The organism is Mycolicibacter engbaekii (genome assembly GCF_002101585.1).
GTDB lineage: Bacteria > Actinomycetota > Actinomycetes > Mycobacteriales > Mycobacteriaceae > Mycobacterium > Mycobacterium engbaekii.
In genome coordinates this window covers 1-43,847 of the sequence record NZ_LQOT01000046.1, presented here as the reverse complement: position 1 = coordinate 43,847, position 43,847 = coordinate 1, and the positions used below count along the sequence as shown (strand labels likewise).

Genomic DNA, 43,847 nt, shown 5'->3' with positions numbered 1-43,847 from the left:
CTTCGCAGCCCAATCCTTCGTCGCCACTGTTGAACACCTCCACAGTCAAGGCGTTGCGACGACCAGTTGAATCCGCCCTGAGATCCGCGATCCGAATGCAGTATGCAGCCAGCGACCTCACCGCGGCGGGCCACCGCACTGGCCAACGCTGTGGTGGCCAGCCGAGACTTCATGCGGGAGTCGATGCTGTAGCCCACGATCCGATTGGAGAACGCGTCCTTGACCGCACAGAGGTAGAGCTTGCCTTCGCCGGTGTGGTGTTCAGTGATATCACTGAGCCACAACTGATTTGGCGCATCGGCAGTGAAGTCACGGCCGACCAGATCGTCATGCACCGGTGGACCAGACTTGCCGTTCTTGCCGCGTTTCCGTTTGCCGAACGCACTCCACCAGCCGTTGTCCGAACAGATCCGCCACCCGGTCCGATCGGCCATCGGCTGGCCGACGTCGCCGGCCTCATCGACCAGGAAGCGATACCCGAACTCCGGATCGTCGCGATGGGCGTCGAACAGGGCGTTCGCGCGGTAGGCCTCGACGAGTTCAGCCTCGGTGACCGGCTGGGCCAGCCAGCGGTAATACGGTTGGCGGGCGAGCTTGAGTACCCGGCACGTCACCGCGACGGGGATTCCGTCGGCGGCGAGCTCTTTCACGAGCGGGTAGAGCCTTTTCCCGGCAGGTTGGCCTGCGATAGATACGCCGCGGCCCGGCGAAGGACCTCGTTTTCCTGCTCCAGCAGACGGTTGCGGCGGCGTAGTTCCCGCAGTTCAGCGGACTCGCCGGTGGTCTTGCCGGGCTTGGCACCCTCGTCGATGTCGGCCTGACGGAGCCATTTCTGCAGCGTCATCGGGTGCACTCCGAAATCGGTGGCGATCTGCTCGATCGTCACCCCGTCATCGCGGTTGCGGGCCACACGGACAACGTCGTCGCGGAACTCACGGGGATAGGGCCTTGCCATGGGGACATCCTTCCAGCCCGCCCATCGTGGGCAAGCCAACTCAGATGTCACCTGATCGTGCAGCAGACCCCCGGGCCGTCCTGACGGGTTTACGGCCATGGTCATATTGCCCATAGCCGCTCCGAACCCAGGGTTGACTTGCTAACGTCGAGCCATGGCGGATCTGAGGACATATGGCTACTAGCGCGGACCGACCTGATCGATGCGCGGAACGTGAAGGAAGTCGTCCAGCCACCATAAGGTCTAAGTGGCAGATGCCATGAGGAGACTGGTGAGTCTTGCCTGGCTGGCTGGAATCGGGGCAGTTGTACTTACTTGTCCCAATCCTGCAGAGGCCAAGCCGACCCAACGTGAGGATGCTTTCGTCCAAGAGGTTTACCAGAGCGGTTTAGACGGAAAACCCAAAGATATTCTCCGCAAGGGGTACGCCGCCTGCGACGATGTACAGTCGCGCTCCGTCGGCGCCGCGTTACGGAGTTTCGAGGCGGCAAGTCCAGATGTCGGGGGAAATAAGGTAACGGTTTTTGTCTACCTTGCGATGAAATATCTTTGCCCGGAAACACTTTAGGCACGTCCGGACCTTTAACGCGCAGGCGATGTGTTGACGTCCTGCGGCGTGGCATCAATACCGACGGCCGCGTGCATCTCCCGGGTTTAGTATGGTCCAGCAGTCTCGCCTGACCGAATTCAGTTAGTCGCTGTAGATGCACTCGCCGCGAAGATCTGCGCCCTTCGAAAGCGTCTGGCATGGCGTGCCGTCGGGCCCAGGAGCTCGGCGCTTCGTTAGTACATGAAGTCACGGAGGTGACGGTTAACGCTACTAATGCGCAGCGCGCTCCGCGCCACCACCGAGGGCGGGCATCGAGCTCATCGTCCCAGTCAAACGAGTAAGCATTTCGTAATTCCCAACCCCTGAGGCCGTCACACGTGAACCACCCTCGACTGGTGTAATGGTCACCATCGTGACTTCGGTGTCGCGGTAGAGGAGTGCTAGAAGCCCGATAAGGAAAAAGAGCACGCCGAGTACTGCGACGACTATTGCCCACGTCGGGATATATTTTCGAGTAAGAACGATCGAACCTGGACCCGCCATCGACACCGTATATCCGGGGACACCCGCTGTACCGGAGAGGATTCGTTGCGCGACGTCGTCCGGCGATAAGGCAACCAGGGCTACTTGGTTGAAGTTCTGGCCAGCGCTGGGCATAGGCCTCCTTAAATAGAGAACATGTTCCATCGAAACATACCCCGATCAGAGTCAGAAGCTGTACTGATCCACTGCGTCGGGTGAGGGCTCGAGCCTGGCTAGCCCGTCGGCTCCGTTGTGGTCGTCGGACTCGCTGGATTCCATCCCGTCGTAGAGGGAAATCAACTGTGCCGTACCGTCCCGGCGGTAGCGGCGGGGTCGGCGGTAAAGCGGGCTCTGCGACCCACGGCGAGCCAGGAACTCCCTGCGCTTCCGGCGACGCTGCTGGGGGTTAGTGCTCGCGGCACAGCGTTACCAGACCCGACCTGCTTCATCACTCCTTCGGACATGCTTGTCATCGCGCCTTGGGAAGGCGCAACCCCGTTCGCCCCTGACCGAGGCGGCTTCGCAGTGACTGAGCCCGATTTTTCCGGGGTTTGCATGGCGATGCACGTCCCAAATGCCTTGAGAACCGGCGCATTAACGCTCGGCGCGTGAGCCTGTCCAGTTACAGACAGCACACCAGAATCCCGCCGACTCCAATCCAGCGCCGACAGCCCTCGCCCTCAGGACGGCAGGCGGTGATCAGTTCGAAGGTGATCGATCCCCAGATCGTGGTGGAGGATCCCCGGCGCGCTGGCACGCACCGGGGCGATGGCAGCCAGGATGCCCCAGCAGGTGAGGTGGACAGCAGGATGCACGGCGTCGGGCGCATCCCCGGCGTGGAACGTGAACCGCGTGTTGCCGCGGGCGTCGCCCGACTCGGTTTGTAGGCGCCACTGCAGGGGAGCGTCAGTGTCGGGGAGGTCAGTGCCAAGCACGGCGCGCTCGTCGGGGCCTCCGGTCCGAAAGACGGCGTCGCCCAGGAGAGCCCGCGCAAGCTCCAGCGACGGCTCGTCGGCGGGATACTCGGTGACCGCCTGGGAGAGTGTCACCGACTGCGTGCCGCGACTGATCCCGGACAGCGCCCGCATGACGTAGCCCGGCAGGGCAGCCGCATATCCTCCGGTGGCGTGGTACGTGGAGCCGCCGGCGCGGCAGGCGGCGAGCACGGCCGCGGTGTCGGGAACGGGGGAGACGGTGATGACGTCCGTGCCGGACGCCAGTGCCTCGAGCACCGCCTGGGTATCCGGTGGCCCGTCGGCGGCGAACACGACCAGATCCGCCGAATCGCCGTCGGCAGGAACAAGTCCGACTCGATCGGCGATCCGGTGGGTCAGGTGTTCGGCGACAGCGCCGTCTCCCACCACGGCGACGGTGATGGGCGTCGCGGCATCGGTCGGCGTGGTGTCAGTTGCCGGCTCCAGCCGGTAGCGAGGTGCGAGATCGGGGATGACGACCCCGGGCGGCGACGCGATGAGCGCCGGCGCCGCAGCCAGCATGGCGTTGACCGAGATGTCGGTGACGGCGGACCAGTCGGCGTTGAACGCTTCGTCGTCGGGCTCGCTGCGCATCTCGACCCTGCCGGGCTTCCCCTCCAGGGTGATCAGGTGGCCGCCGGCGAGGCTGTTCGGATGATCGGGCCCCAGGTGCGCGTTGCCGCCGCCCACGTGCCAGCACTCCTCGTTGGTCATGAAGAGCCGGTCACCGATGTAGCCGCGGTAGGTCATGTGGATCGCGCCGACCGTGCCGGGTCGGATCACCGTGCCGCCGGCAGCCACTTCCACCCGCGCGGGGACGGGGTAGACGTGCCGTTCGACGCGCACCTGCTCCGGGGGCACACCCCACAGCTCCCAAGCGACGTTGCCGAGCACTGCGTCGAAGTAGAAGTGCTGCATCCAGGCGATCGCGTGGTCGTTGTCGACCGCGCTGAGCGGCTCTCCGAATCCCAGGCTGGACAGGCCGCCCCACATGCCGTCGGGTGCCGCGGAGAGGTCTCCGACTTCGAGGAACCGCACCTCCTCGACCTCGTCCATGAGAAGGGCGGTCCGGAGCAGCACCTGCTCGACCATCAGACCGGGGTGCAGACCCGTTCCGTGCAGGGAGACGCCACCGTTCAGGCAGGCTTTCTGCAGGCGGGCGCCGTCGGCGCGCTGGTGGATCGCGCGGCCGACGACGCCCCGCGCGAGCAGTTCGGCTCCGGGCCGCAGCGCGAAGCCAACGGGGGAGTTGACGGCCCGCATGGTGGCGGCCAATCCCTTGAGCGCTCGCTTCTCGGCTGCGCCGAAGACGTTTCCAGTGACCTTGAGGCGGGCCAGCGAGCGGAGTATCGACAGCGGCGAATGCGTCTCGGAGAGCCAGGTCGGCTGGGCTGGATTGTGGAAGGCCGCGGCCGAGACGACGTTCTTGCCTGACTTCAGCAGTTCGATCACGTCCTCGTCCGCACCCTGCAGGAGTGCAGGCGTGGTGGGAGTGTGGATCACCAGGTCGGCGTCCAGCGCGAGGATCGCCTCCTTCGACGTGGTGGCGCGGATGCCTACCGGGTCACGGCCGGCGAGGACGCCGATGTCCACCCCGTCCTTGTGCGGGCTGAACACCTTCACGCCCACGACGTCATAGTCGGGAGAATCCAAGGTGGCTTGAAGGGCCCGTCCGCCCATATCACCAGGACCCCAGATCACGACCCGGATCGGTTGCTCTGCTGCCATGCACGAAATGTAGACGCATTGTCTGAAATAGAAAAACCGCTCCTCGGATGCTTTCGGTGCCAGACTGCGGACGTCTCCTCGCTGATCGCGCCGACGTCGCGCGCAGCGGGGAATGGGTCGCCAGGCTCACGGTTCATCAGACTGAACAACCCACTGCCACCGGCAAACTCGGTGTCTGGAGCCACCAGAATCCTCGGTACGGCGACGATGGGCCTCTGGGGGTCAAGTTGTTCGCAGGTCCAATTCCTGTCAGCCCGACAGCGGACAGAGGGTGTTATTAGAGCAATCGGAGACACCCCTTTCCCGTTTTGACCACCACGGGCATGATCTTGGGGCTAGCCGGCGCATCGCACGAACACCAGGGGAGACATGGCAAACGAGGCACTGGACATCGCCGTCACTGAGTTCGTCGCGGCGGTCGAGGAGCGAAACCGCCTCAGCAAGGCCCTCAAGAGGGAGCGACAGTCTGTGGCGAAACCTCTCACGCGCGACAGTGATGCGGTCAAGCAGTACATCGCCGTCCTCATTGCGGTGTACGAGAAGGTGCGCACCGAGCTTGAGGCGAGTTATGCCAACATCGCGTCGAGCGGTGCGGCGGTCATCGAGCTGACGGACAATCCGAACATCGTCAACCCGACCCAGGCGCTGATGGACGACGCCGTAGCGGAGCGCGTCGAGTCGAACAAGATGCAGACCCGGTTGCAGAGGTTGGAAGGCACGGGAGCTGGGAGGCTGGTCCTCTTCTTGAGCCTGCTGCCGACACTGCTGCGGGCCTTGCCTCGTGAGCAGCAGATACAGAAGAACCTCACCGACCTCACGTCCTATTACTTGCTGGAGATGATGGACGACGACACCGGCGGCGGCAACGACGGCAACTAAGTCAGGTACCAAGCCCGGCAAATCTCGAACTCCTGCGGGTGAGCCCGACAGAAAAAGCCCCGTACTGCTGCCGCCATGGCGTGGTTCCCGTCATGGGTGAAGGTCATTGACACAAAGCGGGGGCAGGTGCGGGTGGAGTCGGGGAAGGTCGATGGCAGGCGGCAGCAGCACAAGCGGCGGTTCGCCGGATCAGGATCCCGGCGCGGTCTGCATGAGCACTGGCGGGTTTCGCGGGATGTCCGCGCGCCGCAGATTTCCCGGGTAGCACGGTGAGGCGCCGATAATGGTGGGCGGATACGTCGCAGGCGAGCGGCCGCGATCTGCAGGATGTACCCATAGGGTGCGTCTCGTCATAGCCGTCACGATGCGCTGCGGGCTCTGATGGCCTGAATCTTCGGCAGCATCGGGAGCTCGAACCGTGCGGCGCGCCGGTGTATCCGGTGTACAAGTCCGCGGGTGCGGAGCTGCTCGGCGGTGTTCTGCACGGGCTCGCTGTAGAACACCAGCTTGGTGGCATCGACCAGCGCCAGGTAGCCGACCGTCAATGCGACCACCGCGCCGAAGAACATCCACGGCAGGGTGGTGAACCCGAGCTGCACCCCGATGGGGGAGAACGTCAGCACGAGACCGCCGACCAGCACGGCGGCGGTGGAGGCGACCAGCGCACCGCCCGGCCGACTTTTGAAGAACGGAACCTTCCTCGTGCGCACGACGTAGATGACCAGTATCTGCGTGGCAAGCGATTCGACGAACCACCCCGTGCGGAACTCGGTCTCCCCGGCGTGCAAGACCCCGAGCATCAGTCCGAAGGTCAGGAAGTCGAACAACGAACTCACCGGGCCGAAGGTCAACATGAAGCGGTGGATGAACCCGACCTCCCAGTGAGAGGGCGTGTGCAGCTGCTCCGCGTCAACCCGGTCGGCCGGAATCGCCAGTTGCGAGGTGTCGTAGAGCAGGTTGTTCAGCAGGATCTGGCTGGGCAGCATCGGCAGGAACGGCAGCACGGCCGATGCCGCAGCCGCGCTGAACATCGTCCCGAAGTTGCTCGACGTCCCCATCAATACGTACTTGATGGTGTTGGCGAAGATCCGCCGTCCCTCCGCGACCCCGGAGGCCAAGACGCCCAAGTCTTTTTCCAAGAGAATGACATCCGCGGCGTCCTTGGCGACGTCGGTGGCGGAGTCGACCGAAATGCCGACGTCGGCGGAGTGCAGTGCCAACGCGTCGTTGACGCCGTCACCGAGGAAACCCACCGAACGGCCGGTGCGCCGCAGCGATGAGACGATGCGCTTCTTCTGGGTCGGTGAGATTCGCGCGAAGATCGTCCGATCGTGCAGCACCTTGTCCAATTCGGCGTCATCGATCTGCTCCAGCTCCGCCCCGGTCAGGGTGCCCTTGGACACCAAACCCAGATCCGCACAGACCTTTTCGGCGACCTGGGCATTGTCCCCGGTGGCGATCTTCACGTCGATGCCCAGCGTCGCCAGCTGCGCGAGCGATTCCCGGGCCTCCTCCTTGGGGGTGTCGGCGAAGACGAGGAAACCCTGCAGCGTCAGACGCGTCTCGTCGTCGGCGGTGACGGTCTGAAGTTCATCAGCGGCCCGGGTGGCCACCGCGACCACGCGCTGCCCGCCGGCGAACAACGTCGACAGCGTCCCGTGCGCCTCCGGCGCGACGACCTCGCAGCGCTCCAGCATCTGCTCCGGTGCGCCTTTGACCACCAGGGTCCGGCGGCCGTCCTCCTCGATGAGCGCCGAACTCGCCCGCCGAGTGTGGTCGAAGGGCAGGAAACCGACCCGCGCGACACCACCGCCGAGTGGTTGGCGACCCGACCACAGCGCCGCGTCCAGCTCGTTGGCGCTGGCGCCGCCGGTGGCCGGGTCGACGTCGGTGGCCATCAGCCCGTACCGCAGCAACGGATCGGAGTGTTCCCCGGACGCGGTGACCGCGTCGATGAAGGCGACCTGCCCGTGGGTCAGCGTCCCGGTCTTATCGGTGATGAGGATGTCGATGTCGCCGAGGTCCTCGATGCAGACCAGGCGCTTGACCAGGACTTTCTTCTCCGCCAGCTTGCGCGATCCGGTTGCCAGGCTGGTGCTGACGATCGCCGGGAGCAGCTGCGGGGTGATCCCGACCGCGATCGCGAGGGCGAACAGGGCCGCATCGATCACCGGCCGGCCCAGCAGCAGGTTGATCACGACGATGACAACCGTCAGCGTCAGCGCGACCCGCAGCAGCAGATAGGAGAAGTGGCGCAGACCGGTCTGGAATGTCGTCTCGGGTTGGTGCTCGCCCAAACCGACGGCGATCCGGCCGAACTGGGCCTGCGCGCCGGTGGCGAACACGACCCCGGTCCCTTCGCCGGCGTTGACCACGGTCCCCATGAACGCCACGTTGTGCATGTCGGGTAGTGCCGTGCCTGCCGGACACGGCGCGCTGGACTTCTCCGATTCGCTCGACTCACCGGTGAGGATGCTCTCGTTGCACTCCAGCCCGGTGACCTCGATGAGTCGCACGTCGGCGGGCACCAGCTCACCGATACTGAGCCGGATGACGTCGCCGGGGACAAGCTCGCTGACGTCGACGCGCTGGAACTGGCCGTCTCGGCGCGCCACCGCCTGGTGCCGGATCGCGGTGTGCAGCGCGGCGGAGGCCTTCTCCGCGCGGTACTCGTTGAAGAAACCCAGGCCGATGCTGAGGGCCAGGATGATGCCGATGATGACGGCCTGGGTGTGGTCGCCGAGCGTGTAGGACAAGGCGGCTGTCACGGCGAGCAGGGCGAGGATCGCGTTGGAGAGTTGCCGGCGCAGCACCGCGAGCGCGCTCACCCGGTGCGTGCGCACGACGTTGCCGCCGAACCGTTCCATCCGGGCCTGGGCTTCCTCGGTGGACAACCCGTCGGCCGAGGTGCCCAGATGGGTCAGCACATCGGCCACCGTGGCGTCGGCAACCCGCTCGAGGTGGGCCGCCGCAGGCGCGTCGGCCGATGTGACGGCCATGGCGCCAGTGTCCGCTTAAGCGGCCCGGATATCGAGAGTAGTGGTCGCCGCGAATCATCTGCTCGACGCGGTCTGCCTGATCACGCTCGGGGCAGGGGTGTCATCTCGCACCAGATCACCCGGGAAGCATGGCGAGGAAACGATGAGCGTCGGCGGATAGCCGGGACGGCCCGACCCCTTGACCTGCAGCAGGTACGACTCCGGGGTGTGGCCGAACCTATTCGGCTTCCGGAAGTCGTCGCGCTCCGTCACGGTCAGGCCCCAACTACGCCATACCTCTCCGGTCGCCGCGACGAGTTCATCCGGGCTGGCTCCAAGCGGTCCATGGACGTGCGTCCAATATTCGTACTGGGTCGGTGGCCTGCCGGGACCGGTGAAGTTGTCATCGCATGACCCGTTGCCCCCGCCACGGAAGTCGGTACTGTCGAGCACCGTTCCGGCCGGCAACCCGTCGACGGTCTTTTGTAGGTAGTGCAGCACGGTGTCCTGTGCTTCCTGCTGCGAGCTCGGAACCTTTGGAGCCGGTGTGGCCGGAGTCGATGCCATGGATCGCCCCGGGATCGGCGTGGCGCCGGATGGGGTCAGCGGACCCAGTGGTGCTGCCGGTTGTGTCGGTGCACAACCCACCGTCAAGACGGCCGAAGTGGCGATGAGGTGGAGCAGGAGTCTTCTCACGACGGCCGCAGTGCGAATCCAGGTTCTGCGTCAGTTCCGCTTCCGGAAATTGCCCAGTGCCGGATTTCCCTTTGGGGCTGCCTCGAAAGAGGCGCCGGTGAAGAAGGGGCGGAACGGATGGGCTGTGAGCGTGTTCGCGGCCACGAGGATTAGTCGCCCCCCAACACCTGCGGGAACGGGGTGCGTTCCTTGGGCACGTCGCCAGGGAAGCACGGCGACACACCGCTGAGACCCGGTGCCTGATCCGGTCGGTACCGGGCCATGATTTGGAGCTTGTAGCCGTCGGGGGCGTAGCCGAATCGGTTGGGTTTGTAGAACCCCTCGCGTTCGATGACGTACCAGCCCCAGCTCTTCCAGATTTCTCCTGTCTGAGCCACGATGCTCGCTGTGTCGTTGCCGCGCGGAAAGTTCAGATCGCCCCAGGTGTCCAAGTTCTTGGGTGCTGTGGGGCTGGTGTCGTTGTCGTCGCATCCGGCTGTGCTGGTCGCGTCTCCGAACCGGCTGGCGTCCAGCGTCGTCCCGGCAGGCAACGCCGCCAGCGTTTTCTTCAGATAGCTCAGGATGGTGTCTTGAGCCTGCTGCTGACTGGTGGGGATTACGGGGTTCTGCTTCCAGCCAGGTGGCGGTGGCGGGGCGGGGGCGACCGGTCCATTGAGGATGGTCGCCCCTTCAGGGACGGGTGGCCCGAGCGGGTTGGGGTGGCCGCATCCTGCCGTCGCGGCGACGGCCAGCCAGATCCCTGCCGCCGCGGTAAGCCTTGCCACGCTGTTAGTCATCTGGCCGCGTAGCGCCGCTGCCGTACTGGCGGTGCTCGCCCCAACGGGCGTGTGCTTGCCGACCGGGGTGACCCGCACGACATGAGAGGCCATAGGGCAAATGTATTAGTGAACGGTGATTTGCGGAATTCACCCAACGGTCCTGGCTGCCGCCAAGAGCCGAACGCCGACGTCGGTCGGCCCGGGAAGGCTGCGTTGGCCTGTCACCCAGGCTGGGGCATGGGATCGATTGGGAGATCGATGAACTTTCCACGGACGAGTTGGTGCCCGACGGTGTACCTCTTCGGGATGACAGCGCCCTTGGCCAAGACGAGGTCGACTTCTCCTTCGCGGGGTGTCTGTCCGTCCCACATGTCGGGCCGATAGAGGAGCACGACGTTGTCGGCGCGACTGCGGCGGGGCCGACCGATGGCAGGTGTTCGACCCATTCGGCCGGTCCTGTCCCTGCGTCTGCCGTCACCGCGAACGTGGTTGTGGTGATGACCGCGATGTTTTCTTCCAGCGCAAGGCCTTTGAGGTGAAGCCCGCCGTCGAGCGCTGCGTCGATTCCGCGGAAGCCCGTAAGCACGGGGCCGAGCCCATGACCGGGCTGCTCGTCTTGGCGGCGCATGTGCGCGACCGTAGGGGCGGGTGTGACAGCCGGCCCCAATAGCACTGACGCGTTCCGGCTCTCAGGTATCTGCGGTTACCGAGTCGGCCGTCGCCTCGACGGGAAGCGCTATCACCACTGAGCACACCAGGACCATGCTCAACGAGATCGCGTTCAGGGCGGCGTCCAGCGGGCCGTACATGTGCAGCATCGGAACGTGATAGATCAGATGCAGCAGGTTGAACGTCGACAGCGTCAATGCTGTGGCGAGCATCAATGCACGGTTGCCCAGGTAGACGAAGGCTATTGCGGCCAGCACGGCAGTCGCCAGATACGCCGCGCCAACGTCTTTGGCGAAATGCTCATTGTAGGGGCCGAGCACGGGCAGCCACCGAAGACCGAAACCTGGAAACGTGTTGTACCAGTGCAGTGGCGCACAGTAGGCCCAGCTTCCGACGAAGACTCCCGAGAGTGCAAGTGTGGCCAGGCAAGTGCGGTGCAGTAGAGGGTTCATTCCCTTATGACGAGACAGCGCCCGCAATTGTGACATCAGCGTCAGCTGGTGACCTGTGCCATATCTGGTGACGTGACGTCACATTCCCGTGCTGCCCGGTGTCCTAGGGGTGTCCGCACAAACAGGAGGATTCAGATGTCTGCCAACAACGCACCACTGAGCTCGCTGCGAAATCCCCATGTGGTCGTGATCGGCGGCGGCTACGCCGGTGCCCTGGCCGCGAATCGGCTGCAGCAGAACCACGATATCCAGATCACGATCATCAACCCGCGCCCCGTCTTCGTCGAACGGGTGCGCCTGCATGAGTTCGTCGCCGGCAGTGGCGACGCCACAGTCGACTTGGCCGGCCTGTTGGGGGACAGGGTCAACCTCATTGTCGATACCGCCACCAGAATCGACGCGGCGACACGTACGGTCGAGCTGGCGTCCGGCTCGCTTGTCTCCTACGACTATCTGGTCTACGCGGTCGGCAGCACTGGGACCGTGCCCGAAGGTGTTACGGGTGCACGTGCCCACGCCTATCCCATCGGCGAGCTCGAACAGGCCGAGCGCTTGCGCGCCGCGGTCGATCTGCTGCCGAAGAATGCGCCGATCTGCGTGGTGGGTGGCGGACTGACCGGAATCGAAGCCGCCTCCGAACTGGCCGAGCAGCGCCCCGACGCGCAGGTGTCGCTGCTGTGTGGCGGCATCCTGGCCCCCGCGGTGGGGGATAAAGCCCGAGCATCGGTGCGCAGACAACTCACCAAGCTCGGCGTGAGCGTCGAGGACGAAGCGCTGGTCGAAGAAGTCCTCGCAGACCGTGTCCGCCTGTCCGACGGTCGTAGTCTGCCCAGCGGCGTCACCGTGTGGACCGCCGGCTTCGGCGTCCCTGATTTGGCCACTCGCAGTGGGCTGACCACCGACAGCATCGGCCGGCTGGTCACCGATGAAAGCCTCACCAGCATTGACGATCCGTGGATCTTCGGGGCTGGAGATGCATCGGCACCGGCAGGTCCTCCGCTGCGGATGAGCTGCCAGGCGGCGATGCCGCTGGCTGCTCGGGCCACCAGTACCGTGCTCGCGCGCATCGCGGGCAGCGAGGTGAAGGTTCTCAATCAGTCCTTCGTGGGCTCCAACATCAGCATCGGGCGGCGCCACGGAACCATCGCCGTCGCACACCACGATGATTCGCCTCGCAGCCTCTACATCGGCGGAAGGCTTGCGGCCTTCATCAAAGAGATGGTCTGCAGCACTGTCGTCAAGCAGATCGCCAAAGAGAGCCGCAAGCCCGGCAGCTACCGGTGGCCGGGGGCCAACACGCCACCTGTGCCGGTGAAGTCGGCGGTCGGATAACCGGTGGGCGGTTCCGTGCGCCACGTGGCGCACGGAACCGCCATCGGTGCCGCACCTGATGTGCTTCGATCAGTGCCTATCGGTAGCGACCGGAGGCCGGCTGACTGGAGCGGAGGCGTCTTGCAGCGCACGCGCTGGCGAATCACTCTTACCCTCGCACTGATCTTCGGTATTGGGCTGCCGGTTTCTCCTCCCGCTGCGGCGATGGTGATCTTGGGCGGGGGAGCCGTCATCGTGGTCGATGGCGTCGACTACTGCACATTGACCGCGATCGGGCGTGACCGGTTTGGCGACGTGGTGGGCTTCACGGCAGCGGAGTGCGGCGGGCCGGGCGCAGCGGTTGCGGTAGCGGGTACCGACACCGCAGTGGGCAGCGTGGCCGCCGTCAACGGCGCACTGCATTATGCGGTGATCAAGTTCGACGAACCTGATCTCATCCCGGTGTCCAATTACGCCGGCATCGACATCAACGGCATCGGACCAGGCCCGGAATATGATGCGCTGGTATGCAAGTGGGGGCCTGCTACCCCCGGCATCTGCAATCGCATCATGTCCACCGGCTGGCCGCGCGCGACCATGCGGGAGCAATTTGACCCCGGTGATCTGGGCGCCCCGGTAACCATCGACGGCCTGCTGGTCGGCCTGGTTTACGGTTTCGGCGTTTCAACGGGCAGCAGGTACTCGCCCGCCCGCGTGGTCACCTACCTGACGAAGTTCAACGCGATCCTCGATGACGTCAACGCCGGCGACGGCCCGGGCAGTGGATTCGTCCCGGTCGGCAGCTGACGGATACCTACGTCGCTCGGCGTTGGGTAAAGCACCTGATGCTGCGGCGTACACACCCGAACACCTTGTCGTTGCTGACGTTGTGAAGCACGCATTCCAATCACCCCATTCGAACTGGTAGCCATAGCCGAGGAACATCACTGCTCGCATCCCGCGACGGCGGGCGGAGCCTACGGCCGCTCGAAACACCCTCCGAACTTCCGAAGAATCCCACGGAGCGTCGACACCGACCACCACGCGATCGGCTTGTGGCCACGCTTTGCCAACCTTGCAGAGCAGTTGTCGGGGAATCAGACCTGTGTAGGTCTTGAACTCAACTAAAAGTCCGCTCACAGCGGCGTCGGGCGAGCGGAGCCCGACGAGGTGTCGCGTCGGTAGGGCGATCACGTTGTGCCCCTGGCGGGCGAGAAGGCGGGCGATCCACCACTCGTTCCTGTCGAAAGTCGCCAAGGATTCGTCAATGCCGCCCGTATGTCTGCCCGTCCACGAGTCGCTCTCATGCATGGCCAAGGCCGAAGCGAACGCCGTCTGATCGCCGCCGGCTACCCATAGGGCGACATCGTGCGCGTAGGCGCTGCGGGCGATAGGCAACAACACGCGCGAATAGTGACAGCGGGGTACGACAAAGCGTGGTTAACTACCCGGATCCCAGCCACGGAAGTATGGGCACCAGGGTTAGCGGAATCTGGGATACCTGCGCCATCCGCGGTTTCCACGTCACGATTCCGCCGACCGCAGCCGGGAAGGCAGGAGCTGACCCGGCCCCCGACCGCTCACATCTCCCGTTCCCCGCGGTTCCACGCGCAGGCCACCTCGCGCAGGCCAGCGCGCACCGCTGACCGGTGAGCACGGGGACGGCGCGGCCAGTGGCACATCCAGCACGAGCAGACGCCACGGCCGGTGAACACGAACTCCCAATAGCAGCGGCTGCGACCGCGAGCGCCGCGCTGGGGAAGATCGCAGCCGCCACCGGCACAGCGGTGGACGGCAACGACGGAGATTTCCCGGCGGGCGACGCGGACGTGAAATGGAGCATGAGCATCGGTACGGGACATGCGGATCCTCGAAAGCGGGGCAGCCCCACCGGGTCCGCAGATGGCTGCGGGGTGGGGCTACGGCGTGTTCCGAAGACCGCCGGCCGATGTCGCTGAGGCCATGCCGGGCACGGTACTCGTCGGCGCTGACAACGACCGCGCCACCACCGCCGGGCAGAGGCCTGGACTCCCGCCGCGGCAATGCCGCTGAAACAACCGGTTCGCGGCGGGCAACCCGGCTAACATCTTCGCGGCCATCAACAAATCTCGGAGGTGCCAGTGCGACGTCGTCTGCTGACCAGCCTGCTCGTTCTCTCGGTTGTCGCCGGGCTCGTTGCCGGGTGCTCCTCGCGCGCACCGCACCCCGGCGAGCGGGCGGTGGTGATCGTGTCCGGCGGGGCCGCCACCAGTCCGTTCACGACACCGGACCAGGCATGTGCGACGGGACTGGCCGCCGGCAACACCGACACCGCGTTGCGCCAGAACCTGCTCGACCACGACTACGTCGTCTACACCTCGCCGGCGATGGCCGGCCGCGGCCCCGTGGTCGACCAGGACGGTTTCGGCGCCTTCGCTGACTGCCCGATCACCCTGCCGGCGAACATGACGGTCAACTCCACCGGCAGCATCGACACCGCCGGCGAGCACCTGGCCCGGTTCCTGACCTATCTGAGCGACACCCACGGCGTGAGCGAGATCGACGTGGTCGCCCACTCGATGGGCGGGCTGTACTCGCGCGCGGCGTTCCGGGTGCTCCAGAGCCTCGATTCGCCGATCCGCATCCGCTCACTGACCACCCTGGGCACCCCGTGGCAGGGCTCCTACCTGTCGGACTACGCCAACGGGATCTCCCCGCTGTCGGGCTGTCAGCAGGATCGGTTCTGCGAGAACGCGATGAAGGGCTTCCAGACCGAGGTGCAACGGCTGATGGCCGGCTCGGGCCGCGAGGTCAACAGCAAGTACCTGATGGGACCCGACGGCTGGAACGAAGACCAGGCCGGTGTGCTGGATCAGATCCCGGTCACGCTGATCGGCGGCAACCGGTTCGCGGCGCCCGCCCCGGGCGCCGATCCGGCGGTGTGGCCCAACGACGGAATCGTCGCGCTGTCGAGTGCGCTGGCCACCGACATCAGCGACAGTGTCCTGCCGCATCGGCAGTGCTTCACCACCGACGACACGCACAGCATCTACATCTCCGACCTGGCCGATCTGGCCTGGGAGACGGCGCTGACCTGGGATCCTGGGGTCCTCGACGTGGTCCGGGAAGCCATCGACTCCGCCGAGCAGGCGATGACGACACCGAACCGCCGCGACTGCCCGCCGGCCTGAGCAGGGCGCGCGGGCTAAGCCTGCGCGGCAGGCGCCGTCGCGACGGCGTCGACGGCGACCCAGGTGTTGTTGACCGCCGCCGTCCCGGTGAAGGTGTCCACCCGGCTGGGATCGTGCAGGTCGTTGACGTTGGCCCCGGGCAGCGATTCCGCATGACGCCAGCCCGTGCCGCGGTGGCCCCAGCCATGGGGAATCGAAACGGTGCCGGGCCGCATGTCGTCGCTGATGTGCAGCGGAACCTCGATCTTGCCCATATCCGAGGTCACCTGGACCAGGTCGCCCTCGTCGAGTCCGCGAGCCCTGGCGTCCTTGGAGTGCATGTGCAGCGTGCATTGGTTGCTGCCGCTGGTCATCGACGGCACGTTGTGCAGCCATGAGTTGTTGCTGCGCAGCTGGCGTCGCCCGATGAGCTGTAGGTCGTAGCCGCTGCTGGCTTCGCCGGGCCCCTCCAGCAATGCGGCGGCCGCCGCGACGAACTCGTCCGGCGCGAGCGCCACCTTGCGATCGCGGGTGGCGATCACCTTGCGCAGCCGGGGCTGCAGCGCACCCAGATCCAGTCCGCCCGCGCTCTTGCGCAGTTTTCGCATCGATATTCCCTTGCGGCCCTTGCGCATCCATCCATAAGGTCCGGTCGCCAGGGTGAGGCGGGCCATGTGCAGCGGATCGATCGCCTTGATCAGCGGCTTACGCAGCGGCGCCACCAGCTGCCGCAGGGGAGTCGGAAGCAGTTCCAGCGCGAGCAGACTGAGGATCTCCCAGTCGTCCTTGCCGTCCGCCGGCGGTTCAAACGTCCGGCGCTGATAGCGGACGTTGTTGCGGACACTGAAAACCGTGAGGAGCAGCCCGACGTCTTCGCGCTCCAGCGGCGAGACGGGCGGCAGGATGTAATCCGCATGCCGGCTCGTCTCGGTGATGTACATATCCACCGCGACATACAGATCCAGCGAGGCCAAAGCCTCGTCCAGCCGGCCCTTGTGCGGGATCGACGACACCGGGTTTCCGGCGCAGGTGATCATCGCCTTGATCTGGCCCTCGCCCTCCATCAGGATCTCGTCGGCCATGACCACAGAGGGAAGCTCGCTGCGGAAGGACTTGTGACGTCCGGAGCGGTCCGTCCACGCGCCATATCCCGCCGGAATGTACTTAGCGAGGCGGGGAACGTCGGCAATCGGCGTGGAGAACATGGTGCCGCCCGGCCGGTCCAGGTTGCCGGTGACCGCGTTGATCACCATCACCAGCCAGCTCACCAGCGTCCCGGTCTCCTGCTGGCAGATGCCGATCCGGCAGTAGAGCGCCGCGGACTCCGCCGCCGCGTGGTCGCGGGCCAGGGCGTAGATGGTCTCCGCGTCGACACCGGCACGATCGGCGACCGCCTCGGGGGAGGCGCCGGCCACCAGGCGGCGCAGCTGCGGCATGCCGACCGACTGTTCGGCGATTGCCGCGGTGTCGCAAAGGTTCTCGTTGATCAGGACATGAAGCATGCCCAGCAGCAGATACGTGTCGCCGCCGGGGCGCACCGCGATGTGCTGGTCCGCCAGCTTGGCGGTCTCGGTGCGCCGCGGGTCGATCACGACGACGGTTCCGCCGCGATCGCGTACCGCTTTGATGCGACGTTTGGCGCCGGGCATGATCGACAGCGACCCATTGGACACCGCCGGGTTGGCGCCGAGGATCACCAGACGCTGCGTCCGGTCGATGTCGGTGATCGGGATGAGGATGTTGGAGCCGAACACCTTCCAGGCCGCGTACTCGTGCGGCATCTGATCGATGGAGGACGCGGAGAAGAAGTTGGGCGTCAGCAGCGCCGCACGCAGCATCAGGCCGTAGACCGCTCCGGAACTGTGCGCCGCAGGATTGCCCAGGTACATGCCCAGCGCCCGATTGCCGTGCGCCTTACGGATGCGGCGCAGACGGGTGCCGATGTCGGCGAGGGCTTCGTCCCAGCTGACCGGTTCGAAGCCGTCCCCGACCCGCCGCACGGGCGTGCGCAGCCGATCGGGGTCCTCGTGCAGTCCGGCCAACGCGGTCGCCTTCGGGCAGATGTAGCCGTGCGAGAAGACATCGTCGGGGTTGCCCTGGATGCGGCTGACCTTCCCGTCGGTCACCGTGATGGCGATGCCGCAGTGCGCCTCGCACAGCGTGCACTGGCTGCTGTGGGTTGTGCTCGTGCCGCCGGCTGCCGCACGCTGCGCGTCCGCCAAGGGCAGGTCGACCGTTGTCATGGGAAGTCTCCATCCTGGGGGTCCACCATCCGGCGCTGGTGCCGGGTGCGTACCCATGAAGAATTCTGGCATCGCAGGGCCCCGCAGCACCATGGCTTGGGGCGATAGCATCCGGCGAAACGGCGCGGTCCGTCATTGACCGGGCTGCCAAGTTCTCCTAGACTCCCGATACTGATAACGCATGTTGTCAGAATATGGTCAACGATGACTGGGAGTGCGCGTCCGTGACTCAAGACATGTCGGAAACCTGCCCGGCGGCCAGCGAAACGCCGATTGCGGCGGGTTGTCCCGTGAGCAACGGTGGCTACGACGGGCCCCCGATTCCCCTCGGCCCCGACTCACTGACCTGGAAGTACTTCGGTCAATGGACGGGCCTGTTCCAGGGAACCTGGGCGGGTTCGATGCAGAACATGCACCCGCAGCTCGGCGCCGCGGTCAAGGAGCACTCCATCTTCTTCATGGAGCGCATCCCGCGCCTGATGCGGTCGATCTACCCGATCGGCGGCGTGGTGTTCGACGGCTACCGCGCCCCCCAGACCGGTGCCGAGGTCCGCGACTACCACATCGGTATCAAAGGCGTGGACGAACAGGGCCGCCGCTACAGCGCGCTGAACCCCGACGTCTTCTACTGGGCGCACGCGACCTTCTTCAAGTCGACCCTGCTGGCCGCCGAGAAATTCGGTGGCGGACTGACCGAGGCCGACAAGCGCCAGCTGTTCGACGAGCACGTCCAGTGGTACCGCATGTACGGCATGAGCATGCGCCCGGTGCCCAAGAGCTGGGAAGAGTTCGAGGCGTACTGGGATCACATGTGCCGCAACGTCCTGGAGAACAACTGGGCGGCCCGTGAAGTCATGGACCTGTCGACCATGCCCAAACACCCGTCCCTGGAATGGATTCCGGACTGGTTGTGGGCACTGAACCTCAAGGTCATGCAGCGCTTCCTGACCTTCATGACGGTGGCGCTGTATGACGAGCCGATCCGCGAACTGATGGGCTACACCTGGTCGCCGCGACAGGCCCGCATGCACGACGCCCTGTGCATGGTGATCACGTTCGTGGGCAAGCACGCGCCGCAGCGTTGGTTGATGCACCCGCGCAAGCGTTCGGCGCTGGACCGCGCCTCAGGCCGTCTGCCGGTAGACGCCCCGCTGGTGCAGACACCGGCACGCAACCTGCCGCCGGTCCAGTACCGCAACGACCCGCACTTCTACTGCCCCAAGACCGACTGAACCGGGGGACGGCTCAGCTGTTCAGCGACCACACCGAATAATTCAGTGCGGTCGCGAACAGGATCCACCCGAGATAGGGCAGCAGCAGGATGGCCGCGATGCGACGCGCCTTCCAGAACAGGGCGATCGTGACGGCCACGGCGATGTCCAGTACGAGGATGTCGACCAGGGCCAGCCCCCGCCAGCCGAGCCCGAAGAACAGCGGCGACCACGCCAGATTCAGGGCCAGCTGGACGCCGTAGACGATGATCGCCGGGTTGCTCCACCGCGGATCGGTGCGCCAGACCAGCCATGCCGCGACCGCCATCAGGACGTACAGGACGGTCCACACCGGGCCGAACAGGTAGCTCGGCGGCGCCCAGCTGGGTTGGGCGAGCGTCCCGTACTTATCTGCGGCGCCCGCGGAGCTGATCCCACCCAGCGCAGAGACCGCGCCGACCAGGACCAGCGAAATCACCAGCGCCGCCAGGTGCCGAGACGCAGCAGAGCGGGGTGCTGTGGACGCGTTGGTTCCCATGGGCGTCACCCTAGACCGGATCGGCGGTAAGGGTGCCCGGATCCCGTAGGGTGCGACCGTGGCGGCAGCGAGCAACACGGTGCTGCTGACCGAGGAGTTCCGAGAAGCGTTGGGGCTGCTGGCAGCAGGCCGAAACCTCTTTCTGACCGGTAAGGCCGGCACCGGTAAGTCCACGCTCATCCGCCACTTCATGGCCGACACCGACCGCAACGTGGTGGTGGCCGCCCCGACCGGGATCGCCGCACTCAACGTCGACGGGCACACCATCCACCGCCTGTTCGGATTCCGGCCCACCACGACACTGTCGGATGTCATCGCCGGGGAATACCGGCCCGGCCGGTTCACCAAGACACTCGGCAAGCTGGACACGCTGATCATCGACGAGGCGTCGATGGTGCGTGCCGACGTCTTCGACATGATCGCCGCGGCGTTGCAGCGATTCGGCCCGCATCCGGGGACGGCGTTCGGCGGCGTGCAGATCGTGCTGGTGGGCGACCTCTATCAGCTGCCGCCGGTGGTCACCGAAGGCGAACGGCACCATTTCTCGACCACCTATGAGACCCCGTACTTCTTCTCGGCGAATGCCTTCCGGCGCGAGGACTTTCCGAGCATCTCGCTCACGACGGTGTTCCGGCAGCTCGGCGACGACCGGATAGCCGCAATCCTCAACGAGATTCGGGAGGGAGTGCTGCTCGGTCACGCCAAGCGGCACCTCGACACCCGGGTGGATCCCGACTTCGAGCCGCCCGACCACGAATTCTGGTTGACGCTGGCGCCCACCAACCGGCTGGTGAGCGCCCGCAACCGCCGCCAACTCGAGCGGCTGCCCGGCGAGGAACTGACGCACCGGGCCAGGCAGTCCGGCGACCTGTCCCTGTTCGACAAGCCGGTTGCCGACGAGCTGCGCTTCAAAATCGGCGCGCAGGTGATGATGCTCAACAACGACCAGGCCGGGCGCTGGGTGAACGGATCGATCGGCCGTGTGGTGGGGGTGGGCTACGACCGCAGCGGCGTCTTGGTCGAAGTCGAGTTCCCCGACGGCCAGATCGCCGAAGTCGCGCCGTTCACCTGGGAGGCCACCCGGCCGGTGGTCGACGGCGCAGCCCTGCGCCGGGACGTCGTCGGCACCTATACCCAGCTGCCGTTCGCCCTGGCCTGGGCGATCACGATCCACAAGAGCCAAGGCCAGACCCTGCAGCGGCTGGTGGTGGACCTGTCCGGCGGCATGTTCTCCACCGGCCAGCTGTATGTGGCCCTGAGCCGGTGCACATCGCTGTCGGGGCTCGTGCTCACCCGCCCGGTGCTGCCCCGAGATCTGAAGGTGGACCACCGGATCGCCCGATTCCTGCGCGCGGGCAACGACAACGGCCGAACGCGGCGCCGCTGTGCGATCGGCCTGCTCACCGTGGGCGAGCAGAGCCGGATGTCGCGACCGCGCCCGGTGGAACTGGCCGTGGCATTCGACGACGGCACGGCGGTGTCGACGCTGATCAACCCGCAGCGCGATCTCGCCGACGCCCGGGCGGCATACGGCATCGAGGTGGCCGACGTACTGTTGGCGCCCACCCTGCGGGAGGCCTGGGCGGTGATCGCGCCGATGCTGGCCGGCTACACCCCGGTCGGTGTGAAAGTCGATGAGACGCTGGGCCTGATCGACCACGAGCTCAAGCGCCTGGGTCAGATGGTGCCGATGCCACTCGGCATCGAACTGGCCGGGACAGCGGTGGCCGGCCAGACGGCGCTGCAGCGTGCCAGATCCGCGCTCGCGCGCACCGATCCCACCGCACCCGACGCCGTCTGCTCGCCGTTCGCCGACGCCGAGGGCGACGAGGCGCGGGCCGTCCTGCTGAGCCGTGACCCCGAGGTCAGGACCCCGACGGCAGCACACCGGCCGGTGCTGTCGGCGCTCCTGGAAATCAGCCGGACCCTCGGACCGATCCTGCTCGGGGGCACCGACGTCGATCCGATGCCGCCGGCCGGGGAGGACAGCGCGGCCACGGCGGCGCGCCGGGCGGCTGCCGACCAACTCCTGCACGCCGCCACCAGCACCCGGCTACCGGACGAGGTGGCACAGCGCCTGCGCAAGGCGCTGGGGGCGCTGGGTGCCGGCGAGGCGGCGGCCGCGCTGGGCCCCTTGGGGCCGGTGGGCGACGGGATCGCCGCGGTCCTGGTTCCCGGCGCCCGCATCTGCTTCACCGGAACCGCCGTCGACGGCCAGGGCCGGGTACTCGACCGCGGCGACATGGAGCGACTGGCCGTGTCGGCGGGGCTGGTGCCGGTGCGGTCGGTGACCAAGACGCGGTGCGAGGCAGTGATCGCCGCCGAAGCGGGCAGTCAGTCGGGAAAAGCCCGCAATGCCCACAAATACGGAAAGCCGGTGTTCACCGCGACCGAGTTCCTCCGGTGGCTCGGCTCCTGAGCGGGGGCTCGCTTGCCGGCGCCCACCCTCAATCCAACTCGGCCAGCGCCTTACGGGCCGCCTCCAGCTCGGCCTCCAGCACGGCAACCCGCGCGGCGTGCTGGGCGCGCGCCTCGTCCATGACCGCTTCGATCGGCGCGGACAACTCCTCGTGCAGTTCCTTGGCGGCCCGCGACACGGCCGCCGCGGCGACCGCGAGGTTGCGCACCAGATAGGTGCTGCCCTGCTTGATGTCGGCTCGCCATTCCCCGTCGGCGGTGCCGGTCACGCTCAGGGTCAGCTCGAGGGTCTTGGCCTTCTTCCCGGCGGACTTCTTGACCGGCTCCCTGGCCTCAGTGGACAGAGCAGCCTCGGCGGTGGGCGGGACGGCGTCGGCGAACGAATCCGTCCCGGGGGCGTCGGGGGCAAACGCGGTTGCGGTCATGATGGCGCGAACTCCTTGCTTCCGTCTGGCCCGCGTCGGCGGGCGACCTCTCCGCGGTATTAGAACACATGTTCGACACCGGTGGGTGGATCCGGCCCGGCCGCGGCGGCCGTGTCGCGCCCGAGGTGGACTCAGTCAGGCGGTGGCGGGCTCATCGAGGTGACGTAGTACGTCTCCTGCCCGGTCGGGTAGCCACCGCCGTCGGTGGCGATGTGGACGTGGTCGTAGTGGTTGGCGGTCTCGTTGCCGTAGTCCGAGGTCCAGTTCCCGCCGCCGACACCCGGGTAGATCTTCTGCCGCCAGATCACGTGGTTGACGCCCCAGCGCGCGGCGTTGGCCAGCGCATACCCGGCGACCTGGTCGCCGAGCAGGATGCCGGCCTCGCTGTGATAGTCCGGAATCATCACGTCGATGGCCAAGCCGTTGGGATGCCACTTCAGCGGGTCCTGACGGTAGCCGTAGATGGTCTTGATCTCCTGAAACAGCACGCCGATGGTGCGGGCCGCCCAAATGGTCTTGACCTGCAGGCCGCTCTCCGGAGCCACCCCCGGCGGCAGCGGGAAGGTGAATTGCTGACCGTCGCTGGGCGCCGGCACGCTGGCCGCCAGGGCCGCGGCCTCCTCGGGGTTGGCCATCCGGATGCCCCCGGTGGGCGGTGGCGCGGGAGTCGCAGACGTCGTGGGCGCCGCCACGGGGGACTCGGCGGGCGGGGGAGCCGGATTATGGCTGCCCTGGGCGTACAGGAGGGCTCCAGAGACCGCCAGTGACGTCAGAATTGCCAGGCTGCGACCGCAGATCCTGGCGACCTTTCGTCTGTCCACCACGAGAACTTTAGTTAATCACGCGCCGAAGCGGCCGGAGCGGTGCTGCGGTGCGGGTCGGGCGTCGCCGTCCTCGGTGCCCGGCGCTAGCCTCCGGCGCGGTCGATTCGGCGGATCATCCGCGCCGTGGCGGCTTCGGCTGCGAGCCGGCGATCGGGGTCGGCTCGGCGGCCGGACGCCCGGTGCAGCGCCGCGCGGATGGTGACGCCCTGCTCGTAGGCCCGGACCACCCGGGGGTCGACGTAGGAACTGCGGGCCACCGCCGGGGTGTTGCCCAGGTCCTCGGCGACCGAGCGCATGACCGCAGCGACTTCGCGGCGGCAGACGGTTTTCGACGTCGGCTCCGCGGCCGCGGCGAAGCTCTGCGCGGCCAGCACCGTCCCGTGCCAGGTCCGCAGATCCTTGACGCTGAACTGCTCATCGGTGAGCTCCCGGAAGCGTTCGTTGAGATCGTCGGCGTGCACCTCGCACCAGCCGTCGCGCGTGCGGTACACCAGTAGCCGGGCATTGCCGGTCGGGGCGCGCAACAGGGCGCGCACCGCGTCGACCACCGGGGGATCGTCGACGGAAACCGTCCGGCGGACGCCGCTTTTGGCCGGATAGTCGAATTCCACACCGCCGTTGCGCAGCCGGACATGGTCCCGCAACAAGGTGGCCAACCCGAAGCTGCCGTTGTCCTGGGTGTACTCCTCGCCGCCGGCCCGGAAGTAGCCCCGGTCGATCAGTTGCTGGGCCACGGCGAGCACCCGGTCGCGCTGCAGGCCGCGACCACCCAAGTCGGCCAGCACGCGCTCGCGCCACTGCGGCAGCAACCTGGCCAGCGTCAACGCCCGGTCGTACTTCTCCTCAGCGCGTTCGGCCTGCCACTGCGGGTGATACAGGTATTGGCGGCGCCCCGCCGCGTCTTGCCCGACCGCCTGAATGTGACCGTTGGCGTACGGGCAGATCCACACCTTGCGCCACGCCGGCGGGATCGCCAGGGTCTTGATCCGGGCCAGCATCTCCGGGTCGGCCACCGACTGGTCCCCATCGGTGTAGGAGAAGCCGCGGCCCCTGCCGATCCGGCGAAGGCCGGGGCCGTTGGGATCGCTTCTGCGCAGCCGCACGGCACAGAATTACCCCGACGGCGGCCGGCCGAGACGCTAGACGCCGGGGCACAACTCCTGGCGTGCCGCCTGCGCGATCAGGGGGAACTGCGGCCACGCCGGGTAGTACGGCTGCTGGGACTCGACGGTTCGGCCCACTCGCAGGTTCTCGCAGATCATGTGCCCGAGCGTGTGCACACTGGGCTCGGTTATCGGCTGGTCGTCGGCGTAGCGGGCGGTGTAGCCGTGGGTATTGAGGTAGTTCATGAAACCGGCCTCATCGGCATGCGCCGGTGCGGCCGCGATCGACATCCCCATCGCGACACCGGCGACGACCGCCGCCGCGGTGAACCGGACCGTCCCACTCATAGCAGGGATGCTACGTCCGACCGCGACGCGCGGGCGCAGCGTGCCCGCCACACCCGGCAAGCTTCCGGGGCGGATGGGGATTGCTGCTAGCGTCAGCGGCGAGGAGAAAGGCGCTCGAGGTGAAACCAACCGCACTCGCGACGGCCCTGGCCGCAGGCGCGCTGGCCGGGCTGATCGGTGCCGCATCCGCTTCGGCAAACCCGCTCAACCCGCGTGACCCCGACTACTGCGGCGACAGCCCGGACATCCTGGTGTGCACCGAGCACTTGTCGACCTACCCCAGTCCCGAAGAGATGGCCTACCTCAACGCCATCCGCGGAAAGTTCCCGCCCGGCAGTGAAGCTCGCCGGCTGGCCGCCGGACGGACCGCGTGTCTGGAGTTCCCGAAGCATCCGCGGAGTCTCATCGTCGAGCAGCTCTCGGTTTATCTGCAGGTCGCCAACCCCACCGCCGCTGAGGTGGTCGAGGCCGCCCACGCCAACATCTGCCCGTCGGTCAGGACCCAGGGCTGAACCGGTCAGCGACGGTGGCGGCGCAACCCGTCGCGGATCGCGGCCTGGGCTGCGACGTCACACTCGTTGTAGCTCAGACACCACTGCCGGGCGGCTTCGGCGAGCGGACCGCTGCCGCGGGCGTTTTCGACGGCGCTCAGCGAGACCAATCCACCGGGATCGTCGACCTCCCAGCGGAAGCCGAAGGATGCGGCGACCTGTTTGATCGATGAGGAAGTGCGGGCGAAATACGTCGCGTCGAACCACTTCCGCAGGTCAAAGGTGATCCCCGCCAGGGCCTGCTGGACATCGGTGAATCTGCGGGTACGGGATGTCTCGGGATGGTCCCAGTGAAAGACCATGAGCGATTTGCCTTCACGGGCCGCCCGGTCACGCAGCTGCTGAATCCGGCGGGCGAACTCCGCGGCGAGCTCGGCCTCGTCCGCGTCGTCGAGCGGATCGAACGAGACCACCGGCTGATAGCCGGCGGTGGTGTCGTCCTGGCCTTCGCGAATGCGCAGGCCCCACTGGTAGATCCGGCCCCGGTCATCCCACTCGATGTCGAAGTCGACTTCGATGTCGGCGGCAGGCACCGACGGCGTTCCGGGCTGGTGAGCCTCGAAATCAACACCCTCACAGGCCATCCGAGCTCGCCGTACAACCTTTGCCAAACGTTCGCCGGGAAGGTTCTTACCGACGGACTGGACTCGGAACGCCTCGAGGTGCGCCTCGGTGTCGACGGCCGCGAGCTGGGCGACGCTCAACCCGGCGCCGTCGCCGCAGTTCCGGTACAGATACTGCCATTCCCGCACCGTGAGGTGGCCCACCTCGATCGCGAACGATGCGTCGAGTTCGCCGGCCACCGAGGCGCAGTAGTCGAACCACGCGCATGTCGCGCAGTCCCGGATGCGGTAGGGCCGCACCAGTTCCCGTCCGGCTGCCGCGGCCGTCGCGACATCGAGACGGAACGCGAACTCATGGTCGTAACGCTGCAGGGCTGAACGGGCCTTGCGATGTGTCGGATCGCTCGATGAGTACGTCACGATGTTCTCGACGTCCAGGTCATACCAGGTCACGCCGAGGCTTTGGCCCACCAGCGCGGTCAGATCCGAGCTGCCGACGATGCCGCCATGGTTGACCCCGGGGTGAAAACCCAAGTCCTGCAGCATCCGGGTGTAGTGCGCCAGCTGCATGACGTCGTCGTGCCACCGTGCGCCGCGATGGCTGTGCCCGGGCACGGTCAGCCGGTGCTGCGGGTCGGACAGCGGCGAGACCTCCACCTGCGCACGCTTGCCGGCGATCACGGTGCGGTGGTTCTTGATGTCGACCGGTAGATAGCCGCTCTGGTGTCGGACCAGCACGTCGGGCAGGCCCCTGCGACCGCCGACGTCCGGCAGGCGTCCGCCGGCGATCACCTCGACACCGGCCTTCATCGCTGCCACGGTGCGCCGCTGACGTTCCTCGGCGCCGGTTTCGTCCTCGATGAACAGCAGACGTCCGGTATCGCCGAGGAGCGACCGGAGTTCGTCGACCACGCGGCCCTCGAACGCGATTCCGGCCTCGCGCAGCGACTCCAGTTCAGGACGTGGCGGCGCCGGCTCCGGGACTCCCGGAGCGAATTCGTTGTGGGTGAGGCGGGCACACAGTTTGGCCGGGTAACCGCCCAGCGTGACCGGTGCCATGACGTCCGCCCTTACCTACGGCGCCTGCCGCCGCGCGCCCGCCGCGAACTCACCGATCAGTGCTGCGACGACCCCGAACGCGAAGTACAACGGCACCAGCCACGGTGCCACCCCGAACAGCTGGTCGGAGCCGGGGGCGTAACGGAACTGCCCCGCGGCCGCGATCCCGATCTCGACGAGCGGTCCGAGCGCGGCGATCAGCACACCGCAGGCGATCGCCGGCCGATCGCCGAGTGTGCAGAAGGTGATCGCGGCGAACGCACAGATCAACGTCGTCAGGGGTACCACCGGCGCGGCGTGCAGCATCGCGGTGACGACATAGCTGCCCAGAACGGCGGCCAGACCGGCCACCCCTTGGCGCAGCGTGACCGTGCTGCGGGGCGCGGGCAGATGCAGCCGAAGCTCCGCGAGGAAGGCGGTGGCCGATCCGACCAGGATCGGGAAGTAGAGCGGACTGCTCCAGATGAACGGGATGGCCTGCGAGGGGGGCAGGTACTCGGTGGTTCCGGTGATCACATGCGAGTGGTCACCGATCAGACCGGCTGCCGCGCCCAGGACGAACAGCAACACAGCGATCGAGGGGCGTAATTTCACCACCGCAGTATCGTCCATCGGATGAGCGCCGAGGATCGCACCCGCTGGGACGCGAAGTATGCCGGGCGCTCGGTTGCGGGCGCGATCGGCCCGGCGGAGCAGTTCGCGGCGTTCGCCGACGAATTCCCCGTCTCAGGCCACGCGGTGGACATCGCCTGCGGTCAGGGCACCGGGGCGGTCTGGCTGGCGCTGCGAGGACTGTGGGTGACCGGATACGACATCTCCCCGGTTGCCGTCGCGCAGGCCCGCGACCTGGCCGAGCGGCACGGGGTCGGGGATCGGTGCCGGTTCGACGTCGTCGACCTCGACGACGGCCTGCCGGACGGACCGCCGGCCGATGTCGTCTACTGCGCGCGTTTTCGCGACCGGCGGCTCGACGCACCGATGGTGCACCGCCTGGCCCCGGGGGGACTGCTGGCGGTCACCGCCTTGAGCCGGGTCGGCAGCACCGCCGGACGGTTCCGGGCGGCGCCCGGTGAGCTGCGCACGGCGTTCCCCGGGGTCGAGGTGATCGCCGATGGCGAAGCCGACGGCTTGGCGTGGCTGTTGGCGCGCCGGCACGGTGCCGGGGCGCCGCCGCGCTAAACCGGTGCCGGTGCCTCGAAGTCGCCGGGCGCCGGACCGGGCTCGGCCGGTACCTCGTCGAGCGGCAGGGCATCCATCGGCGGTGCCTCGCCGGCCGGGAACTCGAACGGCAACTCCACGGGCGGCGCGGGCGGCGCCTCCATCGCGGGCGGTGCCTCCATCGGCGGTGCGTCCAGCGGCGCCGCCATCAGCTCGATGCCCATGGGCTCGCCCATCGGCTCTGCGGGGGGCGGCGGAGCCGGCTCGTTCATGGCGGCGAACTCCATCACCGGCGGGTCCATCGGTGCGGGCGCTTCGGCCGGCGGCTCGACGTCCATCGGGAGATACATGTGGTGGGTGAACTGCGGTTGGTAGGCGCCGCCGCCGCCGATGTTCACACCGCCGCGCTCGCCGCTGGCCACCGGGGTGCCATCAGGCAGGGTCACCGCGGTGTGATGGCTGTTCCAGCCCACCACCAGGGCGCCCGGCGCGGTGCCGTGCTTAAAGCCCCGGGCCAGCAGTGCTGCCTCTTCGTTGGCGGTGTGGAACCGGCTGCCGAAGGCCGGCCGGCCGGTGGCGATGTTGGACACCCACGAGGCCAGACCGGAGCAGTCCGTGCCGGCGGGGGAGTCGCCGCCCAGGATGTACGGGGTTCCGGAAACCTCCTGGATGAGCGCCATTATTGCTTCGAGACCAAACATGACCAGGCACAGTAACAACGCTTATCTTGGTCGCCAAAATCTGTGGCACGCCTCACGTTTAGCCTCGATGATGCCCAACGCAACGCGCGAATGAAAAACACCAGGTAGGGCTATGAAAATACCACAGCGGGCGTCAATATATTTGCGTTGGTGCTGGTAGAGGTCCAAAACACGTTTGTGCCGAGCGACGGTTGCCGGTCACAATACGGTTTATCGACGCGAAATTGCCTGGTCAATGGGTGAATTGCACACCCGCTTTGCCACTGAAATCGATGAAAAATGCGCCGACCCCGGTGCGTCATATTCCGCACCAAAAGTGATGCTGGTTACAGTGCGCGTTTTGCGTTCTTGACCAGGTTCGAGCCGATGATCAGCCGCTGGATCTCACTGGTGCCCTCGTAAAGCCGCAGCAGGCGGACGTCGCGGTAGATGCGCTCGACCGGCACGCCCCGGATGTAGCCGCTGCCGCCGTGAATCTGTACCGCCAGGTCTGCGACCTTGCCGGCCATCTCGGTGCAGAACACCTTGGCCACCGACGGCGCGATCCGCCGGTCCTCGTCGTTGACCCACTTGCGTGCGGCGTCACGGACCAGCGCCTGGCCTGCCATCACCCCTGTCTGCTGATCGGCAAGCATCGCCTGCACCAGCTGGAAGTCGCCGATGATGCTGCCGCCCTGGGTGGCGGTGGCGGCGTAGTTCACCGATTCGTCGAGGGCGCGCTGCGCGGCGCCCACCGCCAGCGCCGCGATGTGGATCCGGCCGCGGGCCAGCGACGTCATCGCGGCCCGGTAACCGATGTCCTCGCTGCCCCCGACCAGGGCGGCGTCGGTCAACCGCACGCCGGTGAAGGTGACATCGGCCGTGGCGGCGCCTTCCTGGCCCATCTTGGCGTCCTTGGCGCCGACCTGTACCCCGGGGGTATCGGCCGGCACCAGGAACACCGCGATTCCGGCGCCGCGTTCGTCGGCGGGCCGGGTGCGTGCGAACACCACGAACAGGTCGGCCATCGGGGCGTTGGTGATGAACCGCTTCTGGCCGTCGAGCACCCACTCCTGCCCGTCGCGGACCGCCTTGGTCCGCAGACCCGAGGGGTTGGACCCGGCGCCGGGTTCGGTGAGCGCGAAAGAGGCGACGGCGCCGGACGCGATGGGCTCGAGCCAGCGTTTCTTCTGCTCGTCGGTGCCGAACCCGACCAGCACCTGGCCGGCGATGCCGTTGTTGGTGCCGAACATCGAGCGCACCGACGGGCAGGTATAGCCCAGTTCCATGGCCAGTTCGACGTCCTGGGCGAGATTCAGGCCCAACCCGCCCCATTCCTGGGGGATCGCATAGCCGAACAGCCCCAGGTCCTTGGCCGCCTGCCGCAGGTCGTCGGGGACGCGATCGGTGTCGAGAATCTCCTGCTCTCGCGGCACCACGACGGTCCGGACGAATCGGCGGGTCTGGGACAGGATGTCGGCGAAGACGTCGTCGTCGACGGATGCGGTCGTCATGACACGGCCCCTTTCGGCACTGGCCCGCAAATCATATATGAAATATGATGTGGCCCGACCGCGGGTGGGCAGACAGGCAGAGGACGGAAAAACGTGGCATTACTCAACGGCCAGACAGCGGTGATCACCGGTGGAGCACAAGGGCTGGGCTTTGCGATCGCGCAACGCTTCGTCGCCGAAGGCGCCCGGGTGGTGCTGGGCGATCTGAACCTGGAGGCGACCGAGGCCGCGGCGGCCCGGCTCGGTCCGGACGCGGCGGTGGCGGTGCGCACCGACGTCACCGACTCCGCCGAAGTCGACGCGCTGGTGGCAACCGCCGTCGAGCGGTTCGGCGGCCTGGACATCATGGTGAACAACGCCGGCATCACCCGCGACGCCACCATGCGCAAGATGACCGAAGACGATTTCGACCAGGTGATCGCGGTCCATCTGAAGGGCACCTGGAACGGACTGCGCGCGGCCGCGGCGATCATGCGGGAACGCAAGCGCGGCGCGATCGTGAACATGTCCTCTATATCGGGCAAGGTCGGCATGATCGGGCAGACCAACTATTCCGCCGCCAAGGCCGGCATCGTCGGCATGACCAAGGCCGCCAGCAAGGAGCTGGCCTACCTCGGGGTCCGGGTCAACGCGATCCAACCGGGGCTGATCCGCTCGGCGATGACAGAGGCGATGCCGCAGCGGATCTGGGATTCGAAGGTGGCCGAGGTGCCGCTGGGCCGGGCCGGCGAGCCCGACGAGGTAGCCGGTGTCGCGTTGTTCCTGGCCTCGGACATGTCCTCTTATATGACCGGCACCGTGCTCGAGGTGACCGGCGGTCGGCACCTATGACCCTGCGCGAGGTGGTGATCTGCGAACCCGTTCGCACTCCCATCGGCCGCTACGGCGGGATGTTCAAGGCGCTGACGGCCGTCGACCTCGGCGTCGCCGCACTGACCGGGCTGCTGGAACGCACCGGCCTGCCCGCCGATGCCGTCGACGACGTGGTGCTGGGGCACTGCTACCCCAACAGCGAGGCGCCGGCGATCGGCCGGGTGATCGCTTTGGACGCCGGGCTGCCGGTGACCGTGCCGGGCATGCAGGTGGACCGGCGATGCGGCTCGGGTCTTCAAGCGGTGATCCAAGCCGGCCTGCAGGTCGGCAGCGGTGTCCACGAGGTGGTGATCGCCGGCGGCGCGGAGAGCATGAGCAATGTGGCGTTCTACTCCACCGACATGCGCTGGGGCGGCGCCCGCCACGGCGTCCAGGTGCACGACGGCCTGGCCCGCGGCCGGACCACCGCCGGCGGGCGGCACCATCCGGTACCCGGCGGGATGCTGGAGACCGCGGAGAACCTGCGCCGGCAGTATCAGATATCGCGCGCCGAGCAGGACGAACTCGCGGTCACCTCGCACCAGCGCGCGGTGGCGGCGCAGCGCAGTGGGGTGCTCGCCGAGGAGATCATCGCGGTGACGGTGCCCTCCCGCAACGGCGACGAACGCATCGACACCGATGAGCACCCCCGGGCCGACACCTCGATGGAGACGCTGGCGAAGCTGAAACCCGTTCTGGGCAAAAGCGATCCCGACGCCACCGTCACGGCCGGCAACTCCAGCGGCCAGAACGACGCCGCCTCGATGTGTGTGGTGACCACCCGGGACAGGGCCGCGCAGCTGGGACTGACCCCGCTGGTGCGGCTGGTCTCCTGGGGGCTGGCCGGGGTCAAGCCCGACGTCATGGGAATCGGACCGGTGCCCGCCACCGAGGTCGCCCTGGCCAAGGCCGGTCTCACACTGGCCGACATCGACCTGATCGAGCTGAACGAGGCGTTCGCCGCCCAGGCGCTGGCAGTCATGGCGGAGTGGAAGTTCGGTGCCGCGGACCGGGAGCGGACCAACGTGCACGGTTCCGGGATCTCGCTGGGCCATCCGGTGAGCGCCACCGGCGGCCGGATGCTGGCGACGCTGGCGCGCGAACTGCACCGTCGTCAGGCACGCTACGGCCTGGAGACCATGTGCATCGGGGGCGGCCAGGGGCTGGCCGCGGTGTTCGAGAGGATCGATGCATGAGCAGAATCTGCCAAACGCTGGGCCTGACCGAGAACCAGGCCGAGATCATCGCTGCGGTACGGGCTTTCGTCGACAAAGAGGTCATACCGAACGCGGCCGAACTCGAACGCGCCGACGCCTACCCGCAACAGATCGTCGACGGGATGCGGCATCTGGGCCTGTTCGGCCTGATGATCCCCGAAGAGTACGGCGGGCTGGGCGAGTCGCTGCTGACCTACGCGCTGTGCGTCGAGGAACTCGCCCGCGGCTGGATGAGCATCTCCGGGGTGATCAACACCCACTTCATCGTCGCCTACATGCTGCGCCAGCACGGCACCGACGAGCAGAAGCAGCGCTACCTGCCGGCGATGGCGACCGGCGACGTGCGCGGGGCGTTCTCGATGTCCGAGCCCGAACTCGGATCCGACGTCGCCGCCATCCGCACCCGGGCCACCCGCACCCCCGAGGGCGACTACCTCATCAACGGCCAGAAGATGTGGCTGACCAACGGAGCCACGTCGAGCCTGGTCGCGGTGCTGGTGCACACCGACGAGGGGGCCGACACCCCGCACCGCAACATGACGGCGTTCCTGGTCGAAAAGCCAACCGGTTTCGGCGAAGTCGTGCCGGGGCTGACCATCCCCGGCAAGCTCGACAAGCTCGGCTACAAGGGCATCGACACCACCGAGATGATCTTCGACGACTACCGGGCCAGCGCCGCCGACATCCTGGGCGGAACAACCGGCCGCGGTTTCTACCAGATGATGGACGGCATCGAGGTCGGCCGGGTCAACGTGGCGGCCCGCGCCTGCGGGGTGGGAATTCGCGCCTTCGAGCTCGCCGCCCGTTACGCCCAGCAGCGCAGCACGTTCGGCAAGCCGATCGCCGAACACCAGGCCGTCGCGTTCGGGCTCGCCGAAATGGCCACCAAGGTGGAGGCCGCCCACCTGATGGTCGTCAACGCCGCCCGGCTGAAGGACTCCGGCGAGCGCAACGACCTCGCCGCGGGAATGGCGAAGTACCTGGCCAGCGAGTACTGCAACGAGGTGACTCAGCAGAGCTTCCGGATCCACGGCGGCTACGGCTACTCGAAGGAATACGAGATCGAGCGCCTGATGCGCGACGCGCCGTTCCTGCTGATCGGCGAGGGCACCAGCGAAATCCAGAAGCAGATCATCAGTAAACGGCTGCTCGCCGACTACCGCATCTAAGACATGTCCGCCCCCGACTTCAGCACACGGCCGCAGCTGTCGGAGGCCGTCGCCCGGCTGGTGCGTCAGCGCATCTTCGACGGCGGCTATGCCGCGGGGACCTACGTCCGGTTAGACCAGCTGGCAACGGAACTGGGCATCAGCGTCACTCCGGTGCGCGAGGCGCTGTTCGAGTTGCGCGCCGAGGGTCTCCTCGACCAGCAGCCGCACCGCGGGTTCGTGGTGCTGCCGGTGACCAGGCGGGACCTGGCCGACGTCGCCGATGTCCAGGCGTTCGTGGGCGGTGAGCTGGCCGCGCGGGCCGCGGCCGGTGTCACCGAGGAGCAGCTGCGCGAGCTCAACGAGATCCAGGACCGGCTGGAGCAGGCCTATGCCGGCGACGACGAAGAGCGGATCGTGCGGCTCAACCACGATTTCCACCGGGCGATCAACGTGGCGGCCGACTCACCCAAGCTGGCCCAGATCATGTCGCAGGTCACCCGGTACGCCCCGGAGGCGGTATTCCCCGGCATCGCCGGATGGCCGGAGCGCTCCATGCAGGACCACCGCAAGGTGCTCGCCGCCCTGGCGGCGCGCGACCAGGCGCTGGCCCGCTCGGCGATGGCCGAGCACCTGGCAGCGGGCGTGATGCCGCTCATCGAGCACCTGGCCGGCCGCGGCGTGGTGGAGCGCCACGACGGCGACGCGCACACCGATCAACTCCCGCCGGCGCCGGGGACGTGAGACGGTATCAACACTATGCAGAACCACAATTTCGTGACCTACGAAGAGTTCGGCCGGAAGTTCTTCGAGGTCGCGGTCAGTGAAGAACGAGTGGCAGCTGCGTTCGCCGACATCGCCGGCGACGAGTTCGCCATGCCGTCGATGCGGCAGGGACCGGGCGGCATCGCCAAGGTCAGCGCGACGGTGCGGGTCCAGCAGCCGCGGGTGACACGAACCCTGGGGGAGTTGCTCACCTTCGCGATCCACATTCCCCTGGAGATCGACCTGCTCATCGACCTGCGTCTGGACAAGCAACGGTTCACCGTGTCCGGCGACATCGCGTTGCGTGCCACCGCGCGCGCCGCCGAGCCGCTGCTGCTGATCATCGACGTCCCCAAACCGCGGCCCTCCGACATCACCGTCGAGGTGTCCTCGACGTCGATCCGCGGCGAGTTGCTGCGGATCTTCGCCGGCGTCGACGGGGAGATCCGGCGTTTCATCGCCAGCTACGTGGCAGCTGAGATCGACAGCCCCCAGTCTCAGCGAGCGCAGATCATCGACGTGGCCGAACAGCTCGACACCGCCTGGACCGGCATCTGAGTCCTGCGCGCTGCGGTACCCGCGGGTAGGACCGTCGCCGGTGGCGCCGGGCGCATCGGATCAGCCCGCCTCGGCCCGGCCAGGAGCCGCAGATGCGGTACGCCCTGGCCGCCGCTGCCTGGCAGCCTGCGAGCTCAGATCGTCTGGTGGCGGCCGAAGAACTTGTGGTCTTCGCTGTAGCCGCCGTGGCCGCTGCCGATCTCTTTGTAGCTCGCCACGAACTCGATGCCCTTGATCCACTTGACCAACTTGTAGCCGTGCTGCAGCTCATTGCGCAGCCGCAGGGGCCGGCCATGCATGTAGGGCAGCGGCTGGTCGTTCATGTTGTAGGCCAGCATCGACATGTGGTGCCACATCTGGTCGACCGGGTGCGCGTTGTAGAAGATCCCGCCGGTGGCGCCCAGGCCCATCGAGTAGAAGATCGCCCACTTGGCCTCGGGCAGCGGTTTGACGATGTTCATGATGGTCGACATCTGCACGCCACCCCACTTGGCCACGCCCGACCAGGCCTGCACGCACATGTGCTGGGTGATCTGGTCGTGGTACGGCAGGGCCTTGAGGTCCTCCAGCGAGAATTCCATCGGGTTCTCGACCAGGCCGTAGACCTTCAGGCGCCAATCCCGGAAGTCTCCGGCCTCCAACTCCTTGTACTCGACGGTGTCGGGCAACCGGCCGTTGCGCCAGTGGAACGGCGAGATGTCCGCCTCGGTAAAGGTGCCGGGCTTGGGGTCGAGCCTCTCCAGCGCCCGCTGGAACGGCCCGATCAGGGCGTAGCCGATCTTCTGCACCACCCGCGGGTAGCGCAGGGTGAGCGGGGTGGCCGCGATCCAGGCGATGGCGCAGACCACGAACGCCGCCGAGAAGACGCCGAAACCGACCCAGCTGTGGTCGTCGCGGGCGGCGAACATGTGGTTGAGGTTCACCAGGGCTTCGGTGGCGAACACCATCGTGACGTGCACGAGGATGAACACCAGGAAGTAGACCAGCACCCCGAAGTGCAACGAGCGCGCGATCTGCAGGTTCAGGTGCATCCGCTTGCTGACCAGCCCCAGCCGCTGAGACAGCGCGGGGGACATGCCCAGGGCGGTGATCAGCGCCGCCGGAGCGGCGATGAACACCGTGACGAAATAGGACAGCATCTGCAGCGAGTTGTAGTTCGACCAGGTGTGGTCGGTCGGCCAATCCAGCGAGGCGTATTGGATCGCGACCGAGGCGGCGTTGGGCACCACGTCCAAGCTGGTGGGCACGATGCGGTGCCACTGGCCGGTGGTGAACAGCAGGACGTAGAAAACCGCCCCGTTGAGCAGCCACAACGTGCCGACCCCCATGTGCCACCAGCGGGCCAGTCCGATCGAGTGCCGGAAGCCCGGCAGGCCGAACTGGGCGGGCAGCGCGACGGTGTCGGCGTTGGCCGTCCAGTACGGATCGTCGGGGACCGGTGGGCCGACCCGTAGCCATTCGTCTTTGCCGGGGGTGGAGTTGCGGCTGAAGTACAGCCGCGGGTGGTCGCAGAGAATCTGGATACCGGCGCGGATGATGAAGATCATCATGAACAGGTTGAAAAAGTGCGTCCAGCCCGCCCAGGCCGGGATTCCACCGGGGAATTCCGACGAGGCGGCGCTGCCCGGGTAGCGTGTGATGAATTCCTCAACGGCAGGGATGTTGCGAATGCCTTTGCCGATCGCGATGGTTGCCACCAGCCCGGCGAATCCGATCGGGATCAGCCAGAGCAGGTTGAACCAGCGGTCCCGGCCGATACGCAGATGCGGGGCGACCGCACGCCGGCTGAGGTCGAAGCCGCCACCGTAAGTCTCGATGTCGACGGTCTCGTTGTGGTTCTCGTGTATCTCCGCCCGATAGCCCTGGTCGGCCTGCGGTCCGGCGTCGCCGGGGCGGCCGTCTGTCGTAGTCACCCTGCCGACGGTAGCGCGAGAAACCTCGTATCACGATACTTTGACACGAGATCCGCAGGGGTCTGGCAGGAAATCCCAGTTCCGCAGGTGCGGATTTTTGGCCCAGTCGCCACAGGTGCACGCTTGCCGGCCGCGGCGCGGGTGCGCCGCTGGTGCCGGGGCGAAGGCAGTCGGAATTCGCCGGCCGGCACCATCGCTTTCCGCCGCGTAACACGCCGATCAACTCATGCGAATCTCGCGTTTAACAGATCGTTCATCTAGCGCAGTCATAATTCCGCCAAGAACGGGCGAACCGAGTTTCGCCGTCGCCGTCAGATTGCAATCTGCACGGCGGGCAGTCGTAGCGCGACACAGCTAGCATGCGCAGTGTAGAAACTTGTGACCAGGCAGGGGTACATGACGACGACAAACAGGGGACCGGCGGTGCGCCGTTATCCGTCAGCGCGGCAGGTGTGGATGGGAGCCCACCGTGACTGACGAACAGCGGGGATCCGGCTACGGCCTGGGGTTGTCGACGCGTACCCAGATGACTGGGTACCAATTCCTGGCGCGGCGCACCGCGATGGCGTTGACCCGCTGGCAGGTCCGGATGGAGGTCGAGCCGGGCCGGCGGCAGTCGCTGGCGGTGGTGGCCTCGGTCTCGGCGGCCGCGGTGGTCTGCCTGGGCGCGCTGCTCTGGTCGTTCCTGAGCCCCTCGGGTCAGATGAACGAGTCGCCCATCATCGCCGACCGCGATTCCGGCGCTTTGTACGTGCGGGTGGGCGGCACCATATATCCGGCATTGAATTTGGCCTCGGCCCGCCTGATCGCCGGGCGGGCGGACAACCCGCACAAGGTGCGATCGAGTCAGATCGCCGAGCAGCCGCACGGTCCGCTGGTCGGAATTCCGGGTGCGCCGTCGGACATCCGGCCGACCTCGCCCCTGACGTCGTCCTGGTTGATCTGCGACACCGTGGCCAACGTCCAAGGCGTCGGCGCACCGTCGCCGGTGACGGTGACCGTGATCGACGGCGCCCCCGAACTCAATTCGCGTCGCCGGGTGATCGACGGTCCGGACGCGGTGGTGCTGCGCTACGGCAACGAGTCCTGGGTGGTTCGCCAGGGCCGCCGCTCGCTGATCGACGCCGCTGACCGGGCGGTGCTGCTGCCCCTGGGGCTGACACCCGAGCAGGTGGACCACGCCCGCCCCATGAGCCAGGCACTGTTCGACGCACTGCCGGTGGGCCCGGAACTGGCCGTGCCGTTCGTGCCCGACGCCGGCAAACCGCCGGCTTTCCCGGATGCCCCCGGCCCCGTGGGCACCGTCTTCACCACCCCGCAGCTGGCTGGGCCGCAACAGTATTCGGTCGTGCTCATGAACGGCATCCAGACCGTGTCGCCGGTGGTGGCCCGTATTCTGCAGAACGCCGGAGCCACCGGGGGCGGTGCGCCGGCGGTGGTGACACCGCAGGACCTGGCCAAGATGCCGGTGGTCACCGGTTTGGACCTCTCGGCCTACCCCGAAGGACCGCTTCAGGTGGTCGACATCAAGGAGAACCCCTCCACCTGCTGGTGGTGGGAGCGGTCCACCGGTGACAGCCGGGCCCGCGTGCAGGTGATCTCGGGACCGACGATTCCGGTGCCCCAGAAGGAGATGAGCCGGGTGGTCTCCCTGGTGAAGACCAACGATCCCGCCGTGCCGGAGGCCGACCGCGTCTACTTCGGCCCCGGCTACGCCAACTTCGTCGCGGTGACCGGCAACGACCCGGACGCCTCGACCCGGGAATCGTTGTGGTGGCTGTCGGCATCCGGCGTGCGCTTCGGGATTCCCGGTGACGACGAGCGCAAGGCGCTGGGCCTGGTCGGCGAACCGTCACCGGCCCCATCGGTGGCGTTGCGCCTGCTGGCGCACGGCCCGACCCTTTCCCGGCAGGATGCGCTGGTGCGTCACGACACCCTGCCAACCGATATGAGCCCAGCAGAATTGGCGGTGCCCAGATGAAACGTGGATACGCCCGGCCGACGCCGGAACGCGCGCCGGTGGTCAAGCCGGAGAACATCGTATTGCCGACGCCGCTGAGCGTCCCGCCCCCGGAAGGCAAGCCGTGGTGGCTGGTGGTGGTCGGGGTGCTCGTGGTCGGCCTGCTGGTGGGCATGGTGGCCATGACCGTGGCCAGCGGCTCCCGGATGTTCCTGGGCGCCGGCTCAATCTTCCCGATCTTCATGATCGGCGGCGTCGCGATGATGATGTTCGGCGGCCGTTTCGGCGGCGGTGCCCAGCAGCTGAGCCGGCCGAAGTTGGACGCGATGCGCGCCCAGTTCATGCTGATGCTGGACCGCCTGCGGGAGTCGGCGGCGGATTCCGCGGACAGCATGGACGCCAACTACCGCTGGTACCACCCGGCGCCGGCCACACTGACCGCCTCGGTGGGTTCGTCGCGCATGTGGGAGCGTCAGCCCAACGGCAAGGACCTCAACTTCGGGTTGGCCCGGGTCGGGGTCGGCATGACGCGGCCCGAGGTCACCTGGGGTGAGCCCCAGAACATGCCGACCGACATCGAACTCGAACCGGTTACCGGCAAGGCGCTGCAGGAGTTCGGGCGCTACCAGAGCGTGGTCTACAACCTGCCGAAGATGATCTCGCTGCTGGTCGAACCGTGGTACTCGCTGGTCGGCGACCGGGAGAAGGTGCTCGGGCTGATGCGGGCGATCATCTGCCAGCTGGCCTTCTCGCACGGCCCCGACCACCTGCGCATGATCGTCGTGACTTCCGATGTGCCGCAGTGGGACTGGGTGAAGTGGATGCCGCACTTCGGCGACCCGCGCCGCCAGGACGCCGCAGGCAACGCGCGCATGGTCTACGGCTCGGTGCAGGACTTCGCCACCGAGCACGCCGAATTGTTCTCCGGACGTGGATCTTTCATGCCGCGCCACGCCAGTTCGTCGGCCGAGACGCCGACTCCGCACCACCTGATCATCGTCGACGGCCTGGACCCGCAGTGGGAGTACGTCAACACCACCGAGGGCATCGACGGGGTGACGTTCTTCGACCTGACCGGGGCGCCGGAATGGCGGGGTGTCTCGCAGCGGGTGCTGCGTATCGATGACAAGGGCATCATCAACGCCCTGCCCCGTGACCGCGACACCTGGATGGTGATCGACGACAACGAGTGGTTCTTCGCCCTGGCCGACCAGGTCAGCCAGACCGACGCCGAACTGTTCTCCCAGCGCATGTCGCACTGGCGGCTCGCGGCGGCCTACGAGGAGATCGGCCAGAAGGTGACGCACCACATCGGTGCGCGCGACATCTTGTCCTACTACGGGATCGAGGACGCCGGGCGTATCGACTTCGGCGAACTGTGGGAGAGCCGGCGCGCCGGGGGCACCCGGGGCCGGCTGCGGATTCCGTTCGGCAACCGCTCCGACAACGGCGAACTGCTGTTCCTGGACATGAAGTCCCTCGACGAGGGCGGCGACGGCCCGCACGGCGTCATGTCCGGCACCACCGGTTCCGGTAAGTCGACCCTGGTGCGCACCGTGATCGAGTCGCTGCTGCTGGCCCACTCGCCCGAAGACCTGCAGTTCGTGCTGGCCGACCTCAAGGGTGGATCGGCCGTCAAGCCGTTCGCCGGGGTGCCGCACGTATCGCGGATCATCACCGACCTGGAAGACGACCAGGCCCTCATGGAGCGGTTCCTGGAGGCCATGTGGGGTGAGATCGCCCGGCGAAAGTCCATGTGCGACAACGCCGGTGTCGACGGTGCCAAGGAATACAACGAGATCCGGTCGCGGATGCGCGCGCGCGGCGACGACAGCCTGCCGCCGCTGCCGATGCTGGTGGTCGTCATCGACGAGTTCTACGAGTGGTTCCGCATCATGCCCACCGCGGTCGAGGTGCTGGACTCCATCGGCCGCCAGGGCCGGGCCTACTGGGTGCACCTGATGATGGCTTCGCAGACCATCGAGAGCCGCGCCGAGAAGCTGATGGAGAACATGGGCTACCGGCTGGTGCTCAAGGCGCAGACCGCCGGCGCCGCCCAGGCAGCCGGTGTGCCCAACGCGGTCAACCTGCCGGCCAAGGCGGGCCTGGGCTACTTCCGCAAGAGCGGGGAAGAGGTCATCCGGTTCCAGGCCGAGTTCCTGTGGCGCGACTACCACCGCGGCGGGCTGCTCGACGACGAGCAGATGCCGTTGACGCACGCGGTCGACTACATCCGGCCGCAGCTGTTCACCACCGCGTTCACTCCGCTCGAGGTGAGCGTCAGCACCCCCGAGATCGAGGCCGCCGACGAGCTCGCCGCGATCGACTCCAAGCCCGCGGCGGTTTCCGGTGAGCCCGCCGAGGAGGAGGACTTCATCCGGACCCCCAAGGTCGGCACGGTCATCATCGACCAGTTGCGCCAGATCGACTTCGAGCCCTACCGGTTGTGGCAGCCACCGCTGGACATCCCGGTGTCCATCGAGGAGCTGGTGAATCGCTACCTGGGCCACCCGTGGCAGCAGGACTACGGCACCCGGCGCGACCTGGTGTTCCCGATCGGCGTGATCGACCGGCCCTTCAAGCACGACCAGCCACCGCTGACCGTGGACACCGCCGGTCCCGGGGCCAACGTGTTGATCCTGGGCGCCGGCGGCGCGGGTAAGACGACGGCCCTGCAGACACTGATCTGCTCGGCGGCCCTGACCCACACGCCCGAACAGGTCCAGTTCTACTGCCTGGCCTACAGCGGTACCTCGCTGACCACGGTCGCGGGCCTGCCGCACGTGGGCAGCGTCTGCGGGCCGACCGACCCCGACGGCGTGCGCCGCACCGTGGCCGAACTGCTCGCCCTGGTGCGGACCCGCAAGCGCAGCTTCCTGGAATGCGACGTCGCGTCGATGGACGTCTTCCGCCGGCGGAAGTTCGAGGGCGCGCCGGGCCGCATCCCCAACGACGGTTTCGGCGACGTCTACCTGGTGCTCGACAACTACCGGGCGCTCTCGGAAGACAACGAGGTGCTCGTCGAGCAGGTCAACCAGATCATCAACCAGGGCCCCTCGTTCGGTGTGCACGTCATCGTGACCGCCGACCGCGAATCGGAACTGCGGCCGCCGGTGCGCAGCGGCTTCGGCTCCCGGGTGGAGCTGCGGCTGGCCGCGGTCGAGGACGCCAAGCTGGTTCGCTCGCGGTTCGCCAAGGATGTCCCGGTCAAACCGGGACGGGGCATGGTCGCGGTCAACTACGTGCGCCTCGACAGCGATCCCCAGTCCGGTCTGCACACCCTGATCGCGCGGCCCGCGATGGCCGACACCGACGCCCGGGTGTTCGAGTCCGACAGCGTCGCCGCGGCCGTCAGCCAGGTGGCGGTGGGCCGGGTGCGCCCGGTGCGGCGCCTGCCGGCGCGGTTCGGACTGGAGGAGGTGCGCGCGGTGGCGGCCAACGACCGCCGCGAAGGCGTGGGTGCCGGCGGTATCGCCTGGGCGATCTCCGAGCTGGACCTGCAGCCGGTCTACCTCAACTTCGCCGAGAACGGCCACCTGATGGTGACCGGACGCCGCGAATGTGGGCGTACCACCACCCTGGCCACCATCATGAGCGAGATCGAACGGCTCTACGCGCCGGGCGCCAGCAGCGCCCCGGAACCCAGCCCGGACGGCCGGCCGTCCGCGCAGGTGTGGCTGATCGACCCGCGCCGGCAGTTGCTGACCACGCTCGGTCCGGACTACGTGGAGAAGTTCGCCTACAACCTGGACGGCACCATCGAGCTGGTCAACGAACTGGCCGCCACCTTGGCCCGACGCGAACCCCCGCCGGGGCTGTCGGCCGAGGAGCTGCTGTCGCGGACGTGGTGGAGCGGTCCGGAGATCTTCTTGATCATCGACGACATCCAGCAGTTCCCGCCCGGGTTCGACTCGCCGTTCCAGAAGGCGGCCCCCTGGGTCACGCGATCGGCGGACGTGGGCCTGCATGTGATCGCCACCCGGACGTTCGGTGGTTGGTCGTCGGCGGGGGCCGATCCGCTGCTGCGGGCCCTGCACCAGGCCAATGCGCCGCTGCTGGTGATGGACGCCGACCCCGACGAAGGCTTCATCCGCGGCAAGATGAAGGGCGGCCCGCTGCCCCGTGGCCGGGGTCTGTTGATGGCCGAGGACACCGGCGTGTTCGTCCAGGTCGCAGCCACCGAGCTGCGCCGGGCGCCGGCGCAGGAGCGCGCAACCACCCCCACTGGGTAGGAGTTGGACCAGCAACCACTGTGACGCCGGTAACAGCGTCACAGTGGTTGCTGGCGTTTTCACAGCAAAGTGCGGAGCGGCAATTCGCCGCGGCATGATTTAAACCGCCGCATCGGGTCCGTACATGTCGGTGTCGTTAACCAGGGGCCGTCCGCCCGAAAATGCCAGCCCTGTGTTTCGCCTGCCTGAAGCCATTTCCAGAGCAAAAGCGCCGCCAAACCGCGGCCGCATTGTTACTCCAGGTGAACACTTGTTATCTGCAGATGAACACTCGGCGTCACGGGTTCTCCGGGGCCGTTAGAGGCCTTACGATCGACACCAGAGAGATTGCTGAGGGCAATCCGGAGGAGGTACCTGGAATGTCGTTCGTGAATGCGCAGCCCGAAGCGCTGTCCGCCGCAGCCGCCAACCTGGGCGGACTGGGCGCGGCGCTCAACGCGCAGAACGCCGCTGCCGCGGCTCCCACCACCGGCGTTGTCCCTGCGGCCGCCGACGAGGTCTCCGCGCTGACCGCGGCGCAGTTCGCCGCCCACGCGACGATGTACCAGCAGGTCAGCGCCCAGGCCGCGGCGATTCACGAGATGTTCGTCGCCACCTTGAACGGCAGTGCAACCTCCTACGCCGCCACCGAGGCAGCCAATGCGGCTGCGGCGGGGTAATTCGAACTACCCGCATTCCCCGGCTACCGACGTCGCCTAGCCGGGCGCAATAACCCGTCAACCAATGAAGAACGACAAACTTCAGTAAAGGAGAAAACAGTGGCTACACGTTTTATGACCGACCCGGACGCGATGCGTGCGATGGCTGGCCGGTTCGATGTGCACGCGCAGACCGTTGAGGACGAGGCGCGCCGGATGTGGGCGTCTTCGACCAACATCTCGGGTGCCGGCTGGGGTGGTCTGGCGGAGCGGACGTCGATGGACACGATGGGTCAGATGCAGACCGC

35 protein-coding genes and 1 pseudogene are annotated in these 43,847 nt (G+C 67.2%); 18 read left to right on the top strand and 18 right to left on the bottom strand.

Translation table 11 applies throughout. The features are described from left to right. Positions 1-77: 77 nt before the first annotated feature. A pseudogene (locus tag AWC02_RS21330) lies at positions 78-955 on the bottom strand (IS3 family transposase); the annotation flags it as partial. 271 nt (positions 956-1,226) lie between these two features. Between AWC02_RS21330 and AWC02_RS14710 the strand changes: the two are divergent. Continuing rightward, positions 1,227-1,523 carry a DUF732 domain-containing protein gene (locus tag AWC02_RS14710; RefSeq protein ID WP_165757911.1) on the top strand — a complete coding sequence of 99 codons (297 nt, stop codon included), beginning with the start codon at positions 1,227-1,229 and terminating at the stop codon, positions 1,521-1,523. Between the two features lie 252 nt (positions 1,524-1,775). Here AWC02_RS14710 and AWC02_RS21665 read toward each other — a convergent pair whose 3' ends face one another. Further along, complete coding sequence (locus AWC02_RS21665) at positions 1,776-2,162, bottom strand: hypothetical protein (RefSeq protein ID WP_133055646.1); 387 nt, start codon at positions 2,160-2,162, stop codon at positions 1,776-1,778. 545 nt (positions 2,163-2,707) lie between these two features. Then, a complete protein-coding gene (locus tag AWC02_RS14705) occupies positions 2,708-4,729 on the bottom strand; it encodes a hypothetical protein (protein ID WP_133055645.1) in 2,022 nt (673 codons plus the stop codon). Positions 4,730-5,098: 369 nt separating this feature from the next. On the opposite strand from AWC02_RS14705, the gene AWC02_RS14700 reads away from it, so the two are divergent. Next, positions 5,099-5,608 (top strand): hypothetical protein, encoded by a 510-nt coding sequence (locus AWC02_RS14700; protein WP_085129495.1) that lies wholly within the window; start codon positions 5,099-5,101, stop codon positions 5,606-5,608. Between the two features lie 359 nt (positions 5,609-5,967). Here the strand turns inward: AWC02_RS14700 and mgtA are convergent, their stop codons facing one another. The 4 genes from mgtA to AWC02_RS14680 form a co-directional block, all read right to left on the bottom strand. Continuing rightward, positions 5,968-8,607 carry a magnesium-translocating P-type ATPase gene (gene mgtA / locus AWC02_RS14695; RefSeq protein WP_085129494.1) on the bottom strand — a complete coding sequence of 880 codons (2,640 nt, stop codon included), beginning with the start codon at positions 8,605-8,607 and terminating at the stop codon, positions 5,968-5,970. 54 nt (positions 8,608-8,661) lie between these two features. Next, positions 8,662-9,153 carry a hypothetical protein gene (locus AWC02_RS14690; protein WP_237160479.1) on the bottom strand — a complete coding sequence of 164 codons (492 nt, stop codon included), beginning with the start codon at positions 9,151-9,153 and terminating at the stop codon, positions 8,662-8,664. A gap of 278 nt (positions 9,154-9,431) precedes the next feature. Beyond that, entirely contained in the window at positions 9,432-10,151 is a 720-nt protein-coding gene (locus AWC02_RS14685) for a hypothetical protein (RefSeq protein ID WP_237160478.1), read from the bottom strand. Positions 10,152-10,729: 578 nt separating this feature from the next. After that, a complete protein-coding gene (locus AWC02_RS14680) occupies positions 10,730-11,029 on the bottom strand; it encodes a hypothetical protein (RefSeq protein ID WP_237160477.1) in 300 nt (99 codons plus the stop codon). Positions 11,030-11,296: 267 nt separating this feature from the next. Between AWC02_RS14680 and AWC02_RS14675 the strand changes: the two genes are divergently transcribed. From AWC02_RS14675 to AWC02_RS14665, 3 genes are all read left to right on the top strand, one after another. Next, the gene (locus tag AWC02_RS14675) at positions 11,297-12,493 is read left to right on the top strand and encodes an NAD(P)/FAD-dependent oxidoreductase (protein ID WP_085129490.1); all 1,197 of its coding nucleotides are present in this window, start codon (positions 11,297-11,299) and stop codon (positions 12,491-12,493) included. Between the two features lie 120 nt (positions 12,494-12,613). Continuing rightward, a complete protein-coding gene (locus tag AWC02_RS14670; RefSeq protein WP_133055644.1) occupies positions 12,614-13,279 on the top strand; it encodes a chymotrypsin family serine protease in 666 nt (221 codons plus the stop codon). A 1,313-nt stretch (positions 13,280-14,592) separates the two neighbouring features. After that, positions 14,593-15,642: an esterase/lipase family protein gene (locus AWC02_RS14665; RefSeq protein WP_085129488.1), complete on the top strand. Its 1,050-nt coding sequence runs from the start codon at positions 14,593-14,595 to the stop codon at positions 15,640-15,642. A 14-nt stretch (positions 15,643-15,656) separates the two neighbouring features. Here the strand turns inward: AWC02_RS14665 and AWC02_RS14660 are convergent, their stop codons facing one another. Further along, complete coding sequence (locus AWC02_RS14660; protein WP_085129487.1) at positions 15,657-17,864, bottom strand: molybdopterin-dependent oxidoreductase; 2,208 nt, start codon at positions 17,862-17,864, stop codon at positions 15,657-15,659. Positions 17,865-18,088: 224 nt separating this feature from the next. On the opposite strand from AWC02_RS14660, the gene AWC02_RS14655 reads away from it, so the two are divergent. Then, positions 18,089-19,096, top strand: coding sequence for an oxygenase MpaB family protein (locus tag AWC02_RS14655; RefSeq protein WP_085129501.1), 1,008 nt, complete (start codon positions 18,089-18,091; stop codon positions 19,094-19,096). A 13-nt stretch (positions 19,097-19,109) separates the two neighbouring features. On the opposite strand, the gene AWC02_RS14650 is transcribed toward AWC02_RS14655, so the two are convergent. Further along, entirely contained in the window at positions 19,110-19,613 is a 504-nt protein-coding gene (locus tag AWC02_RS14650; RefSeq protein ID WP_085129486.1) for a TspO/MBR family protein, read from the bottom strand. 58 nt (positions 19,614-19,671) lie between these two features. Here AWC02_RS14650 and AWC02_RS14645 point away from each other — a divergent pair, with 58 nt between their 5' ends. Then, on the top strand, positions 19,672-22,032 hold the full coding sequence (locus AWC02_RS14645) for a DEAD/DEAH box helicase (protein WP_237160476.1): 2,361 nt from the start codon (positions 19,672-19,674) through the stop codon (positions 22,030-22,032). A gap of 28 nt (positions 22,033-22,060) precedes the next feature. Here the strand turns inward: AWC02_RS14645 and AWC02_RS14640 are convergent, their stop codons facing one another. The 4 genes from AWC02_RS14640 to AWC02_RS14625 all read right to left on the bottom strand — a co-directional run bounded on the left by AWC02_RS14640 (position 22,061) and on the right by AWC02_RS14625 (position 24,731). Next, positions 22,061-22,456: a DUF6319 family protein gene (locus tag AWC02_RS14640; protein WP_085129485.1), complete on the bottom strand. Its 396-nt coding sequence runs from the start codon at positions 22,454-22,456 to the stop codon at positions 22,061-22,063. 131 nt (positions 22,457-22,587) lie between these two features. Next, positions 22,588-23,277, bottom strand: coding sequence for a VldE C-terminal domain-containing protein (locus AWC02_RS14635; protein WP_085129499.1), 690 nt, complete (start codon positions 23,275-23,277; stop codon positions 22,588-22,590). A gap of 86 nt (positions 23,278-23,363) precedes the next feature. Continuing rightward, complete coding sequence (locus AWC02_RS14630) at positions 23,364-24,383, bottom strand: DNA topoisomerase IB (protein ID WP_085129484.1); 1,020 nt, start codon at positions 24,381-24,383, stop codon at positions 23,364-23,366. A 36-nt stretch (positions 24,384-24,419) separates the two neighbouring features. After that, positions 24,420-24,731, bottom strand: a complete 312-nt coding sequence (locus AWC02_RS14625) for a DUF732 domain-containing protein (RefSeq protein WP_085129483.1) — start codon at positions 24,729-24,731, stop codon at positions 24,420-24,422. Between the two features lie 119 nt (positions 24,732-24,850). Here AWC02_RS14625 and AWC02_RS14620 point away from each other — a divergent pair, with 119 nt between their 5' ends. Continuing rightward, positions 24,851-25,243, top strand: a complete 393-nt coding sequence (locus tag AWC02_RS14620; RefSeq protein WP_085129482.1) for a hypothetical protein — start codon at positions 24,851-24,853, stop codon at positions 25,241-25,243. Between the two features lie 5 nt (positions 25,244-25,248). Here the strand turns inward: AWC02_RS14620 and AWC02_RS14615 are convergent, their stop codons facing one another. Next, positions 25,249-26,904 (bottom strand): ribonuclease H-like domain-containing protein, encoded by a 1,656-nt coding sequence (locus tag AWC02_RS14615; RefSeq protein ID WP_085129481.1) that lies wholly within the window; start codon positions 26,902-26,904, stop codon positions 25,249-25,251. A gap of 15 nt (positions 26,905-26,919) precedes the next feature. Beyond that, positions 26,920-27,498: a diacylglycerol-binding protein gene (locus tag AWC02_RS14610; protein WP_237160475.1), complete on the bottom strand. Its 579-nt coding sequence runs from the start codon at positions 27,496-27,498 to the stop codon at positions 26,920-26,922. 21 nt (positions 27,499-27,519) lie between these two features. Here AWC02_RS14610 and AWC02_RS14605 point away from each other — a divergent pair, with 21 nt between their 5' ends. Then, positions 27,520-28,083, top strand: a complete 564-nt coding sequence (locus AWC02_RS14605; protein ID WP_085129479.1) for an SAM-dependent methyltransferase — start codon at positions 27,520-27,522, stop codon at positions 28,081-28,083. On the opposite strand, the gene AWC02_RS22615 is transcribed toward AWC02_RS14605, so the two are convergent. Together AWC02_RS22615 and AWC02_RS14595 are read right to left on the bottom strand one after the other, a co-directional pair. Further along, positions 28,080-28,763, bottom strand: coding sequence for a glycoside hydrolase (locus tag AWC02_RS22615; protein WP_085129478.1), 684 nt, complete (start codon positions 28,761-28,763; stop codon positions 28,080-28,082). The genes AWC02_RS14605 and AWC02_RS22615 overlap by 4 nt on opposite strands. Before the next feature lie 326 nt (positions 28,764-29,089). Further along, the gene (locus tag AWC02_RS14595) at positions 29,090-30,256 is read right to left on the bottom strand and encodes an acyl-CoA dehydrogenase family protein (protein ID WP_085129477.1); all 1,167 of its coding nucleotides are present in this window, start codon (positions 30,254-30,256) and stop codon (positions 29,090-29,092) included. A 93-nt stretch (positions 30,257-30,349) separates the two neighbouring features. On the opposite strand from AWC02_RS14595, the gene fabG reads away from it, so the two are divergent. The 5 genes from fabG to AWC02_RS14570 are packed head-to-tail and all read left to right on the top strand — an operon-like array spanning position 30,350 to position 34,796. Next, entirely contained in the window at positions 30,350-31,087 is a 738-nt protein-coding gene (fabG, locus tag AWC02_RS14590) for a 3-oxoacyl-ACP reductase FabG (protein ID WP_085129476.1), read from the top strand. After that, complete coding sequence (locus tag AWC02_RS14585) at positions 31,084-32,304, top strand: acetyl-CoA C-acetyltransferase (protein WP_085129475.1); 1,221 nt, start codon at positions 31,084-31,086, stop codon at positions 32,302-32,304. Before fabG ends, AWC02_RS14585 begins: the two co-directional genes overlap by 4 nt. Continuing rightward, positions 32,301-33,494: an acyl-CoA dehydrogenase family protein gene (locus AWC02_RS14580; protein ID WP_085129474.1), complete on the top strand. Its 1,194-nt coding sequence runs from the start codon at positions 32,301-32,303 to the stop codon at positions 33,492-33,494. The genes AWC02_RS14585 and AWC02_RS14580 overlap by 4 nt, the downstream gene beginning before the upstream one ends. 3 nt (positions 33,495-33,497) lie before the next feature. Continuing rightward, positions 33,498-34,217, top strand: coding sequence for a GntR family transcriptional regulator (locus AWC02_RS14575; protein ID WP_085129473.1), 720 nt, complete (start codon positions 33,498-33,500; stop codon positions 34,215-34,217). Positions 34,218-34,232: 15 nt separating this feature from the next. After that, complete coding sequence (locus tag AWC02_RS14570; protein ID WP_046317131.1) at positions 34,233-34,796, top strand: hypothetical protein; 564 nt, start codon at positions 34,233-34,235, stop codon at positions 34,794-34,796. A 134-nt stretch (positions 34,797-34,930) separates the two neighbouring features. On the opposite strand, the gene AWC02_RS14565 is transcribed toward AWC02_RS14570, so the two are convergent. Further along, positions 34,931-36,709, bottom strand: coding sequence for a molybdopterin-dependent oxidoreductase (locus AWC02_RS14565; protein WP_085129472.1), 1,779 nt, complete (start codon positions 36,707-36,709; stop codon positions 34,931-34,933). Between the two features lie 469 nt (positions 36,710-37,178). On the opposite strand from AWC02_RS14565, the gene eccB reads away from it, so the two are divergent. From eccB to AWC02_RS14545, 4 genes are all read left to right on the top strand, one after another. Next, positions 37,179-38,690 carry a type VII secretion protein EccB gene (gene eccB, locus AWC02_RS14560; RefSeq protein WP_085129471.1) on the top strand — a complete coding sequence of 504 codons (1,512 nt, stop codon included), beginning with the start codon at positions 37,179-37,181 and terminating at the stop codon, positions 38,688-38,690. Continuing rightward, positions 38,687-42,901, top strand: coding sequence for a type VII secretion protein EccCa (gene eccCa, locus AWC02_RS14555; protein WP_085129470.1), 4,215 nt, complete (start codon positions 38,687-38,689; stop codon positions 42,899-42,901). Before eccB ends, eccCa begins: the two co-directional genes overlap by 4 nt. A 359-nt stretch (positions 42,902-43,260) precedes the next feature. Then, positions 43,261-43,560, top strand: coding sequence for a PE family protein (locus AWC02_RS14550; RefSeq protein WP_085129469.1), 300 nt, complete (start codon positions 43,261-43,263; stop codon positions 43,558-43,560). A 99-nt stretch (positions 43,561-43,659) separates the two neighbouring features. Further along, positions 43,660-43,847 (top strand): WXG100 family type VII secretion target (locus tag AWC02_RS14545; protein WP_207568061.1); only part of this gene is annotated, 188 nt, incomplete at its 3' end.

Excerpts from the sequence above, each read along its gene's own strand:
- AWC02_RS21665 (WP_133055646.1), bottom strand. The coding sequence starts at position 2,162 with ATGCCCAGCGCTGGCCAGAACTTCAACCAAGTAGCCCTGGTTGCCTTA.
- AWC02_RS14705 (WP_133055645.1), bottom strand. The coding sequence starts at position 4,729 with ATGGCAGCAGAGCAACCGATCCGGGTCGTGATCTGGGGTCCTGGTGAT.
- AWC02_RS14700 (WP_085129495.1), top strand. The coding sequence starts at position 5,099 with ATGGCAAACGAGGCACTGGACATCGCCGTCACTGAGTTCGTCGCGGCG.
- mgtA (WP_085129494.1), bottom strand. The coding sequence starts at position 8,607 with ATGGCCGTCACATCGGCCGACGCGCCTGCGGCGGCCCACCTCGAGCGG.
- AWC02_RS14690 (WP_237160479.1), bottom strand. The coding sequence starts at position 9,153 with ATGGCATCGACTCCGGCCACACCGGCTCCAAAGGTTCCGAGCTCGCAG.
- AWC02_RS14685 (WP_237160478.1), bottom strand. The coding sequence starts at position 10,151 with ATGGCCTCTCATGTCGTGCGGGTCACCCCGGTCGGCAAGCACACGCCC.
- AWC02_RS14675 (WP_085129490.1), top strand. The coding sequence starts at position 11,297 with ATGTCTGCCAACAACGCACCACTGAGCTCGCTGCGAAATCCCCATGTG.
- AWC02_RS14660 (WP_085129487.1), bottom strand. The coding sequence starts at position 17,864 with ATGACAACGGTCGACCTGCCCTTGGCGGACGCGCAGCGTGCGGCAGCC.
- AWC02_RS14650 (WP_085129486.1), bottom strand. The coding sequence starts at position 19,613 with ATGGGAACCAACGCGTCCACAGCACCCCGCTCTGCTGCGTCTCGGCAC.
- AWC02_RS14640 (WP_085129485.1), bottom strand. The coding sequence starts at position 22,456 with ATGACCGCAACCGCGTTTGCCCCCGACGCCCCCGGGACGGATTCGTTC.
- AWC02_RS14625 (WP_085129483.1), bottom strand. The coding sequence starts at position 24,731 with ATGAGTGGGACGGTCCGGTTCACCGCGGCGGCGGTCGTCGCCGGTGTC.
- AWC02_RS14615 (WP_085129481.1), bottom strand. The coding sequence starts at position 26,904 with ATGGCACCGGTCACGCTGGGCGGTTACCCGGCCAAACTGTGTGCCCGC.
- AWC02_RS14605 (WP_085129479.1), top strand. The coding sequence starts at position 27,520 with ATGAGCGCCGAGGATCGCACCCGCTGGGACGCGAAGTATGCCGGGCGC.
- AWC02_RS22615 (WP_085129478.1), bottom strand. The coding sequence starts at position 28,763 with ATGTTTGGTCTCGAAGCAATAATGGCGCTCATCCAGGAGGTTTCCGGA.
- AWC02_RS14595 (WP_085129477.1), bottom strand. The coding sequence starts at position 30,256 with ATGACGACCGCATCCGTCGACGACGACGTCTTCGCCGACATCCTGTCC.
- AWC02_RS14585 (WP_085129475.1), top strand. The coding sequence starts at position 31,084 with ATGACCCTGCGCGAGGTGGTGATCTGCGAACCCGTTCGCACTCCCATC.
- AWC02_RS14580 (WP_085129474.1), top strand. The coding sequence starts at position 32,301 with ATGAGCAGAATCTGCCAAACGCTGGGCCTGACCGAGAACCAGGCCGAG.
- AWC02_RS14575 (WP_085129473.1), top strand. The coding sequence starts at position 33,498 with ATGTCCGCCCCCGACTTCAGCACACGGCCGCAGCTGTCGGAGGCCGTC.
- AWC02_RS14570 (WP_046317131.1), top strand. The coding sequence starts at position 34,233 with ATGCAGAACCACAATTTCGTGACCTACGAAGAGTTCGGCCGGAAGTTC.
- eccCa (WP_085129470.1), top strand. The coding sequence starts at position 38,687 with ATGAAACGTGGATACGCCCGGCCGACGCCGGAACGCGCGCCGGTGGTC.
- AWC02_RS14550 (WP_085129469.1), top strand. The coding sequence starts at position 43,261 with ATGTCGTTCGTGAATGCGCAGCCCGAAGCGCTGTCCGCCGCAGCCGCC.